General features: G+C 72.9%; 56 protein-coding genes and 1 pseudogene (2 of these 57 only partly in view). 19 read left to right on the top strand and 38 right to left on the bottom strand.

Annotation, left to right across the window (positions count from 1 at the left end; all coding sequences use genetic code 11):
* The 5 genes from ACYVJE_RS11980 to ACYVJE_RS11960 form a co-directional block, all read left to right on the top strand.
* Positions 1-636, top strand: the 3' portion of a protein-coding gene (locus tag ACYVJE_RS11980) for a Tn3 family transposase (protein ID WP_461144503.1). It extends 558 nt beyond the left edge of the window; only the last 636 of its 1,194 coding nucleotides appear in the window; its start codon lies beyond the left edge, outside the window; it ends in the stop codon at positions 634-636.
* Positions 637-763: 127 nt separating this feature from the next.
* On the top strand, positions 764-2,026 hold the full coding sequence (locus tag ACYVJE_RS11975; protein WP_461144488.1) for a hypothetical protein: 1,263 nt from the start codon (positions 764-766) through the stop codon (positions 2,024-2,026).
* 9 nt (positions 2,027-2,035) lie between these two features.
* Positions 2,036-2,401: a hypothetical protein gene (locus tag ACYVJE_RS11970; protein WP_461144487.1), complete on the top strand. Its 366-nt coding sequence runs from the start codon at positions 2,036-2,038 to the stop codon at positions 2,399-2,401.
* Between the two features lie 97 nt (positions 2,402-2,498).
* On the top strand, positions 2,499-3,011 hold the full coding sequence (locus ACYVJE_RS11965) for a DUF1028 domain-containing protein (protein WP_461144486.1): 513 nt from the start codon (positions 2,499-2,501) through the stop codon (positions 3,009-3,011).
* A 144-nt stretch (positions 3,012-3,155) separates the two neighbouring features.
* Positions 3,156-3,743 (top strand): recombinase family protein, encoded by a 588-nt coding sequence (locus ACYVJE_RS11960; protein ID WP_461144485.1) that lies wholly within the window; start codon positions 3,156-3,158, stop codon positions 3,741-3,743.
* Between the two features lie 145 nt (positions 3,744-3,888).
* On the opposite strand, the gene ACYVJE_RS11955 is transcribed toward ACYVJE_RS11960, so the two are convergent.
* The 7 genes from ACYVJE_RS11955 to ACYVJE_RS11925 form a co-directional block, all read right to left on the bottom strand.
* Complete coding sequence (locus ACYVJE_RS11955; protein WP_461144484.1) at positions 3,889-4,896, bottom strand: 1-aminocyclopropane-1-carboxylate deaminase; 1,008 nt, start codon at positions 4,894-4,896, stop codon at positions 3,889-3,891.
* Positions 4,897-5,101: 205 nt separating this feature from the next.
* Positions 5,102-5,662: a hypothetical protein gene (locus ACYVJE_RS11950; protein WP_461144483.1), complete on the bottom strand. Its 561-nt coding sequence runs from the start codon at positions 5,660-5,662 to the stop codon at positions 5,102-5,104.
* Positions 5,659-7,194 (bottom strand): sodium/proline symporter, encoded by a 1,536-nt coding sequence (locus ACYVJE_RS11945; protein WP_459159124.1) that lies wholly within the window; start codon positions 7,192-7,194, stop codon positions 5,659-5,661. Before ACYVJE_RS11945 ends, ACYVJE_RS11950 begins: the two co-directional genes overlap by 4 nt.
* On the bottom strand, positions 7,191-7,319 hold the full coding sequence (locus ACYVJE_RS11940; RefSeq protein ID WP_459159123.1) for a hypothetical protein: 129 nt from the start codon (positions 7,317-7,319) through the stop codon (positions 7,191-7,193). The genes ACYVJE_RS11945 and ACYVJE_RS11940 overlap by 4 nt, the downstream gene beginning before the upstream one ends.
* A gap of 88 nt (positions 7,320-7,407) precedes the next feature.
* Positions 7,408-8,721, bottom strand: a complete 1,314-nt coding sequence (locus ACYVJE_RS11935; RefSeq protein ID WP_461144482.1) for an MFS transporter — start codon at positions 8,719-8,721, stop codon at positions 7,408-7,410.
* A 93-nt stretch (positions 8,722-8,814) separates the two neighbouring features.
* Complete coding sequence (locus ACYVJE_RS11930; protein WP_461144481.1) at positions 8,815-10,506, bottom strand: urease subunit alpha; 1,692 nt, start codon at positions 10,504-10,506, stop codon at positions 8,815-8,817.
* Entirely contained in the window at positions 10,503-11,081 is a 579-nt protein-coding gene (locus tag ACYVJE_RS11925; protein WP_459159120.1) for an urease subunit gamma, read from the bottom strand. The genes ACYVJE_RS11930 and ACYVJE_RS11925 overlap by 4 nt, the downstream gene beginning before the upstream one ends.
* A gap of 110 nt (positions 11,082-11,191) precedes the next feature.
* Between ACYVJE_RS11925 and ACYVJE_RS11920 the strand changes: the two genes are divergently transcribed.
* On the top strand, positions 11,192-12,415 hold the full coding sequence (locus ACYVJE_RS11920; RefSeq protein ID WP_461144480.1) for a PucR family transcriptional regulator: 1,224 nt from the start codon (positions 11,192-11,194) through the stop codon (positions 12,413-12,415).
* Between the two features lie 178 nt (positions 12,416-12,593).
* A complete protein-coding gene (locus ACYVJE_RS11915) occupies positions 12,594-13,133 on the top strand; it encodes a hypothetical protein (RefSeq protein WP_461144479.1) in 540 nt (179 codons plus the stop codon).
* On the opposite strand, the gene ACYVJE_RS11910 is transcribed toward ACYVJE_RS11915, so the two are convergent.
* The 4 genes and pseudogenes from ACYVJE_RS11910 to ACYVJE_RS11895 all read right to left on the bottom strand — a co-directional run bounded on the left by ACYVJE_RS11910 (position 13,120) and on the right by ACYVJE_RS11895 (position 15,958).
* Positions 13,120-13,842 (bottom strand): Nramp family divalent metal transporter, encoded by a 723-nt coding sequence (locus tag ACYVJE_RS11910; RefSeq protein ID WP_461144478.1) that lies wholly within the window; start codon positions 13,840-13,842, stop codon positions 13,120-13,122. The genes ACYVJE_RS11915 and ACYVJE_RS11910 overlap by 14 nt on opposite strands.
* A gap of 91 nt (positions 13,843-13,933) precedes the next feature.
* Positions 13,934-14,035, bottom strand: a pseudogene (locus ACYVJE_RS11905) (phosphoglycerate dehydrogenase); the annotation flags it as partial.
* A gap of 103 nt (positions 14,036-14,138) precedes the next feature.
* Positions 14,139-14,900, bottom strand: coding sequence for an HpcH/HpaI aldolase family protein (locus ACYVJE_RS11900; protein ID WP_459159116.1), 762 nt, complete (start codon positions 14,898-14,900; stop codon positions 14,139-14,141).
* Between the two features lie 92 nt (positions 14,901-14,992).
* Positions 14,993-15,958, bottom strand: coding sequence for an aldo/keto reductase (locus ACYVJE_RS11895; protein WP_461144477.1), 966 nt, complete (start codon positions 15,956-15,958; stop codon positions 14,993-14,995).
* 330 nt (positions 15,959-16,288) lie between these two features.
* On the opposite strand from ACYVJE_RS11895, the gene ACYVJE_RS11890 reads away from it, so the two are divergent.
* The 3 genes from ACYVJE_RS11890 to ACYVJE_RS11880 all read left to right on the top strand — a co-directional run bounded on the left by ACYVJE_RS11890 (position 16,289) and on the right by ACYVJE_RS11880 (position 19,462).
* Positions 16,289-17,584: a four-carbon acid sugar kinase family protein gene (locus ACYVJE_RS11890; protein ID WP_461144476.1), complete on the top strand. Its 1,296-nt coding sequence runs from the start codon at positions 16,289-16,291 to the stop codon at positions 17,582-17,584.
* Between the two features lie 2 nt (positions 17,585-17,586).
* A complete protein-coding gene (gene pdxA / locus ACYVJE_RS11885) occupies positions 17,587-18,579 on the top strand; it encodes a 4-hydroxythreonine-4-phosphate dehydrogenase PdxA (RefSeq protein ID WP_459159113.1) in 993 nt (330 codons plus the stop codon).
* A gap of 103 nt (positions 18,580-18,682) precedes the next feature.
* Positions 18,683-19,462: a DeoR/GlpR family DNA-binding transcription regulator gene (locus ACYVJE_RS11880; protein WP_459159112.1), complete on the top strand. Its 780-nt coding sequence runs from the start codon at positions 18,683-18,685 to the stop codon at positions 19,460-19,462.
* 30 nt (positions 19,463-19,492) lie between these two features.
* On the opposite strand, the gene ACYVJE_RS11875 is transcribed toward ACYVJE_RS11880, so the two are convergent.
* Entirely contained in the window at positions 19,493-20,314 is an 822-nt protein-coding gene (locus tag ACYVJE_RS11875) for a DUF4389 domain-containing protein (RefSeq protein WP_461144475.1), read from the bottom strand.
* Positions 20,315-20,409: 95 nt separating this feature from the next.
* Positions 20,410-20,949 carry a GbsR/MarR family transcriptional regulator gene (locus ACYVJE_RS11870; RefSeq protein WP_461144474.1) on the bottom strand — a complete coding sequence of 180 codons (540 nt, stop codon included), beginning with the start codon at positions 20,947-20,949 and terminating at the stop codon, positions 20,410-20,412.
* Between the two features lie 80 nt (positions 20,950-21,029).
* Here ACYVJE_RS11870 and ACYVJE_RS11865 point away from each other — a divergent pair, with 80 nt between their 5' ends.
* Positions 21,030-21,965 (top strand): ABC transporter ATP-binding protein, encoded by a 936-nt coding sequence (locus tag ACYVJE_RS11865; RefSeq protein ID WP_459159109.1) that lies wholly within the window; start codon positions 21,030-21,032, stop codon positions 21,963-21,965.
* A gap of 11 nt (positions 21,966-21,976) precedes the next feature.
* Positions 21,977-23,614: an ABC transporter permease gene (locus ACYVJE_RS11860; RefSeq protein WP_461144473.1), complete on the top strand. Its 1,638-nt coding sequence runs from the start codon at positions 21,977-21,979 to the stop codon at positions 23,612-23,614.
* A 108-nt stretch (positions 23,615-23,722) separates the two neighbouring features.
* Here the strand turns inward: ACYVJE_RS11860 and ACYVJE_RS11855 are convergent, their stop codons facing one another.
* A complete protein-coding gene (locus tag ACYVJE_RS11855) occupies positions 23,723-24,553 on the bottom strand; it encodes an alpha/beta fold hydrolase (RefSeq protein WP_461144472.1) in 831 nt (276 codons plus the stop codon).
* A 235-nt stretch (positions 24,554-24,788) separates the two neighbouring features.
* On the opposite strand from ACYVJE_RS11855, the gene ACYVJE_RS11850 reads away from it, so the two are divergent.
* The gene (locus ACYVJE_RS11850; protein WP_461144471.1) at positions 24,789-25,514 is read left to right on the top strand and encodes a hypothetical protein; all 726 of its coding nucleotides are present in this window, start codon (positions 24,789-24,791) and stop codon (positions 25,512-25,514) included.
* Positions 25,515-25,633: 119 nt separating this feature from the next.
* Positions 25,634-26,395: a thioesterase family protein gene (locus ACYVJE_RS11845; protein ID WP_461144470.1), complete on the top strand. Its 762-nt coding sequence runs from the start codon at positions 25,634-25,636 to the stop codon at positions 26,393-26,395.
* A gap of 9 nt (positions 26,396-26,404) precedes the next feature.
* On the opposite strand, the gene ACYVJE_RS11840 is transcribed toward ACYVJE_RS11845, so the two are convergent.
* Positions 26,405-26,836, bottom strand: a complete 432-nt coding sequence (locus ACYVJE_RS11840; RefSeq protein WP_461144469.1) for an FHA domain-containing protein — start codon at positions 26,834-26,836, stop codon at positions 26,405-26,407.
* Between the two features lie 252 nt (positions 26,837-27,088).
* Here ACYVJE_RS11840 and ACYVJE_RS11835 point away from each other — a divergent pair, with 252 nt between their 5' ends.
* Entirely contained in the window at positions 27,089-27,598 is a 510-nt protein-coding gene (locus ACYVJE_RS11835) for a hypothetical protein (RefSeq protein ID WP_459159103.1), read from the top strand.
* A 181-nt stretch (positions 27,599-27,779) separates the two neighbouring features.
* The gene (locus tag ACYVJE_RS11830; RefSeq protein WP_461144468.1) at positions 27,780-28,616 is read left to right on the top strand and encodes a sunset domain-containing protein; all 837 of its coding nucleotides are present in this window, start codon (positions 27,780-27,782) and stop codon (positions 28,614-28,616) included.
* Positions 28,617-28,779: 163 nt separating this feature from the next.
* Here the strand turns inward: ACYVJE_RS11830 and ACYVJE_RS11825 are convergent, their stop codons facing one another.
* From ACYVJE_RS11825 to ACYVJE_RS11770, 12 genes are all read right to left on the bottom strand, one after another.
* Positions 28,780-29,703, bottom strand: coding sequence for a LysR family transcriptional regulator (locus tag ACYVJE_RS11825; RefSeq protein ID WP_461144467.1), 924 nt, complete (start codon positions 29,701-29,703; stop codon positions 28,780-28,782).
* A gap of 132 nt (positions 29,704-29,835) precedes the next feature.
* Positions 29,836-30,591 (bottom strand): SDR family oxidoreductase, encoded by a 756-nt coding sequence (locus ACYVJE_RS11820; protein ID WP_461144466.1) that lies wholly within the window; start codon positions 30,589-30,591, stop codon positions 29,836-29,838.
* A gap of 156 nt (positions 30,592-30,747) precedes the next feature.
* A complete protein-coding gene (locus ACYVJE_RS11815) occupies positions 30,748-31,146 on the bottom strand; it encodes a DUF2267 domain-containing protein (protein WP_459159099.1) in 399 nt (132 codons plus the stop codon).
* A 103-nt stretch (positions 31,147-31,249) separates the two neighbouring features.
* Positions 31,250-32,626: a dihydrolipoyl dehydrogenase family protein gene (locus ACYVJE_RS11810; protein WP_461144465.1), complete on the bottom strand. Its 1,377-nt coding sequence runs from the start codon at positions 32,624-32,626 to the stop codon at positions 31,250-31,252.
* Positions 32,627-32,763: 137 nt separating this feature from the next.
* The gene (locus ACYVJE_RS11805) at positions 32,764-33,069 is read right to left on the bottom strand and encodes a glutaredoxin domain-containing protein (protein ID WP_459159097.1); all 306 of its coding nucleotides are present in this window, start codon (positions 33,067-33,069) and stop codon (positions 32,764-32,766) included.
* A gap of 118 nt (positions 33,070-33,187) precedes the next feature.
* A complete protein-coding gene (locus tag ACYVJE_RS11800; RefSeq protein WP_461144464.1) occupies positions 33,188-34,597 on the bottom strand; it encodes a sensor histidine kinase in 1,410 nt (469 codons plus the stop codon).
* 50 nt (positions 34,598-34,647) lie between these two features.
* Complete coding sequence (locus tag ACYVJE_RS11795) at positions 34,648-35,349, bottom strand: response regulator transcription factor (RefSeq protein WP_461144463.1); 702 nt, start codon at positions 35,347-35,349, stop codon at positions 34,648-34,650.
* 220 nt (positions 35,350-35,569) lie between these two features.
* Positions 35,570-37,561 (bottom strand): ArnT family glycosyltransferase, encoded by a 1,992-nt coding sequence (locus ACYVJE_RS11790; protein WP_461144462.1) that lies wholly within the window; start codon positions 37,559-37,561, stop codon positions 35,570-35,572.
* Positions 37,562-37,644: 83 nt separating this feature from the next.
* The gene (locus ACYVJE_RS11785; RefSeq protein ID WP_461144461.1) at positions 37,645-38,892 is read right to left on the bottom strand and encodes a bifunctional glycosyltransferase family 2/GtrA family protein; all 1,248 of its coding nucleotides are present in this window, start codon (positions 38,890-38,892) and stop codon (positions 37,645-37,647) included.
* A 184-nt stretch (positions 38,893-39,076) separates the two neighbouring features.
* On the bottom strand, positions 39,077-40,159 hold the full coding sequence (locus ACYVJE_RS11780; protein WP_461144460.1) for a threonine aldolase family protein: 1,083 nt from the start codon (positions 40,157-40,159) through the stop codon (positions 39,077-39,079).
* 222 nt (positions 40,160-40,381) lie between these two features.
* Complete coding sequence (locus tag ACYVJE_RS11775) at positions 40,382-40,759, bottom strand: TraR/DksA family transcriptional regulator (protein ID WP_461144459.1); 378 nt, start codon at positions 40,757-40,759, stop codon at positions 40,382-40,384.
* Between the two features lie 58 nt (positions 40,760-40,817).
* Positions 40,818-41,792 carry an alpha/beta hydrolase gene (locus ACYVJE_RS11770; protein ID WP_461144458.1) on the bottom strand — a complete coding sequence of 325 codons (975 nt, stop codon included), beginning with the start codon at positions 41,790-41,792 and terminating at the stop codon, positions 40,818-40,820.
* Positions 41,793-42,263: 471 nt separating this feature from the next.
* Between ACYVJE_RS11770 and ACYVJE_RS11765 the strand changes: the two genes are divergently transcribed.
* Positions 42,264-42,947 (top strand): hypothetical protein, encoded by a 684-nt coding sequence (locus ACYVJE_RS11765; protein ID WP_461144457.1) that lies wholly within the window; start codon positions 42,264-42,266, stop codon positions 42,945-42,947.
* An 840-nt stretch (positions 42,948-43,787) separates the two neighbouring features.
* Entirely contained in the window at positions 43,788-44,129 is a 342-nt protein-coding gene (locus tag ACYVJE_RS11760) for a hypothetical protein (RefSeq protein ID WP_461144456.1), read from the top strand.
* A gap of 74 nt (positions 44,130-44,203) precedes the next feature.
* On the opposite strand, the gene ACYVJE_RS11755 is transcribed toward ACYVJE_RS11760, so the two are convergent.
* From ACYVJE_RS11755 to ACYVJE_RS11740, 4 genes are all read right to left on the bottom strand, one after another.
* Positions 44,204-45,268, bottom strand: coding sequence for a Gfo/Idh/MocA family protein (locus ACYVJE_RS11755; protein WP_461144455.1), 1,065 nt, complete (start codon positions 45,266-45,268; stop codon positions 44,204-44,206).
* Positions 45,269-45,314: 46 nt separating this feature from the next.
* The gene (locus ACYVJE_RS11750; RefSeq protein ID WP_459159088.1) at positions 45,315-45,944 is read right to left on the bottom strand and encodes an MBL fold metallo-hydrolase; all 630 of its coding nucleotides are present in this window, start codon (positions 45,942-45,944) and stop codon (positions 45,315-45,317) included.
* On the bottom strand, positions 45,944-47,026 hold the full coding sequence (locus ACYVJE_RS11745; RefSeq protein ID WP_461144454.1) for an S-(hydroxymethyl)mycothiol dehydrogenase: 1,083 nt from the start codon (positions 47,024-47,026) through the stop codon (positions 45,944-45,946). The genes ACYVJE_RS11750 and ACYVJE_RS11745 overlap by 1 nt, the downstream gene beginning before the upstream one ends.
* Positions 47,027-47,207: 181 nt before the next feature.
* Positions 47,208-48,389 (bottom strand): MFS transporter, encoded by a 1,182-nt coding sequence (locus ACYVJE_RS11740; protein WP_459159086.1) that lies wholly within the window; start codon positions 48,387-48,389, stop codon positions 47,208-47,210.
* 262 nt (positions 48,390-48,651) lie between these two features.
* Here ACYVJE_RS11740 and ACYVJE_RS11735 point away from each other — a divergent pair, with 262 nt between their 5' ends.
* Entirely contained in the window at positions 48,652-50,106 is a 1,455-nt protein-coding gene (locus ACYVJE_RS11735; RefSeq protein WP_461144453.1) for an amidase, read from the top strand.
* A 170-nt stretch (positions 50,107-50,276) separates the two neighbouring features.
* Here ACYVJE_RS11735 and ACYVJE_RS11730 read toward each other — a convergent pair whose 3' ends face one another.
* The 7 genes from ACYVJE_RS11730 to ACYVJE_RS11700 all read right to left on the bottom strand — a co-directional run.
* A complete protein-coding gene (locus tag ACYVJE_RS11730; protein WP_461144452.1) occupies positions 50,277-51,470 on the bottom strand; it encodes an acyl-CoA dehydrogenase family protein in 1,194 nt (397 codons plus the stop codon).
* Entirely contained in the window at positions 51,467-52,690 is a 1,224-nt protein-coding gene (locus tag ACYVJE_RS11725; protein WP_461144451.1) for a CaiB/BaiF CoA transferase family protein, read from the bottom strand. Before ACYVJE_RS11725 ends, ACYVJE_RS11730 begins: the two co-directional genes overlap by 4 nt.
* Positions 52,691-52,878: 188 nt before the next feature.
* Entirely contained in the window at positions 52,879-53,733 is an 855-nt protein-coding gene (locus ACYVJE_RS11720; protein ID WP_461144450.1) for a 3-hydroxybutyryl-CoA dehydrogenase, read from the bottom strand.
* Between the two features lie 125 nt (positions 53,734-53,858).
* The gene (locus tag ACYVJE_RS11715; protein ID WP_461144449.1) at positions 53,859-54,503 is read right to left on the bottom strand and encodes a zinc finger domain-containing protein; all 645 of its coding nucleotides are present in this window, start codon (positions 54,501-54,503) and stop codon (positions 53,859-53,861) included.
* Positions 54,428-54,676 carry a DNA-formamidopyrimidine glycosylase family protein gene (locus ACYVJE_RS11710; protein ID WP_461144448.1) on the bottom strand — a complete coding sequence of 83 codons (249 nt, stop codon included), beginning with the start codon at positions 54,674-54,676 and terminating at the stop codon, positions 54,428-54,430. Before ACYVJE_RS11710 ends, ACYVJE_RS11715 begins: the two co-directional genes overlap by 76 nt.
* A gap of 103 nt (positions 54,677-54,779) precedes the next feature.
* Positions 54,780-55,685: a serine hydrolase gene (locus ACYVJE_RS11705; protein WP_461144447.1), complete on the bottom strand. Its 906-nt coding sequence runs from the start codon at positions 55,683-55,685 to the stop codon at positions 54,780-54,782.
* A 174-nt stretch (positions 55,686-55,859) separates the two neighbouring features.
* Positions 55,860-55,905, bottom strand: the end of a protein-coding gene (locus ACYVJE_RS11700; protein ID WP_461144446.1) for a sugar ABC transporter substrate-binding protein. 956 nt of this gene lie beyond the right edge of the window; the window shows 46 of its 1,002 coding nt (coding positions 957-1,002); its start codon lies off the right edge, out of view; the stop codon is at positions 55,860-55,862.

Raw genomic sequence — 55,905 nt, 5'->3', positions numbered from 1 at the left:
GAGCTGATCCGGCGGAACTGGCCCGACCTACTGCGCGTGGCCGGTTCGCTGGCCACCGGGGCGATGAAGGCCTCGGAACTGATGCGGATCACCCAGGGCGGCGGCAGTCCGACCACCCGGGGCAAGGCCCTGGTCGAGTACGGGCACATAACCAAAACCCGGCACATGCTTGCCTTCGTCGATGCTGATGAGACCTACCGGCGTCGTATCCACACCCAGCTCAACACCCAGGAATCCCGCCACGCACTGGCCCGCCGGATCTTCCACGGCAAACGCGGCCAGCTGTATCAGCCCTACCGCCAGGGCCAGGAAGACCAGCTCGGCGCTCTCGGGCTGGTGCTGAACATGGTGTGCTCTGGAACAGCGTCTACCTCGACGCCATCATCAAGCACCTCCGCAGCCAGGGCTATCCCGTCAGCGACGAAGACGTGGTCCGCCTGTCCCCGCTGGGCTGGCACCACATCAACATGTAAGGCCGCTACGCCTTCACCGGCAGCCCACCCAGCGAGCTCCGCCCGTTGCCCGATCCCAGCGCCCCCAACAACGAACTCTGAACCTCTGTACGGAGGGAATCCATATGCGCGTGTGGCCGGAGTACGGCCGATGTCGGCCGTACTCCGGCCACACGCGCTGTAGAACCGTTGCTCCGTTCCAGTGCATCTCCGCAAATCGGTTGCACATTTTCCGTTTCATGCCGATACTTCGGATTCTCGGGGGGATCAGTCACCGAAGGATGGGGAGTATGCGGGCACGACGATCGTCCGTGGGCCAGGCCTTATTGGCCGGCTCTACGGCACTGTTGCTGACCGGGAGCATGGGGGCGACGGCCCTGGCCAGCCAACCTGGGGAAGATGCGTCACCGAACCGGGAGACCAGCCCCGTCACCCCGGAGGCAGAGGTATCACCACACGTCACCCGGATCATGTTTGAACAGCCGCAAACGGCGGATGAACTGCGGGAGAAATTGGCCGGTAGCGAGGTGCTGCAGTTGCGCTACACCGGGGAGGTCAGCGGCGTGTCCCAACCCGGTCCGGGAGTACCAGCGACGCAAGCTGTTGATCAGTTCGAACGGACCACGACCGCGGAGTACCAGGCCGCTCCCCTGGTTTTCATGGCCGTCGTGGACGGGCAGCGTGACCCTGCGTCGCTACCAGGGGCGCAAGTGGACACATTCGATTCGCAGTCTTCTGCAGTCAATCAGCTTCCTCAACACACGTTAAAGCAGGCGAGCCAGGCCACGCGCGACCGGCGGGCGAGCCTGACTGGCCAGGGGGTTGCGGTGGCGGACCCCCAGCGCAACGCGGAACCGGTTGCGCCGGGTCCGCAGGCACCGCCGAAGGAGTACCGGTGGTCGCCGATCCAGGGGCAGATGCAAACCTGGGACACGGAAAGCGGTCCGGAACCCGAGCACCCGCGCAAATTCCGCTACAACATGACCTGGGCCTCACAGGCCGACATCAATGCCTTCGGTGATGATTTCGGCCTCGAGCACGGGGCAACGCTGTACAACACCGAGGACATCTCCGACTGGACACGGCCGTACTGCAACCCCTTCGACTTCAACGAGCCCTACAACAACTTCTGGGCTGCATGGGATAGCGGCTTCAAGTGGAACGCGGTGGAGTGGGGCACCAACGTGCCGGGCGAGGCAGCACCCTATTGGGACTGGGACGACGCCACCGACTCATGCCAGGAACTGGGTTTCCAGATCGGTGTAGGCTATCCAACCAACCTGCAACCACGCCAGGGCTACAGCATGTGGATCCATGCCTCTCGCGGTGACCAGTCCAACTCGGAGTTCACGCTGAACACCCAGAAGATCTCCAATGACTGCAACGACGTCGGGCTGGATCCGGGCAGCTCCTGCATGGGGCTCAACTACAACCGGCCAGGTTCGGGTACCGAAGACTTGGTCACACTCGAAGATCAGCAAGGCTGGACGGTGCCAGGCTGCGTGAACTGGAATCCGACCCGTCAGCCCACGCGACTCGACAACGGCCAGGCCAGTTGCCCGGCCAATGGATAATGCGTAGCCATGGATGCCAACGATGAATCCGCACGGCCAGCTGCCGCCTCCCAGCCCCGCTGGGGCCGGCAGCTGGCCCTGACTCTGACGATGTCGGCAGCGTTCTTGCTGCTGGCCGGTCTGCTTTTCGTCGGCACGAGTGCGAAGGTCGCCAACGACTGCCTCGACACAGGATTTCACATCCCCGGCCGCAGTGGTGTCGCGATGACCGAGGAAGGCTGTCGGGTGTTGGTCAACCACCAACGCTCGGCTCCACTGCCCGACCTCACCAGCGGGGGTGTTCTCGCTGCGCTCGGATTCGCCGCGCTCGCCGCGCTACCTCCCTACGTACTCGCGATCCGCGTTCACCGTCGCCGAACAAGGTGTGCCGAGTGAAGCTGTCGAAATCTCGTCTGCCGGGGCACGTTCACCGAGCAGACCTGACCGCAACAAGGATCGCTCCATGGTTGGTCTATCCGGGAGCATGGGATGGATGACGTATTCGATCGTGGTCTGTGATCGGGCGAATGGTCAGATGGGCGTGGCGATGCAGTCGTGCCTGCCCGCCGTGGGCGCCACAGCGGTGTGGGCTCGGCCCGGGGTCGGGGCGGTCGCCACCCAGGGGTTCGCCGAGCCTGCCTATGGCCCGCGCTGCCTGGATGCCCTCGCCGACGGCGCGACGGCCACGGAGGCCCTGACCACGGCCAGCGACCTCGATTCGGGGGTAGTGCTGCGCCAGGTTGGCGTCGTGGGCGTGGACGGGTCGGTGGCTGGCCACACCGGGGCTGCATCGCACACGCCGGTCACCAGCTCGGTGATGCGTGTGCGGTGCAGGCGAACATGGCCGCCAGCGCAGGCGTCCCGCGGCGACATCAGCCAGGCCCGGCATGAGCTGCAGGGCCTCACCGCAGCACGGTCCAGCTGGGAGACCATCATCCGCGGCTTCGCCGCACAAGGATTGCTCACCGTCCCCACCAGCACCACCCTCGACGAGCTCCTCAGATGAGGAACCCCCACTGAGACAGCCGCAGTCTGGTGCCGCGCACGTGCGAGGACGTCATGAGCTGGTACGTCGCTGACCAGGGCCGTATCACATACCTGGTACGGAGAAAATCTCACTGAGGGATGGCTAACCGTTACACTGCTGATCATGTCCGGCACCCTGGTTGACTACGCCCGCTGCTCCACCGACGAACAAGACCTCACCGCCCAACGCGACCGGCTGGTCGAACTCGGCGTGGACACCGAGCGGATGTATCTCGACCACGGCCTGACCGGCACCAAGAGAACACGGCCCGGGCTCGACCAGGCGCTGGCAGCCGTCCGCGACGGCGACACCCTCGTGGTGCCGAAACTCGACCGGCTGGCCCGCTCGGTGCCGGACGCCCGCGCCATCGGCGATGATCTCGCCGAGCGGGGCATCGCCCTGTCACTGGGTGGGCAGGTCTACGACCCGGGCGACCCCGTGGGAAAGATGTTCTTCAACATCCTGGCCACCTTCGCCGAGTTCGAGGTGGACCTCCTGCGGGCCAGGACCAAGGAAGGCATGGCCGTGGCGAAAGCCAAGGGCAAGCTACGCGGCAAACAGCCCAAGCTCTCCCCGAAACAGCAAGCCGAGCTGCGACGGATGCACGCCAGCGGAGACTACACGATCACCGACCTCACCGAGCTGTTCTCCGTCTCCCGGCCGGCCGTCTACCGCACCCTGCAGCGCGGCCACCATTCTCAGGCAGAGTGATACTCGTCCCCCGAAATCCCAGATCAGCAGCCTGGCGAGGCATATCCGCCCGATTTTCGGCGAGTTCTACGGCGACCCCTGATAGCCCACTGCAGCGAATCGCACACAGTCGAATGCCACTGGCTACCAGTAGGCACCACCGGTGTCACCCGAAGGCGCCGCTGTAGGCGTTGAGGGCGGGCTGTCCGCCGAGGTGGACGTAGAGGACGTTGGAGTCCGGCGGGATGTCGCCGTCCCGGACGAGGTCGAGGAGCCCGGCCATCGATTTGCCCTCGTAGACGGGGTCGAGGAGCACGCCTTCGAGCTGGGCCGTCAGGCGGATGGCATCGATGGTCGACGGCGCGGGAACGCCGTACGCGTCACCGGCCCAGCCCTCGAGCAGGGTGATCTCGTCGGCGCGCAGTTCCCGGTCGAGGCCGAGGGTCCGCGCGGTGTCGCGGGCGATCTTCTCGACCTGCGCGCGCGTGTCGGCGATCCTGGCCGAGGCGTCGATCCCGATGACCCGGCGGGGGTCGTCCTGACCGGCGAACCCGGCGATCATGCCGGCGTGCGTGCTGCCGGTGACGCTGCACACCACGATCGTGTCGAAGAAGACCCCCAGCTCCCGTTCCTGCTGCTGCACCTCGTGGGCCCAGTTGGCGAACCCCAGTCCGCCCAGCGGGTGGTCGGAGGCCCCGGCCGGGATCGCGTAGGGCGTGCCGCCGGCGGCGCGGACCTCGTCGAGGGCTCGCTGCCAGCTGTCCTTGAAACCGATCCCGAACCCGGCCTGGACCAGCCGGACGTCGGCTCCGAGGATGCGGGAGAGCAGGATGTTGCCCACCTTGTCGTTGACCGCGTCCGGCCAGTCCACCCAGCTCTCCTGCACCAGCACGGCCTTCAGGCCGAGCCGCGCGGCGACCGCGGCCACCTGCCGGGTGTGGTTGGACTGCACCCCGCCGATGCTGACCAGGGTGTCCGCGCCCCGCCGGAGGGCGTCGGGGACCAGGTACTCCAGCTTGCGGGTCTTGTTGCCGCCGAAGGCGAGCCCGCTGTTGCAGTCCTCCCGCTTGGCCCACACGCGAGCGCCGCCGAGGTGCTCGCTGAGCCGGTCCAGCGGATGGATCGGGCTGGGGCCGAACAGCAGGGGGTGGCGTTCGAAGTCCGCGAGGGTCATCGCATCTCCTCGGTGTCGTGGTGGGTTGCTCCGGGCCGAGGCAGCGGGCGTTCCGCACTGGCACCGCGGCCGGAGCCGCGCAGCGGAGCCGGGCGCTGGCCGTCGAGCGGGCGGCCGGCACCTCGGCTCATCCCGCCCCGAACACCCTGGCGGATCGGACCGCGCTGAGCCAGGTCCGACGCGCGCCGCCGCTCTCGCGCGGTGGTCAGCGGGCCCACCACCGGCTTCGGCCCGGTGCCCGGGACTGCGCGGAGGACCGGACCTCCCCCGCCACGTAGTGGCTGCCGTTCAGGCCGTCGACGAGCACCTGCACCGCTCGTCCGCGGTGCACGACGGTGAGCACCCAGTTGGGTTTCCACACGCGCTCGACGATCCGGGCTTCGCGGAGGGACCCCGGATCGAGCAGGCGCCGGGTCCGGAGGAGCTGGGCCGACACGGCCTCCGTGGCGCGGCGGACGGCTTCCGCGGTGGTGATGACTCCCTCGGGCCCGCGGATGGTGGCGTGGCTCTCGAGTTCCGGCCAGGGATCGGTGAGGTGGGCGCGGCCTCCGACGGCGTCGACGAGGGTGTGCACCCGCGTTCGCTGCGCAGGAGCGGTCCTTCGACGTCGCCGCGGGGAGCTCCGCCGGACCACGTCGAAGGCGACGGCGACGAACGGGTGGTGGTGCAGTTCGGCGGTCCCGACCTGCGCGCGCGGTGCTCGCCGCGCGCACAGGTCCACCGCCTCCGCCGCGGCGATGCGGGCGGGGAGGGCGTACGTCGTCATCGGGGTGGCACCTGCCCAGCCAGCTCGTCGTTCTGCCCGGCCAGCATCCCGGTCGGGACCGGTCCCACCCTGGCCGCTTCCGCCACGGCAGCGCGCACGTGCCGCGGCACCGGGTGGGATCGGGCGGTGGCCAGGCTGCCGACGACCATGGCCGCCGTGGAGGCCAGCACCCCGACGGCCATCGCGTCAACACCGAGGGCGTCCTCGAGACCGGCCGCGAGCCAGGCGATCACGGTCGCGGTGCCGACCAGCATCGAGCTGATCGCTCCGACGGTGTTGGCCCGCGGCCACCACGCGGCGGCCACGTAGGCGGGCACGAACGCCGCCCCGAGGATGGTGGTGGCGAAGATGACCACCGCGGCGACCGCGGGGGGTTCGTTCACCGCGACGAGGTAGCCGATCGCTCCCAGCACCAGCACGGTGGTGCGCGAGACCCACACCCGCTGCCGCTGGGTGAGGTCAGCCTTGACGAACCGCGCGAGGAGGTCGTGGCTGGCGATCGTGCCGCCCTGCAGCAGCAGCGCGTCGGCGGTGGACATGATCGCGGCCATGATCGCTGCCATGACGATGCCCACCGCGAAGTCGGGCAGCACCGCGTCCGCCGTCGCGAAGATCGCCATCTCCGGGTTCGCCAGTCCGGGCACCACGACCAGGGCGAGCACGCCGACGATGTAGGGGGCGGGGATGAACAGCAGGTTGAAGGCCGTGGAGTAGACGCCGGCCATCCGCGCCTCGCTGGGTCGCCGCATGGCCATGTGGCTCACCACGACGTGGGGCCACCCCATGTAGCCGATGGAGAACACCAGCAGCGCCCCGAGGACCAGGCCCCACTGGCCCTGGTTCTGCAGACCCCGCCCCCACATCGTCAGCAGGGTCTCGTCGATCCGCGCGACCTTCTGGTGGCCCTCGGTCGGCCCGCCCACCGCCATCAGGGTCGCGATGAGGATCCACAGCACACCGATGAACATGACGATGGCTTGCACGAAGTCGGTGTAGGCCACCGCGAGGTAGCCGCCGAGGAAGGTGTAGAGCGCGATGACCCCGATGGCGGCCAGCAGCGCCGCCGGGTACGGCACGCCCGTGACCATCGCGAGGCCGCGCCCGCCGGCGATGAACTGCGAGAGCACGTAGAAGAACAAGCAGAACAGGGCGATGGAGGAGGCGATGATCCGGGTCCACCGGGACGGGTACCGGTGCTCGAGGTACTCGATCGACGTGATCGACCCCAGGAGCTGGGACAGCTTGCGCATCCGCCGGCCGAGGACCGACAGGTTGAGGATGCCGCCTCCCAGGTCGCCGAGGGCGTACCACATCCCGAAGTAGCCCTGCGTGTACGCGAGCGAACCGGCGCCCAGGAACATGTACCCCGACATCGAGGAGCTCTGCAGGCGCAGCGCCGTGACGGGTGCTCCCAGCGTGCGCCCGCCGAGCAGGTAGTCCTCCGCTCCGCCGGACCCCATCCGCGCGGTGGCGAAGCCGATCCCCGCCATCGCGATGAAGTACAGGACGAGGAAGACGAGTTCGGTGCTCATCGGCCGCTCCTCTCGTCCTCGTTCTTCCAGTTCCTGCTGCGCCACGCGAAGACGGCGGTGTAGACCACCCAGAACAGGGCGACCCCGGCGATCACGGCGACCGTGGTGGTCGGCAGTCCGAACAAGCTCCCAGTCCTCCTTCGAGTGGCCGTCGACGACGGCGCCCAGCAGGTCGGTTCGGGACTCAGCAGGCCGCTGCGCCTGCTTTCCCGGTCACACCACGGTCACCTCGTCGCGGACGCGCAGTCGGCCACCGAGCCAGCCCCCCAGCCCGGTGAGAGCCGCCAGCGCCACCACCAGCAGGGCCACGGACCAGGACTGCTCCCCGCTCGCGGCCAGCCCCGCGGTCGCCAGGAGCGGGACGAAACCGCTGACCACACCGCCGAGGTTGTAGGCGACCGAAACTCCGCTGTAGCGGAGGTGCGGCGGGAAGAGCTCCGTGAGCAACGCGCCCGAGACCGCGTAGGAGATCGACAGGCAGGCCACTCCGAGGGTGACGCCGAGGACCACGAGAACGGGGTTCTTCGTCTCCAGCAACCAGAACACGGGGAACGCCGCGGCCGCGGAAGCGATGCTGCCCGCCACGCAGACGTTCCCCGGTCCCCACCGCTCGGCGATCCGGCCGAAAGCGATCAGGATCCCGATCTCGAAGGCCGCCGCCACGAGCGTGGCGCCGAGCATCAAGGACTTCGGCAGGCCGAGAGTTCCGGTGCCGTAGCTGATGATGAACGTGGTCAGCAGGTAGAAGCCGCCGACGCCGAGGAGGGAGGCGCACAGTCCCACGAGGACGCGACCGAACGAGCGGCGCAGCACCTCGAGGACCGGTACCGGGGTGCGTTCCCGCCGTTCGAGGAGTTCGGCGAACAGCGGTGATTCCTCGACCCTGCGGCGGAGGTACAGGGCGACCAGCAGCAGCGGGATCGCGGCGAGGAACGGCAGGCGCCACCCCCAGGAGTCGAACTCCCCGGGCGGCAGCAGCGAGACCAGTGCGAAGGCGCCCGAGGAGAGCAGGGTCCCGATCGGGGAACCGAGTTGCGGCATGGCGGCGTAGCGCCCCCGGTGCTGCGGGGGTGCGTGCTCCACGGCCAGCGTGACCGCACCACCCCACTCGCCGCCGACAGCGATGCCCTGCAGGATGCGGAGCGACGTCAGCAGGATCGGCGCGGCGAGTCCGATCGCCGCGTAGTTCGGCAGCAGCCCGATCGCTCCCGTGGCCGCGCCGATCAGGGTCACCGTGAGGATCAGGGTCGTCCGGCGGCCGCAGCGGTCGCCGAGGTGCCCGAAGACCACCGCTCCCAGCGGACGCGCGAGGAACCCCACGGCGAACGAGGCGAACGCCGCCATGGTGGCCACCAGCGGATCACCGGTGGCGAAGTACAGGCGGTTGAACACGATGGACGCGGCGGTGCCGTAGAGGAAGTAGTCGTACCACTCCAGGGCCGTTCCGACGAACGCGGCGAAGGCGACCTTCCGCGCTTCGCTCTCGGTCACCGTCGGGCGTTCCGGTCTGACGGGGTGGGTGGTCATGGCTCGGTTCCTCCCTCGGAGTCGGGGCCCGTCCGCACCCCGTCGTGCGCACGAGCGCGTTGCGCGGGAGCAGGTCCGGCACCGGACTCCCCTTCACGCCAGGTTCTGCACCTGCGTCAACGGCAGCGATCCGGCGCGGTGGACGTCGACGGCTGTTCCGTCCACGTGGACGGGAGCGGGCGTGCCGGGCACGTCGACGCGGGGGGTGGCGGTGTTCGCCGTCATGTCCCCGCGGCTCAACCCCCTGCTGCCGCGGACCGCGGCGTACCGGACGCCGGAGGGCAGAGCCGATCGCGATCGGGCGTCGTCCAGGCACTCCTCGGAGACGAAGACGCACGACGAACTCCGCGGAGCACCGCCCAGCGCACCGAAGAAGGCTCCCATCGCCCGCGGTTCCGTGATCCTCGTCGATCCCGCCCCCGAGCCGCTCGCTCCCCAGGCGACGAACCCGGACTTGAGGACCAGCTCCGGCTGGGCGCCGAACCAGGCGGGGTGCCACAGCACGATGTCGGCCATCCGCCCCGGGGCCAGGGAGCCGACTTCGTGCTGCATCCCGTGCGCGATCGCCGGGTTCTCGGTGATCTTGGCCAGGTACCGCAGGACCCGCGCGTTGCACGGGCGCTCCGGACCGGCCTCCCCCGCCAGCCGCGCCTGCACGTGCGCGAGCTGCCAGGTGCGCCGCGCCGTTTCCGCGATCCTCCCCATGCCCATGGAATCCGAGTTGACGATGCTGATCGCCCCCTGGTCGTGCAGCGCGTTCTCCGCGGCGATGGCGTGCTCGCGCAGGCGGCTGCCGGCGATGGCGACATCGCTCTCCAGCCCTCCGTGACCTTTGTGGACGGTCATCGTCATCGGGAGCAGTTCCGACAGGGTGGCCGGGGTCAGCGGGAGCGTCGGCGTGGTGGACGAGGTCAGCACGTGCGGGCAGGAGACGATCTCCAGCAGGTCCGGATGTCCGCCGCCGCCTTCCACGTGGTAGGCGTGCACGGTGCGTCCGGAGGTCGCCTCCAGCGTGTCGGCGAGGAATCCCGACTCGTTGAGCGTGTCGGTGTGCAGGGCGACGGGGAGATCGGCGTCCTCGGCGACGCCCAGGCACGTGTCGACGATCTGCGGGGTGGCTCCCCAGTCCTCGTGGATCTTGAAGCCGCCCGCTCCCGAGAGCACGGCCTGCTCCAGCAGATCCGCCGAGGACGACGAGCCGCGCGCCAGGAAGGCCACGTTGACGGGCACATCACGCCAGGCCTCGATGAGCCTGTGCAGGTTGTGCCCGGGGTTCGCCCCGACGTCCCACACGCCTCCCAGGCCCATGCCGACCATCGACGTCACACCGGCGCTCAACGCGGCGGGGACGACTTCGGGGCTGGACAGGTGCACGTGCGAGTCCACGACGCCGGGGGTGGCGATCAGGCCGTCGCCGGTGACCATCGCGGTGTGCGAGTCGACGACGAGCTCCACGCCGTCCGCGCTGTCCGGGTTCCCGGCGCGTCCGGTACCGACGATGCGGCCGTCCTTCACGCCGATGTTCGTCTTGCGCACCCCCAGCGAGGGGTCCAGGACGAGCACGCCGAGAACCACCAGGTCCAGCGCGCTCTCCCGCGGAGCCTTCCCGGCCACCAGCAGCCCGTCCCGGGCGGTCTTGCCGCAACCGCCCAGCAGCTCTTCCCCCGGCTCGGTGTCGTCGCCCTCGACCTCGACCCACAGGTCCGTGTCCGCGAGCCGCACCCGGTCGCCGGTCGTGGGGCCGTACAACTCCGCGTAGCGCTCGCGGCCGACGCGTGCGCTCATCGCTGACCACCCCTGCTGACCACCGTCACCGTGCGGGAAACCCCCGGCGGGAACTCCAGCGACGTCCCGGTGAGCACGTCCAGCCGGTGCCCCGCGACCGCTTCCCTGTCCATCTCCAGCGCCGGGTTGGCCTGCTCCAGCGGGAAGTGCGAGGACAACCAGACAGCCCGGGAACCGCCGTTGCGCACGTCGACCTGCTTGCGCGGACGGCCCGGGGCCAGCTCGACCTCGCCGGCCGCGGCGCGCACCGCACCCGCGGCGTCCTCCCCCGCGGGACCGAACGGCCCGTCGACGTGCACCAGCGCGGTCCCGTGCGGGAACAGCGCTTCGACCTGGATCTTCGGCACGGCAGCCGCGACTCCCGGCAGGACCTGATCGGGCCGCACGAGCCGCTCGGCCCGGGCGACGACGTCGTCGATGTGGTGGCCGTCCCAGGCCATCTCCAGGACTTCGTCGCAGACCAGCGCGCACGCTTCGCTCGATCCCAGGGGCGCACCGCGGCCGAGTCGGCGGCGGGCCAGTTCCGCGGCGGTGAACAGCGTCAGGCGCTCCTGCTCGCGCGGGCTCAGATGCATGGGTCTCCCTGTAACACACATCATGTCCGAGGGGTTTGACACACCCTGAATGCTGTATCCGCACAGGACAATGGTGAATTGTCGCCGATCGAGGCCGGAAGATTGGGCACATGCACACTCCCCACCCGCAGCCCGGATCCCTGCAGGTGCTCGCGCACGCCTGCCTCGAGGACCTGGGGGAGCTCGTCGACGCGTTCCTGGCGGAGCTCGCGAGCATGCCTCCGTACCAGGGAGGGATGATCCCCTGGACCGAGCTGCGCCAGGACGCCGAGGCCAGCTTCGAGATGCTGCTGCGATCGATCGGCGGTCTGCCCTCGCCCGAGCGGCTCTCGACGACCTCCGAGCAGATCGGACGACGACGCGCCCAGGCCGGGGTCCCGCTGGAGGTGCTCCTCCGGGCCGTCCGGCTGGACTTCCGCATCCTGTGGGCCGCGCTGCTGCACCGCGCCGCACCGGACGACCTCGAACAGCTCGTCGAAGGTGCGGTGACGGTCTGGGAAGCCGTCGAGCAGCACACGCTCAGCGTCCACGTCAACTACCTGGACGAAGCCGCGGTCCTGTCCCGGGAGCGCGAGCAGGAGCGCAGCCGGATCATCGGGCAGCTGCTCAACACCGGCGGCCGCGACCCGCAGGTGCTCGCCCAGGTGGCGACGGCGCTGGAAGTCGCGCCTGACGCGCACTTCGCCGTCGCCGTCGGCGACCCGGAGCACGAGCGCACCGTGCGGGAGGCCGTGAAGCGGCTGCACTCCAGCGGCATCACCGCGCACATCCACATCGAGGACCGGCGCCCCCTGCTGATCGCGGAAATGCCGCCCGGCACCAGGGAGGTACCCGCGCACTGGCTGCGGGACGTCCCCTGCGGCCTCGGCCCGGCCGCGCGCGGGCTGGCCGCGATCCCGCGCTCCGTCCGCATCGCCACCGAGGTGTCCCGAGCGGCCGGGCCGGAGACCGACGGGCCGAAGCACCTCCGCCAGGTGTGGCGGGAGGTGGTGTCCGGCAGGCTGTCCGACACCGGAACGGCCCTGGCCGACGAGGTCCTGGCCGAGCTGGAGACCACCACCGAGCACGAGCGCTCCCGGCTGGTCGAAACGGCAACCGCCTACTTCGCTTCCGGGTCGGTCACCACCACCGCCAAGGCCCTCTTCTGCCACCGCAACACCGTGCTCAACCGGCTGCACCGGCTCGGCGAGATGACCGGCGGTGACCTCAACCACCCCGGCCACGCCGCGCTCGTGCAGCTGGCCCTGCACATCCGCGGTCTCGGCACCTCCGGTGGAGGTCGGGAGGGAGGCGCTGCGGCGAAGTCCGCGCGGGAACCCCGCGAACGGAGCTGATCCCCTGCCCAGCAGCACCGCCGCGGCGGGGCGCCGCAGGCAGCGCACGGACGTGGGCCCCTCCCGCGGTTGCCGGGCAGTTCCGCGATCGCGGGCACGAGCGCCCCGGACGCGCGCTCGGAGCAGGCATACTCGTCGTATCAGCCTCCGCCCCGAGCTGCCGCCGAAAGATGCCGCCATGTCCAAGAGACCCGTTTTCGCCGTGCTCGCCGCGTCGGTCCTCGCGCTGTCCGGCTGCGCCACCGGCCAGTCACCTCCGGCCGACCACAGCCCCGGCGCCACCGAAACTCCGACGGAGGTGCGCCACTGGGGCGAAACGGTCGACAACGACCAGGGCCTGACCTTCCGCGTCGCCGAACCGCGGTGGGAGAGGAACGCCGTCGGCGACCCCGTGCTGCGCGTCACCACCACCGCCACCAACCAGGGCCAGCTGGAGCTGTCCGGCGTCGGGGCGCACGCCTACCGCACCGACCGGGGCCCGGCGACCGTGCGGTTGACCAGCCGCGGGGAGAACGAGGCCACCCTGGTGCCCGGGGAGTCCGCGCGGGACGAGACGTCCCTGTCCGTGCCCCCGGGAGCGCAGACCCTGCGAGTCGTGATCGCGCAGGGCACGGCACCGACGGCGACACCACCTGCGGTGAACATCCACTTCACCGGCCCGATCCCGCGCAAGGCGCCCGCGCCCGGCGGGCGCGCCGCGGAGTTCACCCGAGGCTGATGCCGCAGGCCTCCAGCACGCCGTAGACCCCGAGCGCGGTGATCGCGGCGCTGCTGACCACCAGCGCCGCGGTCGACCAGGGATTGGCCCGGAACCGCGGGTGCACTTCGGTCATGCGCAGCTTCCACACCGCGATCACCACCGCGAGCAGGAAGATCCCGCTGCCGATGCCACCGATCTGCACCATCAGAACCGGTTCCCGCACGAACAGGTAGCTCACCGCCCACACCGGTGGCAGCACGGTCGTCAGCAGGCGGATCGTGCGCTGCCGCGAACGGGTGTCGTCCCAGTCGATGACGCCCAGCAGGCCGAGCGAGTCGGCCCGCAACCGCGGCACGCTCGCGGTGGATCCGATCGCCGTCGAGCACAGCACGGCGAGCGCGCCGACGAGGAACAGGTGCTGCGCCCACGTGCCCATCGCGTCGGTGCAGATCCGGGACAGCGTGCTGATCACGCCGTTGCCCTCGGGAACCAGGTTCCGCGGGTGCAGCACGGCCGCACCGATCACGTAGAACGAGAGGGTGCACACGGTGCACACCAGCCAGGAGGCGAACACGTCCAAGCGCATCACCGCCAGCCAGCCCTCGGCGCGCCGAGCGCGTTCTTCGGCGCCGTCGTCCGGGCCGGTCCAGCGGGCGTGCCCCTTCTCCAGGCACCAGCAGGTGTAGGTGGTCACCTCGTCCGCGCCGACGCCGGTGAGCCCGAACATGGAGACGGCGATGCCGAGGGTGCCCGCCGGGACCGCGAAGCTGTCCGGGGACGAGCAGTTCCGCCAGGGCCGCCTCGTCGACGAGATCGCCGCGCGCGGTGTTGACCAGCACAGCTCCCGGGCGCATCGACAGCGGAGCAGCGCGGTCCAGCAGCGGCGCACCACCCGGACTTCCGGGCAGGTGCAGGCTCATGAAGTCCACCTCGGACACGCACGCGTGGAACGAGGCCTCGCGCGCCCCGTGCGCGGGCGAGCCCCGCCCGCCCCGCCGGGCCCGGCGACCTGCCCGCGCGGTTTCACTCGGTTGCGGCGTTGAGGTGCGCGGCGGCGGCCTGTTCGAGGTGCACGACGTCGGAGGCGACGCTGGCGAAGGTGAAGCCCTGGCCGAGGCGTCGCGCGGCCTGCTCCCCGCCCGGTGTGTGGATACCGGCGGCGATGCCGGCCTCCGCGGCCGCGGTGCGCACGGTTGCCACGGCGTCCTCGAAGGCCTCCTCGACCTCGGGATCGCCGGGATGGGCGCCGCCGACGGCCAGGCGCAGGTCGGAAGGCCCCACGTAGACGCCGTCGAGTCCCGGTGTCGCGCAGATCTCGTCGACGTTGGCCAGCCCACGCGCAGTTTCGACCATGGCGAGCACGACCGTCGCCGCTGCCGCGTCGGCGGGTTTCGGCCCGATCCGCAGGCCCGAACGCATCGGACCGTACGAGCGGTCGCCGTGCGGCGGGTACCGCACGGCGCGCACCGCGCGCGCCGCGTCCTCGGCGGTGTCGACGAGCGGCACGATCACGCCTCCGGCCCCGGCGTCCAGGGCTCGTCCGATCGCGGTGAGGTCGTTGGCCTCGACGCGCACCAGGCCGACCGAGACGCCGCCGGCGTCGACGGCCAGCAGGCCGTTGAGGAGGCCGGAGTAGCCGACGAGCCCGTGCTGGCCGTCGATGGCCACGTAGTCGTAGCCGAGGCGCGCGATGCGCTCGGTCGCCATGGGCGCGTCCAGCACGGACCAGTAGCCGACGAGCTTCTCCCCGTTGCGCAGTTTGGCGGCGAAATCGGTAGCGACCACGGTGCGCTCCCCTTCGTTGCGGAGTTTTCGGTGCGCGTCCCCGCGCTGCGCGTCGGTCCGCGGTGGATGCGGTGGCCCGGAGCCGGACGGGGTCAGCGGTTGTACGCGGGCATCGGGCCGCCGAGACGTGTTCCCACCGCGTCGCAGGCCTCGACGACGTCAGGGGGCAGCGACCCGCGAGCTGCGGCGTCGATGTTGGACCGCAGGTGCTCGACCTTCGATCCGCCGAGCAGCAGCGCGCCGGTGACGGGTTTGCTCAGCAACCACCGCAGGGACAGCTCGGTCAGCCCCAGACCGGCGTCCCGGGCGATCGCGGTGAGCTCGTCGACGGCACCGAAGAGCCCGGCGTCCCAGTACCGCTTCCGGTACGTCTCGGCCAGGCGCGAATCGCCGAACCTGCCGCCCGCCGGGTCGTTCTCGAAGCGGTGCCGCCCGGTGAGCAGCCCACCGCCGAGCGGGTTGTAGACCATGGTGAGCAGTCCGGTGGTCTGGGCGAACTCGGTGTACTCGGATTCGATGCGACGCGCCAGCAGGTTGTACAGCTGCTGGGCCACGACGGGCCGCGGTGCCCCGACCTCGTCGGCGGTGTGGTTGATCTCCGCGATCTGCCAGGCGGCGAAGTTGGACGTGCCGAGCGCACCGATCTTGCCCTCGTCGACGAGTTCGGCGACGGCGCTCAGCGTTTCGTCCAAGGGGGCCGCGCGGTCGGGTTGGTGCAGGTAGAGCAGGTCGACGTGGTCGACGCCGAGGCGCCGCAGGCTGCCGTCGAGGGCGGCTCGCAGCCCGGTCGCCGACAGCGGGGAGCGCTCCCCGGCGTCCGGGTGCGGCATGCCCGCCTTCGTCGCCAGCACGACGTGGTCGCGCCGGTTCGGCAGCAGTTCCCGCAGGATCTCCTCGGTCCGCCCTCCCGCGTAGGCGTTGGCGGTGTCCACACCGGTGATGCCGGCTTCCAGGGCCGTGTCGAGCATGCGGGCCGCACCGGCCGCGTCGACCGTGTCGCCGAAGGTCATCGTGCCGAGCACGAGGCGGGACAGCGGTTGTCCGGTTCCGGGGATCATGCGGCGCTCCTTCGCGTGCGATCTCGGCTGCGGTGCGGTTCCCGCGCGTCGCCGGGCCCCGCCCGACCGGTGCGCCACGCGGCGCTCGCGCGGGTGGCGCCGTGCTGCGGGAGCACCCGCGCGGTCGGACTCGGGGACCTGCGGCGCAGCGGGCCGGAACGCAACCGGTGTTGTGCGCAGCACCCCGTCACGAGCTGTGAGCCTGCCACGAATTGCGCGTTGTGCGCAACTACAGTAGCGTGATTCGCGCATTGATCGTCAGGTGCACCGAGCTGCGCCGCCGACGGGCGGCGTCCGACCGGGAAGAGCAGCGGAGCCGAAGGGGGCGGCATGGACGACGGATCCCGCAGCCGCACGCCCGCGCCTGCCCGCTCCGCGGGAACCGGACCCGCCGCGTCCCGCGCGACACCGGAGGACCACCCCGGTTTCCACGTGGTCGCCGACGACCTCTCGGGAGCCGCCGAGACCGCCGCCGCCCTGCTGCCCGGATTCAGCGGGGCGCGCATCGAGCTGTCCGGCACCAGCAGCACCGCCCCCCGTCGCACCGACCCGGGTGTTGCGCGGAGCGCGCACCCGCCTCCGCCGCTGTTCGTGACCGATGTGGACTGCCGCTACGCCTCGGCCGCCGCTGCAGAGCGCGCGGTGCGCGCCGAACTCGGAACGCACCCGCAGCGGCGGGCGTTCGTCAAGATCGACTCGCTGTTGCGGGGCAACGTGGCCGCCGTGCTGGCCGCGCTCGACGCTCCCGTCGTGCTCGCACCCGCGCTGCCGGGCGGTGGACGCACCGTGCGCGCCGGGGTGCTGCACGTGGGCGGCGTGCCGCTGCACCGCTCGGAGGCCTGGGAGGCCGAGGACACCGCACCACCCACCTCCGTGGCCGCGGCGGCCGCACCGGAGCGCTGCCGGACCGTCCCGCTCTCGACGGTCCGCTCCGCGAGGTTGCCGCAGGTGCTGCGCGAGTGCGCCGCGTCCGGCGAGATCCCCGTCTGCGACGGCGAAACCGAATCCGATGTGGACGCCGCGGCAGCTGCGGCGCTCGACGTGCCCGGGGTGCGGCTCGTCGGGTCCGGGGGGCTGGCCGCGGCCGTCGGGCGCCACCTCCCCCCAGCGCGAACCCGCCCGCGCAGCACGCCGAACCCCGCGCACGCCCTGCTGTTCGTCATCGGCACGGCGCACGCGGGGGCCTCCGAGCAGATCCGCCGGCTCGACGCGCGCGTGCAGCGGTTCCCGCTGGAGGTCTCCGATCTGCTCGCCGGATCCGAGCCCGCCGAGCAGATCGCGCGGGCCCTGCGGCACCGCCCGGTCGCGCTCGTGCTGCGCTCCTCCAGCGGCCCCGACCCGGCGCGCTCCCGCGAGATCGTGCGGCGGCTCGCCGCCGCTGCGGGCCGCGCGGTGCGCGCCGCCGAGATCCCGGTGGACCTGGTGCTCACCGGTGGCGAGACCGCGCGGAGGGTGCTCGACGCGCTCGGCGTCACCGCGCTCACCCCCGTCGGGGAGGTCCACCACGGTGCTGTGCACAGCCGCACGACAGCGGGCACGTCCGTGGTGACCCGCCCCGGCGGTTTCGGCGGTGCGGACAGCCTCGCGCGCATCGCCGCTGCACTGCGTCCCGCGATGAAAGGCTGAACATGACCGCTCCCCTCATCGCCGTCACCATGGGCGACGGCGCGGGCGTCGGCCCGGAGGTCACCGTCGGCGCGCTGCTCGAGCCCGCGACGGCCGCGCAGTGCCGCCCCGTCGTCATCGGCGACGCCCGGCGGCTGCGCGCCGCTGCGCGGACCACCGGCCGCGAGGCGGAGGTGGTCGCCGTCGACTCGATCGCCGAGGCGGTGTTCGCCCCCGGCCGGATCAACGTGCTCGACCTCGCCCTGCTGCCCGAGGACCTGCCGTGGGGCGAGGTCTCCGCCGACGCCGGCGAGGCCGCCTACCAGTACGTCCGCGTCGCCGCGGGGCTGGCGCTCGAGCACGAGGTGCAGGGCATCTGCACCGCGCCGCTGAACAAGGCGGCCCTGCACGCCGCGGGGCACCGGTTCCCCGGACACACCGAACTGCTGGCGCAGCTGACCGGCACCGAGGAGGTGTCGATGATGCTGTCCACGCCTTCGGTCAAGGTCGTGCACGTGACCACGCACGTCGGGCTGCTCGACGCGGTCGAGCGGATCGAACCGGGCCTGGTCGAGCGGACGGTCCGCCGCGGCCACCGGGCCCTCCGCGGCTCCGGCGTCGACCGGCCCCGCATCGGGGTGTGCGGGATCAACCCGCACGCCGGGGAAGACGGCCTGTTCGGCCGCGGCGAGGAGGACGCCAAGATCGTTCCGGCGCTCGAGCGGCTGCGCGCCGACGGCGTCGACGCGCGCGGTCCGCTGCCGGCGGACACCGCGTTCTTCCTCGCCTCCCGCGGCGAGTACGACCTGATCGCGGCGATGTACCACGACCAGGGGCACGGGCCGGTGAAGGTGCTGGGCATCGACGCCGGTGTGAACATCACCGTGGGCCTGCCGGTGATCCGCACCTCGGTGGACCACGGCACGGCCTTCGACATCGCCGGAACCGGAGAGGCCGACGTGCGCAGCATGGTCGAGGCGTTGCGCCAGGCCGCCGAGCTCTCCGCCGCGGCCTGACCCCCTCCGGGTGGGCACCGCTCGCGCACCCCGCCCTCGGGCCGGGGGTGCGGTTGCGCGATCCTGCTGCACGCCCCGAGGAACGCACACGAGGAGACCGAGGATGTCCCGCGGAGCGCAGGAACGCCGCGATGCCGTCGTGCGGCTGGCCCACACTTCCGGGCTGGCCAGTGTGGAGGAGTTGTCGGCGACGTTCGGCGTCACCGCCTCGACCATCCGCCGCGATCTCGCGCAGTTGGAGTCCGCGGGGAAGCTCGCCCGCACCTACGGCGGCGCGATCGCGCCCGCCCCGCACCAGGAGAGCTCGCTGCGGCAGCGCAGCGGCGAGGCCTTCGCCGCCAAGCACGCGATCGCGGCGTGGGCGGCCGGGCAGGTCCGCACCGGTGAGACGGTGCTGCTGGACGCCGGCACCACCACCGGCGCGCTGGCGCGGGCGCTGCGCGGCCGGTCGGACCTGACCGTGGTGACGACCGGCATGACGGTGCTGCAGGAACTGGCCTCCGAGGAGGGCGTGCACGTCGAGTGCCTCGGCGGCACGCTGCGCCACCTCAGCCAGGGGTTCGTCGGACCGCTCGCGGAAGCGGCGCTGGACCGGATGACCTTCGACCGCGCGTTCCTCGGCGCCGACGGCGTGACCGCCGAGCACGGCATCTGCGAGGCCGACCTGCAGCAGACCCGGTTGAAGGAGCTCATGGCCGAGCGGGCCGAGCACGTCTACGTGCTGGTGCACGCGGCGAAGCTCGGCCGCAGCCCGTTCCACGCGTGGGCGCGGCTGCCGGAGCGCTGGACCCTGGTCACCGACGAGGAGGCCGACCCCGCCGCGACCGCGCCGTTCCGCAACCGCGGCGTCGACGTGGTCCTCGCCGAGCGGCCCGAGCGGTGACCGGTCAGTCCGCGGTGGACGTGCGGGGAGTCACTCGCCCGGCGCGTACCGGACGTGCTCGTACTCGACCGGGTGCTGCTCGTCCGGGCCGTGGACGGCCTGCGTGGCGCTCTGGCCGATCCACGCCAGCGCCCCCAGCACGATGAACACGATGACCAGCGCACGGCCGCCCTTGCCGAGCACGAGCGGGCGGGTGCCCCGCGCCCGCGGCCCGGGGGCGGACACGGCCGGTGCGTCGCCGAACAACCGCCGCGGGTAGGTGCCGGTCAGCAGGAACGTGTACGCCTGCAGCCGGAACTGGAACCGCAACACCGCCGCGCCGGCGTCGAAGATCGGCCGCGGCGTGCGCCCCGCGACGAGCACGATCAGCCAGAAGAAGAACCCCAGCACCGCCCAGCCGTAGTTGAGCAGGGACGCCAGGAGGCCCGCGGGGATGGCGAGGATCGCGCGGAAGAACACGGTCCACCGGTTCAGCCGACCCGGGCGGACGTCGAAGCGCACCGGGTAGTCGGGCTCGTCGATGACGAACGGCGGGTAGGTGTCCACCAGCAGCATCGAGGAGGCGCTGATCCGGGCCTGGTAGGTGACGAACAGCTCGAGGAACCCGGAGATCCAGTGCGGCATCCGCCCCAGGAACAGCGCGGCGAACCAGCCGATGACGACCGCGACGAACGCGGCGAAGCCGAGCACCCCCGCGACGATGAAGTGCGGCAGGAGCAGCAGCAGTCGCAGCAGGACGGTCCAGCGCCGCTGCCGCTCCGGTTGGTGGACGTCCACCTCCGGACGAAACATGCCCTGTTTGGGCTGCTCCGGTTCGGGAGGCTGTCCAGCGGGGACAGACTGCTCGCTCATGCCGCCTCCGGTCTCTCGCGGTACTGGCTCGCCGGTTCGAACGTAGCACCGCAGCAACCGCACCGCGGGGCGCACGCCCGGCGGTGCGGGTGCGCTCACGCGGAGCCGCCGGTGTCGAGCCCTTCGTGGAACCACCGCCGGTAGCGCTGCCAGCGCTCGACGAGTTCGGGGAGCTCCGCCTGCAGGAACGACAGGTAGGCCAGGGTCTCCTGCACCCGCCGCCTGCCGGGTCCGTCCGGCACCTGGTCGACGACCTCGCCCAGCACCTTCTCCCAGCGCTGCAGGCTCGGGATGCGCTGACGCGTGATGGCCGACCACACGTCCTCGTCGTCGATGCGGTACTGGTCGCTGCGCTGGCCCGGCTCGCGCACCTTGTCCAGGAACCCGGCGTGCACGAGCTGGCGCACCGCGTTGGACACCGCGGCCTGGCTGACCTGCAGGCCGGCGGCGAGTTCACCGGCGGTGTAGCGGTCCGCGTCGTCCACGAGCACGTAGGCGAACACGCGCGCGGTCATGCGCGGCAGGCCGTTCTCGGCGAGCACGAGCCCCACTCGCTCCACAACGTCGCGGAGCGCCGCCTGCTCCTCCCCCGCGCGGTCTCCGCCGGTCCGGTCGTTCCTCGGGCCTGCGGGCACGGCGCCCTCCCTTCTGCTCCTCTGAACCTACATCATGATGTTATTTCACAAATTCATAATATCCATTAAGCTCGGATGCCATGAGCGAGGCGATCGAAGCCACCGGCCTGGTCAAGGACTTCGGCCGCACGCGGGCGCTGGACGGGCTCGACCTCCAGGTCGGCCCGGGCGAGGTCCACGGGTTCCTCGGCCCCAACGGCGCGGGCAAGACCACGACGATCCGCATCCTGCTCGGCCTGCTCGGCGCCGACGGCGGCCGGGTGCGCCTGCTCGGCGGCGATCCCTGGCGCGATGCGGTGGCGCTGCACCGGCGCCTGGCCTACGTCCCCGGGGACGTGACGCTCTGGCCGAACCTCACCGGCGGGGAGGCCATCGACCTGCTGGGGCGGCTCAGCGGGGGCCTCGACGAGCGCCGCCGCAGCAGCCTCGTCGAGCGCTTCGACCTCGACCCGACGAAGAAGGCCCGGACCTACTCCAAGGGCAACCGGCAGAAGGTCGCGATCATCGCCGCGCTGGCCGCCCGGTGCGAGCTGCTGGTCCTCGACGAACCCACCTCCGGGCTCGACCCGTTGCTGGAGGCGGTCTTCCAGGAGTGCATCCGCGAGCAGACCGCCGAGGGGCGGACGGTGCTGCTGTCCAGCCACATCCTGGCGCAGGTCGAAGCGCTGTGCGACCGGGTCAGCATCGTCCGCGCCGGGCGCACCGTCGAAGCGGGCACGCTGGGCGAGCTGCGGCACCTCACCCGCACCACCGTCGAGGTCGAAACGCGAACACCGCTCGAAGGGCTCGCGCGGCTCGACGGCGTGCACGGGATCGAGGCGGACGGCGCGCGCGCCCGGTTCGACGTGGACGGCGAGCACCTCGACGCCGCGATGCGGCACCTCACCGGTTTCGGGGTGCGCAGCCTCGTGAGCCGACCGCCCACGCTGGAGCAGCTGTTCCTGCGCCACTACGGCGAGGAGCTCGCCGAGCGCAACGGCACCCGTCCCGACGAAGCCGCGGAGGACGACCGGTGATGGGCCCGGGGATGAGCACGAACACCGCGAGCGCGGAGCGCGCCGCCGCGCCACGCGGTCCCCGCGCCCTGGCGGGGACCGGCGCGCTGCTGCGCCTGGCGCTGCGGCGCGACCGCCTCCGCATCCCGGTGTGGCTGGTCGCCGTGATCGGCACCGTCGTCGGCAGCGCGGCAAGCTTCGGCGACATCTTCCGCACCGACGCCGAGGTCGCGACGCGCATCGCGCTGATCCAGGGCAACCCGGCCGGTGTCGCGCTGACCGGTCCCGGCTACGGCCTGGAGCGGGCCACGCTGGAGCACCTGGGGCCGATGATCGCCAGCGAGCTGAGCGCGACCACGCTGATCCTGGTGGCCCTGCTGAACATCTTCCTGCTCGTCCGGCACACCCGTGCCGAGGAGGAGAACGGGCGCGCCGAACTGCTGCGCGCCGCCGCCGTGGGCAGGCACGCGCCGCTGACCGCGAGCGCGCTGCTGGCGTTCGCCACCGACGCCGTCCTCGGCGCGGGGATCGCCGGGGGCCTGGGCGCGGTCGGCTTCCCGTGGCCGGGTTCCGCCGCCTTCGGCGCCGGCGCGGCCGCGCTGGGGTTGGTCTTCGCCGGGGTCGCCGCCGCGGCCGCCCAGGTGACCGAGTACGCGCGGGCGGCCGTGTCGCTGGCCGCGACGGTGTTCGGGCTCGCCTTCGCCGTCCGCGCGGTCGGGGACGCGCGCGGCAACGCCCTGTCGTGGTTCTCCCCGCTGGGTTGGGCGCAGGGGATGCGGCCGTACGCGGACGAGCGGTGGTGGCCGCTGGTGCTGCTGCTCGCGGCGGCGCTGCTGCTGGCCGCGCTCGCCTACGCCCTGTCCGCGCGGCGCGACCTCGGCGCCGGCCTGCGCCGCGCCCGTCCCGGGCGCAGCGCGGCGAGCCCCGCGCTGACGACACCGTTCGGCCTGGCCTTCCGGCAGCAGCGCGCGAGCCTGCTCGGCTGGGGCGCGGGTCTGCTCGCCGGCGGCGCCACCGGCGGGATGATCGCGGGTCAGGCCGGCGCGCTCACCGACATCCGGATCTACCGGCAGCTGTTCGGCGGGGGAGATCTGACCGACAGCGTGTTCGGCTTCTACTTCCTGTTCCTGGCGGTCCTGGCGGGCGGTTACGCGCTGCAGACGATCCTGCGCACGCGCGGCGAAGAAGCGAGCGGCCTGCTCGAACCGGTGCTGGCCGCCGCGGTTCCCCGGTGGCGGTGGACGGCCGCCCACCTGGGCACGGCGCTGCTCGGCTCCGCGATCGTGCTGCTGGCCGGCGGTCTCGGGGCCGGTGCCGCGCACGCGGCGAACACCGGTGAGTTCACCTACGCGGGTGGTCTGGTGCTCGCGCCGCTGGCGTACCTCCCTGCGCTGGCCGTGCTCGTCGGGCTGGCGTTCGCCCTGTTCGGACTCGCCCCGCGGGCGGTGGCCGCGGTCTGGATCGTGCTGGGCCACGCGTTCTTCGCCGCGATGTTCGGCCAACTGCTGGGGCTGCCCGACTGGGTGCGGGGCCTCTCCCCGTTCGCGCACGTGCCGGAAGTGCCCTCGGAGCAGCTCGCCGCCGCGCCGCTGACCGCGCTGACCGGACTCGCCGCCGCACTGGGCGCGCTGGGACTGCTCGCGTTCCGCCGGCGCGACCTGGCTGCTTGAGGGGCTCGGGGCGGCCGCGCAGCGTTCCGGGCACCGCGCACGCCCCGAACCGGCGGAGCACGCGCGCTCGCCCGGCCGCACCCCCGGTCAGCACCGCCGCATACCCGGTCAGCGCCCCAGCTCACGTTCGAACTCGAGGATCTCCGCGGCGAAGGCGCGGGGGTTGTCCTCCGGGGAGAAGTGCCCGGCTTCCGGGATGAACCTGAGTTCCGCCCCGCCGAGCGCGGCAGCGAGCTCGCGGGCCTTCTCCGGCGGGATCCAGGCGTCGGACTCGCCCCACAGCAGCCGTGTCGGCACGGTGAGCTGGCCGAGGCGGGACACGAGCGGTGCCGCCAGGTCCTCGTCGTAGCGGGCGACAGCGCGCCAGTACGCGGCCACGCCGTCTTCACCGCGCCAGGGCGACATGTACTCCTCGAACACCTCCGGTGGCATCGGCCGGTGCGTCGTCCGCGCGAGGTGCGCGGCGATCATGCCCTCGGCGATGTGCGCCGGCAGGCGACGCATGGTGCCGATGTCCTCCCGCGCGACGCGGGAGAAGTCCGAGACGAAGGGCGGGATGACGGCCGCGTCGGCGAAGACGAAGGCCCCCGCATCGAGTCCCTCGAAGAAGTGGGCGCGCAGGGCGAAGATCGGGGCGAAGTCGAAGGCCACGACGGTGGGTGCGGCAAGCTCCCAGTGCGCGAAGAGCTCGGGCAGCCGGCGGGCTTGCTCGTCCCACGAGATGTTCTGGCCCGCGAACCGGGCCGACCGGCCGAACCCGGGCCAGTCGAACACGTAGACGCGGTGCCGCGCGGACAGCTGCTCGACCACCCCGCGCCAGAGGAACGACCAGTTCGGCGTGCCGTGCAGCAGAACGACCGGCGGCCCAGCGCCGAAGGCATCCCAGCGAACCACGCCCTGCGGCGAGTCGAACGTGCGCGACAACGACCAGTCGGCCATGGCGAACCCCGTGCTCCGCGAGCGCCCCTGCGGCGGTCGGGACCCGGCCGTCGAACGAACCGCCTCCCCGCAGGAAGGGGTCTACGTCGCGGCGCGCACACCGGACCCGCGGCCTACGAGAACGCGCGTAGCAGCGGATCCGCGCGGCAGCGGATGACGGCCGCCAGTCCGCGCCACGAGCATCGACGGCATGGATCCTCCAGACACCAGGCTAGCGCCCCGCAATCCCGCGGCCTTGACAGGCCTGCTCTGCGCGGCGGTCTTCATCGGCGGCCTCGTGTTCGCCGGTTTCCTCGTCCCGGCCTCGGCACCGGAGAACCTGCCGGACACGGATCCGCTCGAAGTGCAGCGCCACTTCCTCGAACACGCTGACGCGGCGCGGTTGCGGGGGTTCCTGCAGGCGCTCGCCGCGGTGCTGCTCGCCGCGTTCACCGGGCCCTACGCGAACCTGGCCCGCCGGGCCGACCCGGAGTCCGCGGGGCTGTTCGCGGCAGCCGTCGTGGGCGGCGCGCTCGCCTCCGCCTTCCTGGCCGTGTCCGCGCTGGTCGGCACCACTCTGGCCGTCGAGCAGATCACGGACAGCCCTGCGCTGGTCGGCGCGCTGCGCCAGGTGAACTTCTTCACCGGCGGCGCCGCGCACTCGGTCTGGCTCGGCCTCCTGGTGGGCGCGGTCTCAGCGGCCGCGCGTCGGGGACGGGCCCTGCCCGGCTGGCTGACGACAGCGGGGCTGGTCTCCGCGGCGCTGTCGCTGCTCTCACTGCTGTCCCTGCTCACCGACGCGGCCGCGCTGTTCATCCCGCTCGGGCGGTTCTCCGGGCTGCTGGTGATCGCCGCGGCCAGCGTCTTCATGGCGCTCGGACGTGCCGGTGCGAAGCTGCACGCCCCGCCCTCGCCGGGTGCCTCGCTCGGCGGTGGGGTGTCGGTCGTGCTCCTCGCGTTCGCGCTCACCGTCGTCGTCTAGTCGTAGCGCCCACGGGGCTGCGCGCTCTTCGCCGAACCGCCTCGGAGCACTAGGGTCGTGCCGCTGCGCGGTCCCCGCCGCGCGGCGGCACGATCCGCGCTGCGAGAGGAAGTTCCGAGGTGGAGGCGTTCTACGAACACCTCGGTGGGGAGCACGTGCGCTCCACCGAGCACACCGCCGGCCCGTGGTCCCCGGAGGCGCAGCACTTCGGTCCTCCCGCTGCCCTGCTCACCCGCGCGCTGGAGGGCTGCGAGCCGCAGGACGGCGCCCTGCTGGGGCGCATCACCGTGGAGATCCTCGGCCCGGTGCCGATCGCGGACCTGCGGGTCGCGGCCGAGGTCTCCCGCCCCGGCCGGTCGGTTCAGCTGCTCACCGCCACGCTGAGCACCGCCGAGCGCCCGGTGGCGCGGGCGAGCGCGTGGCGGTTCGCGCGCACGGACACGAGCGCGCAGAGCGCGGGCGCGGCCGCACCGCTGCCGGCCGGGGCGCGCCCGCGCGCGCAGGAGCCGCTCACCGGGTACCTGGGGGCGATGGAGTGGGCCCACCTCTCCGGCGGGTTCGAGCAACCGGGACCGGCGCAGGTGTGGATGCGGCAGCGGATCCCGCTCGTCGCCGGCGAGGACCCCACACCGCTGCAGCGGCTGATGGCGGCCGCGGACTCCGCCAGCGGGGTGTCCAGCAGGCTCGACATGCGCAGCTGGCTGTTCATCAACACCGAGCTCACCGTGCACGTCCAGCGCCCACCCGCCGGGGAGTGGATCGGGCTGGACGCGGACACCGTGGTCGGACCGGACGGCGCCGGCACGGCGATGTCGGTGCTGCACGACGAGCGCGGCCAGGTCGGCAACAGCGCGCAGGCGCTGCTGGTGCGGCCGCGGTGACCGCCCCGGTCATCGCGGCTCCTCGAAGGTGAACCGGACCTTGCCGATCCAGAGCTCGTCGCGGTCGTGCAGTTCCGCGCTGGTGACCGGTCTGCGGTTGAGGAACACGCCGTTGAGCGATCCCGCGTCGAGGATCCGGTACCGCCCGTCCGCCTCGCGGCGGATCTCGGCGTGCCGGTCCGACACGGTCGTGTCCTCGAGCACGAGGTCGCAGTCGTGGTGGCGGCCGAGCAGGACGCGCTCGCCGGCCAGGTCGAGGGCTCTGCCCGCCTCGGGGCCCCGCGTGATCACCAGCCGCGCCGGGGTGTGCGCCCCCGCCGTGCGCTGCTCGGGCAGGGAGGTCGCCGCGTCGGGGACTTCGACGCCGCGTGCGTCCCCGCCGGGCGTTTCGGCGTGCGGGTGCGCGTGCTGCGCGTCCGCGGGAAACGGAAATCCAGGCATGGTGCACTCCGAGGGGAACGTGAAGTCCGAAATCGCCGGTTACTTCTCCAGGAAACCCGGCGTTCGGTGGTCTGTCCAGGAACTCGCGCGCCACCGGCCGATCCCGGGGCCGCTGCGGGGCTGCGCTGCGCAGTTCGCACGGCTGGCCCCCGGGACGAGCCCGGGTCGCAGGTGGTGCGACCACTCCGGTTACTGTCACCCCGACACACCCCGTGTTACTCCGTTGGTGGGACCGCTCCCGGAGGTCGTTCGATGCGCGTCGTGCTCGCCCGCCGCAGGCGGCCCACGAACGGTGGGCGTCCTCCCGCCGTGCACGCCTACCGGGTGCCGGAGCAGGACGGCCCGGCGGTGCCGCTCTGGCGCGCCGCCTGCGGGGACGAGATCGCGCCGCACGACGCGGAAGTGGTGCCGCGGTTCGTCGGCGCCCCGTGCTCGACCTGCATGCTCGCCGCGCTCGGGGAGGACGGCGCGGACGCCGCCGTGGGCACCTCGACGCGCTCCAAGCTGACCACCTACCCGGCCCGCGCGCGCATCTCCCCGACCGGCCGCTACGCCACCGCGTTATGGGGGGAGCACACGATCCACTTCGTCGCTCCGGACGCGCCCGAGGGCCAGCTCGACGGCTACCGCGTGGTGCAGGCGCTGTGCGGGCACCTGGGGTGGGGTCCGCTGGCCCCGGACTCGGTGCCGCGCGGCTGGCCCACGTGCGAGGAGTGCCTGCACGCCGCACCCCGCTCACCGCGGGTGCTGCCGACCTCGTGAGCGCGCTCCTCGGCGGTCGGTTCACCGGCTGCCCCAGCGAGCCCGACAAATCACCCTCGCGGATGAATCTTTACGCCGGAACTCACCTGTCCGGGGAACTTCGAGTGGCTGAGCGCCTCCGTTCGTGATGTGAAGCGCCTGCAACCGATCAACGATCTCGCGGACGACTCGGGGTGGTTTCGTGTCCAAGCCGAAGCACCGGGCGCCCTCCGCCGGCAGGCGGCAGTGGCTCCTGTGGACGATCACCGCCGTCGGAATACCGGTGGTGTGCACTGCGCTCACCGGCGGCGGACTCCCGCTGTTCACAGTGCTGGCTGCGTGTTTCACCGCCGGCACGTTCGCCGCCGACGTCCTCCTCGGCCGCCCGATGCGGCGGTTGCCGGTCTCCGGCCCCGCAGCACGGGTGGCGCCCGCGCCGCCGGCGGTGCGCCCCCGCGCCCTGCCGGCGAGGGCATCGGACGGGAACACCTCCGCACCGGTGGCCCCGCCGCGCCGGCGCGGCGGCGAGGACGCGGTCACGCTGCTGCGCACGAGCGACCACGTCCCGGAGATCACGCTGGTGCCCGCCGCGCACCCGCGCGTTCCGGACCCGGCCGAGACCGCCGCCGCCCGCACCGGGGCGCACGAGCGCGGACGCGAGGACCCCGGCGAGGACGACGGCCGGGTGGCGGGCACCGGCGAGTGGCCGCGCACCGCGCCTCCCGCTCCCCGCGAGCCCGACTCCGGCGGGCAGCGCACGCTCCCCCGGGAGTCCGCCCCGCCGCACCCCCCCGCACCGCAGGCCGAACCGGACGAGGACGACCAGCCCCCCTTCCCCGGGGCGGTGTGGGCCAAACCCGACGGGCGGTCCCCGGACAAGGAGCACCGGATCAAGGGCAATGTCCGCTCCAAGCGCTACCACACCATGCAGTCGCCGTACTACGAGCGCACCAAGGCCACCGTGTGGTTCCGGAGCGCCGCCGAGGCCGAGCAGGCCGGGTTCTCGCCCTGGAACAGGCGGCTGCAGAACAACAACTGACCCGGTGACCGGACACCGGTTGCGAGCGCTGCCCGAGCACCGGCAGCCCGCAACCGCACCGCTCCCGGGCGGCGGCACGGGTCGTTCCCGTGCCGCTGCCACCGAACGGCAGCCGCGCCCGACCTCCGGGCGCGGCGCTTCCCTCCGATCCCTCCGAGACGGCTCACTCGCCCGGGCGCACGCCCCCCTCCGCGGCATCGGCGCGCTGCGGGAGGTCGGGCTCCGCCGCGAGGAACGCGTCCCGCGCTTCCGAAGAGGTGTGCTGCGACCAGAGCGCGTGCAGCGGGACGAACGCGGGCGGCTCCACCTCGAGCACGCGGACCTCCCCCTGCGCCGCGGGTCCGGGCGCGGCCGTGACGAAGGCGGCGCACCGCGTTCCGAGCACCGCTGTGACCGGCGGTGTCCCCTGGACCGGGTTGCGTTGCAGCCGCGGTTCGAAACCGGCGCGGCGGCAGTGCTCGGCGAGCAGCTCCGTGTAGCCCGAGCGCCCCGGCTGTCCCCACACCACGATGGTCTCCTCGGCGAGCTCGTCGATCCCCACGGCGCTGCGCCCGGCCAACCGGTGGTCCGCTGCCACGGCCACCCGCAGCCGGTGGTGCGCCACGGTGCTGCGGCGCAGACCGCGCGGCGGGGAGATCGCGCGGCACAGCCCGAGGTCGAGCTCCCCGGCGAGCAGCTGCTCGGTCAACTCCCCGGGGTAGCGCTGGTTGACCTGGGTGGTGCACGTTGCAGGTCCGCTGCGGATGGACGCGAGCAGGGCGGTGATCTCGTCCCCGGTGACCGCCGGGGTGTGCCCGATGCGGAGGCTTTCGCTCTCCCCTCGGCCGATGCGCCGGGCGCGTTGGACCGCAGCACCCGCCACTCCCCGCAGCACGCGCGCGTCGGCGATCAGCGCCTGGCCGGCCGGGAGCACGGTGACCGCGTTACCGCTGCGGTCCAGCAGATCCACGCCGACCTCGCGCTCCAGCGCGCGGATCGAGGTGGACAGCGCCTGCTGCGACAGGTGCAACCGCTTGGCCGCGCGGGTGAACCCGCCCTCCTCGGCCACCGCGATGAGATGTTCCAGCTTGTGCAGGTCCACTGCCATTCGACGCACCACTCGCCTGCTGATCGCGCCTCCAGTCTAACGGTCCGCCCCGCCCCGGAGGGCGCGTGCGCCAGCGCGGCGACCGGCGGAAGCGGGGCGCCGCGAGCGGCGCCCGCGCCCCGCACCGCGCGGTCACCGGGTGGTGTAGCCGCCGTTCGGGAACAGCGTCTGCCCGGTGAACCACCAGCCGTCGGTGGCCAGGAACTCGATGACCGGGGCGATGTCCTCGATCTGCGTGAGCTGGTCGCCCAGGGCCTGCGACTTGTGGAACTCCACCCGCTCCGGCGTTTCCTGCGGGTAGAAGAACGGGGTGTCCATCGGGCCGGGCGCCACCGTGTTCACCGAGATGCCGCGGTCGGCGAACTCCTTGGCCGCGGCGCGGGTGAAGTGCTCCAGCGGAGCCTTGCCGCCGGCGTAGGTCGAGTACCCGTCGGTGAACGCGGCGAGCAGCGACGTGCCCATGCTGATGATCTTGCCGTTGTCGTTGAGCCGCCGCCCGGCTTCCTGGATGAAGAAGTACGCCGCCTTGGCGTTGATCGCGAACATCGCGTCGAACTCGTCCTCAGTGGTCTCCGCGATCGGTTTGCGCAGCACCATGCCCGTGGTGTTCACCGCGATGTCGACACCGCCGAAGGTGTCCACCGCAGCGTCGAAAAGACGGCGCACGTCCGCCACGCGCGTGAGGTCGCCCTGCACCGACACGGCCTGACCGCCGGCGTTCTCGACCGCTTCGACGGTCTTCCCGGCATCGGCGGCCGAGGCATCGCCGTGGTAGTGCACCACGACCTTCGCACCGGAGGAGCCGAACCGCGTCGCCAGCAGCCCGCCGAGGTTCTTCGCGCCGCCGCCGATCACGACGACCGCGTCCCGCACCGTTGTGTCCGCCATGTGCAACCCCTCTCGTCGTCCCGGCCCGGTTCTCCGGACCGTGCCACCGACGCTAGGGGCGAGCGCGGGAACGCGGGAAACGCGGCTTTCCTGTGCCCCGACAAGAGCACCCGATACCGCGAGGCCGCGCACGACTCCCGGGACCGGGCGCAGGGCTCACCGGAACAGCTCCGCGAGGCTCTCCGGCAGCTGCGCGATCGTGTCGTCGATCTCGCCCTCCGGCGCCCAGTCGCGCACCACCTGCAGCGCGCTGCGCACTTCCCGCCGGACCTCGTCACCGTCCACAGTGGCGATCTCACCGCTGATCCGGTCGAGGAAACCCGTGATGTCGAACCGCTCGGCCTGCGCGGTGCTGGCGCCCAGCTCGAAGTGGAGCTCCTCCGGCAACCCGGCCCCCAGCTCGTTCACCTGCCCCGAAGTCACCGCTTCGGACAGCGCGGAGATCGTCGCCCGCGCGAGGCGCTCGGCCTCCTGCGCCGAGGACAGGCCCGCTTCCTCGCGCACCTGCTGCAGGAAGCGCTGCATGTCCTCGCTGTGCTCGTTCGGCAGAGTCATACCGGCCTCCGTTGACCGCGACGGAACACGTTCCCGCTCGGCGCACCGGCCGAGTCCACCAGCTGTTACCCGCTGCCGCGCTCTGCCACACCTGCCCCGGTCGTCACCCGAGGAGATCGTCGAGCGCCGCCTCCACGGCCCGGTGGAACGTCGGGTAGGCGAAGATCAGCCGCCGCAGGTGCTGCAGGGGCTCCTCGGCGTGGATCGCCAGGGCCAGCAGCCCCAGCACCTCCCCCGCAGCCGGGGCGACGGCGGTGGCGCCGACGAGCACCCCGCGGTCGGCATCGGCGACGAGCTTGACGACCCCCTGGTTGCCGGTCTTGTGGATCCACCCCCGCGCGGAGGCGGGAACGGCGGTCACGGCGGTGCGGATGCGCGGCCAGCGCTGCCGGGCGTGCTCCTCGGTCGTTCCCACCGCGCCGACCTCCGGGTCGGTGAAGGTCACCGCGGGCGCCGCGCGGTAGTCCGCGCCCTCCGGTTCCTCCCCGAGGATGTCGGCGGCGGCGATGCGGGCCTGGTAGGTCGAGATGTGCGTGAACGCGCCCTTGCCCGTGGCGTCGCCGATGGCCCACACGCCGTCGGCGACGCGCATCCGCGGGTCGACGTCGAGGGAGGTCGCGGACTCGTCGAGGCCGAGCGCGGCGACGCCGAGCTCGGCCAGGTCCGTGCGGCGACCGGTGGCCACCAGCAGCTGGTCGGCCCACAGCGCGTACCCCGATTCGAGGTCGAGGCCGAACCTCCCGTCGCGGTGGTGGACGTGGTTCACGGTTTCGCCCGTGTGCACGGCGATGCCTTCGCCGTCGAACACCTCGGTGATCGACTCCGAGGCCTCCGGTTCCCCCGCGGCCAGCAGCCGCGGCGCGGCCTCCAGCACCGTCACGGCGGTGCCGAACCGCGCGAAGACCTGGGCGAACTCGGCGCCGACCGGTCCGCCGCCGAGCACGGCCAGCGACCCGGGCGCGGCGGACGCCCGCACCGCCTCGCGGTTGGTCCAGTACGGCGTGCCCGCCAGCCCGGGGACCGGCGGAACGGCGGGCTCGCTGCCCGGGTTGAGCACGATCGCGCGCTCCGCGCGCAGCACCGTCGTCGTCTCCGGCCCGGACACGGTGACCTCCCCCGGCGCGGTGATCCGCCCGGTTCCGCGCAGGAACCGCCCGCCGGTGCCTTCGAAGCGCTCCACGGCGGCGCGGTCGTCCCAATCCGTGGTGGCCTCGTCGCGGATGCGGTCGGCGACGGGGGTCCAGTCGGGCACCACGTCGGCGCCGCCCGCCAGATCGGCCACGCGCCGCGCCTCGGCCAGCGCGTCCGCGGCGCGGACCATCATCTTCGTGGGGATGCAGGCGAAGTAGGGGCACTCCCCGCCCACGAGCCGGCGGTCCACCCCGACCACGCGCAACCCGGCCCGAGCCAGCCGCGCGGCGACCTCCTCGCCGCCCGGACCCATCCCGACGACCACGACATCGACCTGCTCCGCGGGCATCGCAGCACCTCCGGCTGCTCGACGGCGGCCACCCGGGTCAGCTCACCACCTCCGACCCTCCCTCGCACGGCGAGCGCCGCGGCCGGTCACCGCCCGCGGGCCACCCCCGAAGGGGTCGACGACCGATCTGCGGCCCCTCAGCCCTGGCCGGGGCGCTGCTCCGCGTCGAGCAGGTGCGGGGCGTTCTCGCGCACGGCGTCCTCGACCTGCTGCAGGCTCGGGTTGACCAGCGCCCGGGCACCGACGAAGACGGTGGGGACGATCTCGTCCCCGCCGGTGGCCTCGCGCACCCGCGCGGCTGCCTGCGGGTCCTCCCAGATGTTGACCTCCTGCCGCGGCAGCCCGCTGCTGCGCAGCGAGCTCTCCAGCGCCATGCAGAAGGGGCACCCGGGGCGCCAGTAGTACTCGATCGCGGTTACCTGCTCACCGGTCTCCGTGCTCATCGCTCTCCAAACCATCGCCCGGGCCCTGCCACCGTCCGAGCCCGGGCACGTCGTCGGTCCGTTCGATGGTCCCGCCGCACCGGGACGAACCGCCCCCGGGTGTGCGGCAGCACACTCCTCACGGCAGCGGCAGCAGCAGGCGGAACACGCTGCCGCCGTGCTCACCGCCGTGCAGTTCGACCCGACCGCTGTGCGCCTCGACCAGGGCCGCCGTGATCGCCAGGCCGAGACCGGTGCTGCCCGGGCGGCCGGGGTCCACGCGGTAGAAGCGGTCGAAGACGCGCCCCGCCTCCTCGGGCGGGATGCCGGGACCGCTGTCGGCGACTTCGAGCACGCCCATCGGTTCGCCCGCCGCGAGGTCGGCTCCGGCGGCGGCGAGCGCCGACGGGTCGGCCGCGCCCTGCCGCACCGCCAGGCGCACGGGCGTGCCGGGCGCGGTGTGCACCAGGGCGTTGGTGACCAGGTTGGTGGCGATCTGGCGGACGCGCCCCCCGTCGCCGAGCACGCGGACCGAGCCCTCGGCGTCGACGTCGACCGCGCGCTCCGGGTCGCGGGCCCGGGCGTCGTCCGCGGCGTCGCGCGCCACGCCGAGCAGGTCGAGTTCGGCGAGTTCGAGCGAGCGCTCCCGGTCGAGCCGCGCCAGCAGCAGCAGGTCCTCGACGAGGTCGCTCATGCGCTGCGCCTGGTGCTCGATCCGGGACATCATCTGCCGCGCGTCGTCGGGACCGGGTTCGCTGCGCCGGTGCAGCTCGGCGAAACCGCGGATCGACGTCAGCGGGGTGCGCAGTTCGTGGGAGGCGTCGGCGACGAACCGGCGCAGCCGCTGCTCGGACTTCTCCCGCTGCTGCAGCGCGTCGACGAGCTGTTCGAGCATGGCGTTCAACGCGTTGCCGAGCCGCCCGGTTTCGGTGCGCGGATCCTGGTCCTGCACGCGGCGGTCGTGATCACCCGCCGCGATGGCGTCCGCGGTCCGCTCGATGCGCGTCAGCGGGCGCAACCCGATGCGGATCACGGTGGCGGCGGCGATCGCCAGCACGAGGAGCACACCGCCCCCGACGACCAGCTCGATGATGATCAGCTGGTGCACCGTCTGCTCGGCGGTGCGCAGCGACAGGGCCAGCGCGATCGTCCGCCCGCCGGGCACGTCCAACGTGCGCACGCGCCACCCCGACTCGCCCGTGCGGCCGGGAACCGTGGTGATGCCCGGACCCGTGGGGCGCTGCAGGTCCGGCCCCGTCCGGTCCGATGCGGACTGACCGGTCATGCCGGTCAGGCGCCCGCCGGAGTCGAAGAACAGCACGCGGAAGTCCGTGGGCAGCTCGTGCTCCGCGGCGGGCGGCCGCGGCGGGGGCGGCGGTTCGCCGCGGCCTTCCTCCCAGGGGCGGGACATGTTGATCAGCTGTTCGTCCACGCGCGCCACCAACGAGCGCTCGAGCAGGCCGACGCTGGCGAAGCCGGCGACGACCAACCCCACGACCGTCACGCCCAGCACGCTCAGCACGAGCCGACCGCGCAACGTCCTCAGCACTCGCACAGCTCCTCCCCGTCACAGCGCCCGGCGACGTCCCCGTCCACCGCTCATGCGCCGTCCCGCGGCAGGCGCAGCACGTACCCGACCCCCCGGACCGTGTGGATCAGCGGCGGTTCGCCGGTGTCGGCCTTGCGGCGCAGGTAGCTGATGTAGGACTCGACGATGCGCCCGTCGCCGCCGAACTCGTAGTTCCACACGCGGTCGAGGATCTGGATCTTGCTGACCACCTTCTCCGCGTTGACCAGCAGGTAGCGCAGGAGCTTGAACTCGGTCGGCGAGAGGTCCACCGGGCGCCCGCCGCGGCGCACCTCGTAGGTGTCCTCGTCGAGCTCCAGGTCGTGGTAGCGCAGCCGCGGGTCCGCCTCCTGCGCGGGCTGCACGCGGCGCAGGATCGCCCGCAACCGCAGGACGACCTCGTCCAGGCTGAACGGTTTGGTGACGTAGTCGTCGCCGCCGGCGGTGAGGCCGGCGATGCGGTCCTCCACCGCATCGCGCGCGGTGAGGAACAGCACGGGGACGTGCTGGTTGGTGCTGCGCAGGTGGCTCGCCACGGAGAACCCGTCCTGGTCCGGCAGCACGACGTCCAGCACGATGATGTCCGGTCGGAACTCGCGGGCCGCCTGCAGGGCCTCCCGCCCCGTCGCCGCACCGCGCACCTCGAACCCGCTCAGCTGCAGCGCTGCGGTGAGCAGTTCGAGGATGCTGGGCTCGTCGTCGACGGCGAGGACTCGTGCGCTCACGTCGGTCACGCACACCAGTGTGGGGCAGTTCCCTGAACGAGCGCTGAACGGTCGCTGGAAGGTGCCTGGGTGCCCGGGCTCTGAGTGCGCGGGTGCCGGGAGCGCCCGGATCGGCCGCACCGGTTCCGGGCGGTGGAGGACGGCGCCCTCCGCGGTTCCGCGCCGGCGGTCGCGGGGACCGCACGTGCGCGGCCGCCCGCGGCGCGGGAGCCGCGGGCGGCCACCCGCGTCAGCGGCAGGAGTACAGCTCGAGACCGCTCCCGGAGGGGTTCGTGGAGTCCCCGCCCGCCGCGCTCGAACCTCCGTAGGAGGCGGGATCGACCGGTGCGCAGTGCTGCTGCACCCACTGCCGGCGCTGCTCGGCGGCCTCTCCGCCACCCGGACCCCCGCCGCCCGGACCGTCCGACGAGGACGGAGCTGCGCCCCGCCGGCCGGGGCTGCGATCGCCGGAGTCGCCGCCCGGTCCACCGGGACCGCCTCCCGGGGCGCCGCCTCCGGGGCCGCCGCCGAGCAGGACGAATCCGAGTTCGCCCGCCCGCTGCCAGCTGCCGAGCTGCTCCGCGGAAGGCGCGTCGTCACTCCCCGTGAAGCCGCCCATGCCGACCACGGTCGTCCCGGAGTTGAGCGCGAACGGCGCGGCGGTCATCGCACCGCCTTCAACGGCCAGCGGGACCTCGGCATCGGCCGCGCGCCGCTGGACGTGGTGGAGGACCGCGCGCTGCTGCCCGCTGAGCGAGCCGTCCGCCGCGGGCCTCCCGCCGGACGGGCCGCCTCCGGGATCGCCGGACCGCTGCCCGTTCGCGGATCGCGGTGCTGCCGGCGGACCGCCTCCGGACCCACCGGGCACCGCCGCGGTCCCCGGACCCGCGGTCGGGTTCGTCCCGCCCATGGCGGAACCACCGCCGAACGCCCCCTCGGCCGACCACACCGCGGGCACGCACAGCACCGCCGCCAGCGCCACCGCCAGGCCCGCACGCGCCGGCCGCTCCCCGCGCAGCAGGAGCAGCGCGACGGCGGCAGCGGCCAGCGCCAGCGCGAGGTACCCGGCCCAGCCGTGCCAGTCGGGATCGCGCGCGACGAGGGCGAACGCCCACGCCGCGGTCACCGCGGTCGCCGCGGGCAGCAGCAGCCAGGACGCGCCCCGCGGCTCGCGGTACCAGCGCCAGAACCGCACGGTCCCGGCGCCGGTGATCGCGCCCACCGCGGGAGCGAGCATCGTCGTGTAGTACGGGTGCACGGTCCCCGAGGCGAAGCTGAACGCGAGCACGAGCGTGCCGAACCAGCCGCCCCACAGCACCCAGCCGGCGATGCGCTCGCGCCCGGCCGCGCGGTGGCGCAGCCCGGACGCGCCGACCGCGAGGAGCACCAGCAGGCACAGCGGCAGCAGCCAGGAGATCTGCCCGCCGAGCTGCTCGTTCGCCAGCCGCAGCGCGCCCGGCTCGCCGGAGAACCCGCCGCCGGGACCTTGCCCCCGGCCGCCGAGGACGCGTCCGAAACCGTTGTAGCCGAACACGAGGTCCCAGGCCGAGCCGTCGCTGCTGCCGCCGATCCACGGTTTCGGTTCCGGCCACAGCGCGGTCGCGGCGACCCACCAGAACGAGCTCACCACCAGCACCACCGCTGCGGCACCGAGATCGAGGGCCCTGCGCGGCCAGGAGGAGCGGCTGCCGACGAGGAAGGCCGCGATGAACGCGGGCAGCACCATCCACGCCTGCAGCATCTTCGTCAGGAATCCGCAGCCGACGAGGAACGCGGCCAGCGCCAACCACGCCGTGGAGCGCTGCGAGTCGAGCGCGCGCGTGAGCGCGTAGGCGGCCAGCAGCACGAGCAGCACCAGCAGCGTGTCCGGGTTGTTGTCCCGGTTGATCACCACGGTGATCGGGGTGAGCGCGAGCACCAGTGCCGCCAGCAGCGCTGCGTGCTCGCCGGCCCACCGGCGCACGGTGCGGTGCAGCGCGAACACCGCGGCGACGCCCGCGAGCGCCTGCGGCAGCAGCACGGCGACCGCGTTGAACCCGAGCAGGTGCACCGACAGCACCTGCAACCACAGCGCCATCGGCGGTTTGTCCACTGTGATCACGCCGGCCGCGTCGAAGGACCCGAAGAAGAAGTTCTCGAAGCTCTGCGACATCGAGCGCACGGCCGCCGAGTAGTAGGTGTTGCCCCACGAGTCGCCGATGCCCCACAGGTACAGCGCACCGGCGAGCGCGCAGACCGCCACCAGCGCCCACGGTTCCCACCGGGGCGGTCCGCTCCGCCGTCCGCACCGCTGCCGCGCGGCGCCCGGCGTTTCCGAAACCGCTGTCACACTTCCCCCTCGTCCTTCGAGGCGAACACCCACGAGCGCAGCAGCACGAAGCGCAGCCCCGTGCCGAGCACCGAGGAGACGACGACCACGAGCACTTCCAGCACCCGCGGGGCGTCCGGCGCGAATCCGCGCAGGAGCAGCAGCGCCCCGGAGGTGACGAGGAAGTGCAGGGCGAACACCACCAGCCCCTGCAGGTGCGCCCTGCCCGAGGGCGCGGACCGCCGCAGGAACGTGTACCGGCGGTTCGCCTCGGTGTTCCACAGCGCGGTCGCCACGAGCGCGGCGAAGTTCGCCAGCAGCGGGGGCCACCACGCGCGCAGCACGGCGTAGGCGGCTGCGGTGATCGCCGTGGAGACCACCCCGATGACGCCGAACGAGAAGACCTGCCACAGCAGTCCGGTGGAGCGTTCGGCGAGCACCGCCCGCGGATGCGCCGGTTCGGGGGCGCCGCGCGCGGGAAGGCCGGGGACGCGGGCGGTTCCGCCCGCCTTGGCGCGCGCCACCCGCAGCAGCCCTTTGACGTCGTCGAACGCGGTTCTGGCGACTTCCACGCGGGAGTCGAGGTCCTCGACCCACTCCACCGGTACCTCGTGCACGCGCAACCCGTTGTGCTCGGCGAGCAGCAGCAGTTCCGTGTCGAAGAACCACGAGTCGTCGACGACCCGCTCCAGCACGGGCCGCACCGCCGCGGTCCGCGCGGCCTTGAAACCGCACTGCGCGTCGGTGAACCGCGCGCCGTGGGTCCACCGGATCAACGCGTTGTAGCCGCGCGAGACGATTTCCCGCTTGCCACCGCGCACGGTGCGCGCCCCGGGCGCGAGGCGCGACCCGACCGCCACGTCGGAGTGGCCGTTGACCAGCGGGGCGACCAGCGGCAGCAGCGCGTCGAGCCCGGTGGACAGGTCGACGTCCATGTAGGCGACGACGTCGGCGTCGCTGTAGCCCCAGGCGGTGCGCAGCGCGAGTCCGCGCCCTTTCCGGTCGAGGCGCAGCACGCGCACGTTCGCCAGCGAGGCGGCCAGGTCGTGCGCCACGTGCGCCGTGCGGTCGGTGCTGGCGTTGTCGGCGATCGTGATGCTCCAGCGGAACGGGAACCGCTCGCCCAGGTGGGCGCTCAGGGTCCGCACGCTGCCGGGCAGCGCCCGTTCCTCGTTGTGGACCGGGATCACCACGTCGACGGTCGCCGTTCGCCGGTCAGCCCGCTCGGTGGTGCTCCCGCTGGTTTCCGCTCTCGCGCGATCCATCCCCGCACCTCGTTCCTGTTGCGGTCCGACACCTCCCAGCAGGCCGGATGGAGGTGCGAGGACTGTGCGAGCCACCTGGGAACGCGCTGAAAGCTCCGCCCGCGGAACCGCTGAGCTGCGCAGACGGGGTCAGGTGAGGTGCACCACGGGGATGCGGGGACGCGGCGCCCGGGCCGCGGGAGGGCTACTGCGCCTCGTGGGCGCGCAGCTCCTCGGCCAGCGCTGCGGCGAATTCGTCCACAGCGGACTCGGTGGTGTCGAACGTCGTCATCCAGCGGACTTCGCCGGTGCGCTCGTCCCACGTGTAGAAGCGGAAGCGCTTCTGCAGGCGTTCGGTCACCTCCCGCGGCAGCACGGCGAACACCGAGTTCACCTCGGGTTCGCGCACCAGGCGCACGCCGGGGAGCGCGCGCACCGCGTCGGCGAGCCTGCGGGCCATGGCGTTGGCGTGGCGGGCGTTGCGCAACCACAGGTCGCCGGCGAGCAATGCCTCGAACTGCACCGACAGGAACCGCATCTTCGAGGCCAGCTGCATCGAGGACTTCCGCAGGTACTCGACCCCGCGCACTGCCCCGGGAGCGAGCACGACCACCGCGTCGCCGCACATGGTCCCGTTCTTCGTGCCGCCGAACGACACGACGTCCACGCCCGCGTCAGCGGTCAGCGCGGCCAGGTCCGCGCCGAGCGCTGCGGCGGCGTTCGGCAACCGCGCGCCGTCCACGTGCACCGCCATGCCCCGCTCGTGCGCGCGGGTGCACAGGGCCCGCAGTTCCTCCGGCGAGTAGCAGGCACCGCCCTCGGTGGGCTGGGTGAGGGACACGACCGCCGGCTGGGCCCGGTGCGCGTCGCCGATCCCGGCGGCGCACCGGTCGACGTCCTCCGGGCGGAGCTTGCCGTCCTCGGTCGGGACGGGCAGCAGTTTCACCCCGCCGATCCGCTCGGGCGCACCGCACTCGTCGGTGTTGATGTGCGCGCCCTCGGCGCACAGCACCGACTGCCAGCGCTCCGTCATGGCCTGCAGCGCGACGACGTTCGCCCCGGTGCCGTTGAACACGCAGTACGCCTCGGCGGTCGCCCCGAAGCGGGCGCGGAAGACCTCGCCCAGGTGCGCGCTGTAGACGTCCTCGCCGTAGGCGACCTGGTGCCCCCCGTTGGCCCGCTGGATCGCCTCCAGCACCTCGGGGTGGATCCCGGAGTAGTTGTCGCTGGCGAACTCGCACCGCTGCGGGTCGTGGCGCCCCGCGGGTGACGGGCGGGCCGAGGTCACGCGGTCTCCTTCCGGCGTGCTGCGCTGCCTTCCCATCCTAGGTGACCGCGGATCGGCGGCCGCGTGCTCGGCCGCACCGGTCCGCCGGCAAGCGGCGCAGCCGCCTCCTCCCCGCGTGCGCAGCACGCCCCGCTGGGGGTTCTCCGGCGCCGCCGCGCGAGGAGGGCCCCCGAGCACGCTGCTCCCGCCCCTGTGCGGGGCGGGAGGTCGGGGCAGCAGGCGTCAGCGGCGCGCCGAGGCGCAGGAGACGCACACGCGCGCGGCCGGCAGCGCCTCGAGTCGCTGCGGACCGATCGCGCCGGAGCAGCGTTCGCACGTGCCGTACGTGCCCGCCTGCAGGCGCCGCTCGGCCTCGTCGAGCTCCCGCAGCTCGCGGCGCGCGTCGTCGAGCAACCCCTGCAGCTGCGCGCGCTCGAAGGCCAGCGTGCTGCCCTCGGGGTCGTGCTCGTCGTCGTGGCTGGTCCACTCGGAGGTCTCGAGGATCGAGGCCACGTGGCGCTGCAGCGCGTCGATCCGCGCGCCGGTCTCCGCGCGCTGCTCGGACAGGCGGGCGCGGGCCGTCTCCGGATCGACGGCGCCGAGCCGGTCACCGGGTGTCATGCACGGACAACGAACCGACCGGGCGCCGAGTTCCCGCACCGCCGTGCTCGTCCGCGCGTCACAGCCCTTCGAACAGGAAGCTGCCGGTGGTGGAGTCGGGGAACCGGCGGGCCGCGAACTCCAGCACGCGGCTGAGCGCGCCGCGCCAGAAGTCCCAGTCGTGCGCACCCGGGTGGGTCGCGAACTCGTGGTCGACGCGCTGGTCGGTGAAGGCTTCGCGCAGCTCGGCGTTGGCGGCGAGCGCGGGCTCGTCGCTGCTGCCCACGTCGAGGTAGAAACCGGTGGTGCGCAGCCGCTCCGGCGGGGTGCGGTGGATGATGTCGACGAGGTTGTAGTGCCGCTCGTGCTCGTTGAGCCGCTCCTCCCCTTCGAGGCCGTAGCCCCACGCCTCGCCGAACAGCTGCTCGTACTGCTCCTGCGACATCTCCACGAGCTGCTCGTCGGTGCGGTGCGAGGAGCTCAAGCCCGCCGCAGCGACGAACGTCGAGGGGTACAGGGTGGCGTACAGCAGGGCGCCGTAGCCGCCCATGGAATACCCCGAGATCGCACGCTTGGCCTGGTGCCCGCCGACGCCGTAGTGCTCCTCCAGCTTCGGGATGAACTCCCGGACGAACATGTCCTCCCAGCGGAACTGCCCGTCCAGGTCGTTCATGTAGTAGGTGCGGGGCTGCCGGTCGGCGAGCGCGCTGGGGTCGCGCCGGGCGTCGGGGCAGAGCACGGCCACCGGTGGGATGCGGCGGGCCGAGATCATCGTGTCCAGCGTGGCCTTCAGGTCACCGGAGCGCGCCCAGGTGGTGTTGTCGTCGGTGGTGCCGCCGTGCAGCAGGTAGAGCACGGGCGGGGCGTCCTCGGGGGAGTGATCGGGCGGCAGGTACACGGTGTGCAGCACGTCCATGCCCAGGATCTCGCTGCGCATGGGAACGTTCATGCGCAGCGTTCCGCTGGTCTCGGCGGACGTGCGGTTCAAGCCCAGCGTCACGCCGCCGCCCACGACGGCCGCGGACGCGGCGAGCAGAAAACCCCGCCGATTCACCCAGGACCTCCCGTTCTCGGTGTCCGCCGGCGATGCCCTGCTCCGCCTCGTCGGCGCTTCCCGACTCGCGCGGCGACCGGCACCGGATCACGCATACTACGAGACGGCGCCGCGCCCTCTTACGGGGACGGGCCTCCCGCCGGGGAGGGTCGGACCGGGCGGCGCGTCGCCGGACACCGCCGCCTCGTCGTCCGCCTCGCGGAAACACCACAATACCGAATGCGATTCAGGAAAAACCGGACCCCGCGGGGTGCTCCATTCCGGTGGAAAACCCGGAACGGGAGGAACACCCTCCTGCGTGATCACACCGCGCCGCCCGGACCGTATGCTGATCGCTGACGCTGCGCGTCGTTTCGGACACGAAACGGTAACGACCGCGCGGCGGAAGCAACCCCGGCGATCTCGATCCCGTCTCGACGGGTGAGAGCAGACGAGAGCGACGACCGGGGCGCCGGTCGAAGGAGGAGCAGCATGCGTTTCCGCGCATTCGCCACGAGCGTGGGGTTGGTCATGGCCGGAACGCTGACGACGGTGTGCGCGCCGGTCGCGAGCGCGGTCGGGACGGCCCCCGCCCCGGCGGAGCCGGCGGTCGGGACCGCCCCCGCCCCGGCCGAGACGGCCGCGGTCACCCCGCCGCCGCAGTGCGGCCCGGACTGCGAGCGCGCCGTGGACCTGGAGCTGCCGAACAGCGCCCGCCTGGTCGGCTGGCGTTCGGAGGACTCGCTGAGCAGCCACCTGGTCTACTACGCGAACGGCGCGCGACAGGACGCGACGACGCTGGAGCACGAGGTGCTCACCGACGCCGCCTGCGGCTGGGAGAACGACGCGCAGCGCTGCGCGATCACCTACAGCACCGGAGCGCACTCCAGCGGCGCGAAGTCGTTGCTGCTCACCGGCAACGGGGGCATCGAAGTCACCGACGAGATCACCGGGGCCGCGGGCGGTGCGGCGCTGGTGTCGCTGGACCGCAACGACCGGCCGGACGTGGCGCTGCGGCAGAGCACGATGGAGCCGAACTTCGCGGAGGCCCCGCAGTACTGGGAGACCTACCTCGAGGTCGGCGGCACGTTCACCCGCACCGGCTGCACCGCACCCGAGCAGGAGCCCACCGCGGCGCCGAACCGGCCCGCCTACGGGGTGTGCGCCCTGATGTGAGTCCGCACCGGTTCCGCGGTGCGTGCGGTGGCACGCACCGCGGAACGCCCGGTCGGGCGGGGGTCGCGCTGCCCCACCCGAACGGGTGCGCGCCGCCGGGCGGCGCGGTCACCAGCTGCCGGTGCTGCGGCGAGCAGCTGCGCGGCGCGACGAGCCCGCACCTTCAGGAGGGGGTGAGTCGTATCACCCCTGAGGGGTGAAACCGGGGTGCGCACCCGCTCCGAGGAGCGCGCTCACCACCGCGCGGCGCACCCCGCGTTCACGAGGCCCCGGCCGGCAGTTCGCCGCGCGTTCACCGGACGAAACCGCGCACCGCGGAGCGGAGGGGACGTCCCGGACGTCGCCCGCCGGCGCCGGGAGGACGAAAGTCCTTGCCAAAAAGCACTATTCGCGAAACGGAAATCCGCGAAAAGCGGTGCACCACCGCACTCGCGCATCCCGGGGAGCCACGGAGCGCGACAAATCGAATGCAGTGCGCATAGGGGCGAATGCGGCGCACTGACCACCGCAAACGGACGAACCCGCTGGTGGCGCAGCACATTGCTGTATGGCACAGTGGGAACTGTTCCGGCCTTCGCCGAACCGTTCCAACGGATATCACTTTCACATTTCACGGAGCTCGGTGTGTGCTGCGGCGGTCGACCACCGCCCCGCAACATCGAGGCGAGCCGTGCTGTCCGGAGAACGCCTCGACGGTGAATCCGCGTGCGGGCCAACGAAGTTCGGTAACACTCCCCCTCCCCGTTGCGATAGACGAGCGTGGTCGCGAATGGATGATCACGTCATCGCGTCGGGTTTCCCGTGAACACGACGACTGGTCGAAGTGAGGTGAAAGGCGAAGTGGCTGCGGTGGATATCGTGATCGTCATCCTGGCCGGGCTCATCCCGATCACGGCGGCAAGCCTGTATTCCCTGATCGACCGCACCACGAGCGCCGTCGACACCTCGCAACCGGTCGGAGAACCACCCGAAGCGGAGGACGGCGCGATCCCCGAGCAGGGCGCTGCGGCGGCGGAGGACTCGCCGTGGGACGCGGAGGGAGGTGCCCCGGAGGACGAGCACCCGGCCGAGCAGGAGCAGTCCTCGGACGAGTGCGACTCCGGTCGCGACGCGCTGACCGCGGTGACCGTCCACCACTCCCCCGCCCCGGCAGCGGCCGGCGAACCGGAAGCGGCGCGGTGAACGCGGAACCCGCCCCCCGGGGACGGTGATCCGCTCGCTCCGCGGCTTCCGGTCCCGCACGGGGGCTTCCGGTCTCACACGAGGCGCTCCACCGTCGTCTCCGCCGCGGCGCGGCGCGCGGCGGAGACGACGTCCAGGCCGGCCACCGCGTCGGCCGGATCGACCGGTGGGGCTCCGCCGGTGCGGACCGCGTGGGCGACGGCGCTGTAGAACGCCGGGTAGTCGCCCCGCAGCGTGTGCACCGGGCGCCGGTCGTGGTCCGTGCCGAGCACGCCCCACGACTCGGTCGGTTCCGCGCCCCAGTCGTCCGCCCCGTCGGGGCGGTGCCCGGCGCGCAGCGCGTCCTCCTGCGGGTCGAAACCGCTCTTGACGTAGCCCGCCTCGGAACCGAGCACGCGGAACCGCGGACCGGACTGCGCGGTCGTCTTGCTCATCCACAGGTGGGACCGCACGCCGCTGGTGTGCGTCAGCGCGAGGAACGCGTCGTCGTCGACCTCGACGTCCGGGCGGCGGTAGTCGATCTCGGCGTACACGGCGGCGACCGGTCCGAACAAGGTCAGCGCCTGGTCGATGAGGTGGCTGCCGAGGTCGTAGAGCACGCCGCCGGCCTCCTCGGCGCCCCCGGACTCCCGCCAGCCGGGTTTGGGCGTGGGCACCCAGCGCTCGAACCGGGATTCGAACCGTTGCACCTCGCCGAGCGCGTTCTCCTCCACCAGGGACCGCACCGTGCGCATGTCGTTGTCCCACCGGCGGTTCTGGAACACGGTCAGCAGCAGGTCGCGCTGGCCGGCCAGGTCGATGAGATCGCGCCCCTCGGCGGCGGTGGGCACGAAGGGCTTGTCCACCACGGCGGGCAGGCCCGCTTCGAGCACCGCGCGGGTGTGGGCGCAGTGCGCGCGATTGGGGCTGGCGACCACGACGAGGTCGAGCCGCTCACCGCGCGCCAGCAGCTCGTCCACGTCGCCGACGACCTCGGCATCCGGGTGCCGGGTGCGCACCTGCTCGGCGCGTTCTGCGTTGGCGGTGACCACGACGTCGAGGCGCAGGTCGGGATCGGCGGCGATCAGGGGGGCGTGGAAGCCCCCGCCAGCCACGCCGAAGCCGATCAGTCCCACCCGCAGCGGTTCCTGTGAGCTCATGCTCCCATTACACCGCACGGGCCCGCCGGGCCGGGCAGCGCCTCGGCTACCAGCCGCGGGCGGCCCAGTCGGCGATGTTCTCCCGCGCGTGGCCGATCGTGCCGTTCTCGCCGTGGCCGGGACGCACGACGGTGCTGCCGGGCAGGGACAGCAACCGGTCGCGGATGGAGCCGATCAGCACGTCGAAGTCCGAATAGGACCGACCGGTCGCGCCCGGACCGCCCGCGAAGAGCGTGTCGCCGGTGAAGACGGTCCCCAGCTCGGGCGCGGAGAAGCACACCGCACCGGGCGCGTGCCCCGGGGTGTGCACCACCTCGATCGTCGAGCCGGCGAGTTCGAGCCGCTGCCCGTCGGCCAGTTCCCGGTCGGGTTCGCGGTCCGGGTGGGTCATCCGCCAGAGCACGAGGTCGTCCGGGTGCAGGTGCAGCGGCGCGCCGACCGCGTCGGCCAGCTCGGGCGCGGCGCGGACGTGGTCGTCGTGCGCGTGGGTGCACAGCACGGCGCGCACGGTGCGCTCGCCGACGAGACCGCGGACGGCCTGCGCGTCGTGCGGCACGTCGATGACGACGCACTCCCGCTCGTCGCCGAGCACCCAGGCGTTGTTGTCCACGTCGAACGACTGGCCGTCGAGGGAGAAGACCCCTGAGGTCGTGGTGTGGTCGATGCGCGGGGCCATCACAGCACCACCACCGAGCGCAGGACCTCCCCGCGTTCCATCTTGGCGAAGGCGTCCTCCACCCCGTCCAGCGCGATGCGTTCGCTGACGAATTCCTGCAACGGCAGCCGTCCTTGTTCGTGGAGTTCGGTCAACATCGGGAAGTCGCGTTCCGGCAGGCAGTCGCCGTACCAGCTCGGCTTGACCGCACCGCCGCGGGCGAACACGTCGAGGAACTCCAGGTCCAGGCGCGTGTCCTGGTGCGGAACCCCGACGAGCACGAGGGTGCCCGCGAAGTCGCGCGCGTAGAACGCCTGGGTGAACGTCTGCGGTGTTCCGACCGCGTCGATGACCACGTCCGCGCCGAACCCGCCGCTCAGTTCCCGGACCGCCGCGGGGGTGTCCTGCCGGCCGGCGTTGACCGCGTGGGTGGCGCCGAACGCGCGCGCCCAGTCGAGCTTGCGCGGGTCCTTGTCGACGGCGATGATCCGCCGCGCACCGGCGATGTCCGCCCCGGCGATGGCACCGTCCCCGACGCCGCCGCAGCCGATGACGGCGACCGTGTCCGACGGGCCGACCCGGCCGGTGTTCATCGCCGAGCCGATCCCGGCCATCACGCCGCAACCGAGCAGGCAGACCACCGCGGGGTCGGCCTGCGGGTCGACCTTGGTGCACTGCCCGGCGTGGACCAGGGTCTTCTCCGCGAACGCTCCGATGCCCAGCGCCGGGGACAGCGGGGTGCCGTCCTCGAGCGTCATCGACTGGTGCGCGTTGCGGGTGTCGAAGCACAGCTGCGGACGACCGCGCTTGCAGGCGCGGCAGACGCCGCACACGGCCCGCCAGTTGAGCACCGCGAAGTCCCCGGGCGCGAGCTGGGTGACGCCCTCGCCGACGGCCTCGACCACGCCGGCCGCCTCGTGCCCCAGCAGGAACGGGTACTCGTCGCTGACTCCGCCGTCGCGGTAGCTCAGGTCCGTGTGGCACACCCCGCAGGCCTGCACGCGGACGAGGGCCTCTCCCGGACCGGGGTCGGGTACCTCGATCGCCACGATCTGCGCCGGTTGCTGCTTGCCCGTGGCCACGACACCGCGCACTCGCGTCACGCGTCCTCCTCGTCCGCTCGGGCGGCCTCGTCCGCCCGGGCGACCCCGCTCACCGGGCCGGTTCGTTCCCCAGCAGCGGCGCAGTGCGCTCCCGAGCCGTCCCCGGACGGCAGACCGGCTCCATCCTGGTACGCGCGCACGAGCAACGGCAACGCCGCGGGCCGGACCCCACCCGGCCGGGTCAACCGCGCGAGCGCGGGACGAACAGCAGCAGCCCGGCGGCGAGGAGCGCGGCGGCACCGGCGGCGCACCACGCCCAGGAGGTCCCGCCGTGCTGGGCCAGCACGCCGAACAGCAGCGGGCCGAGGCTGCCGCCGAGGTAGATCCCGGTCTGGGTGAACGAGGTGGCGCTGGCGACGCGGCCCGGGGCGATCGTGGCCACGGCGAAGTTCAGCAGGCCCGGCCAGGCCCACCCGGCGCCGAACGCCACGGCCACGCCCACGAGGAACACCGCGGGGACGGGCACCGCCATGCAGCCGTACCCGATCGAGCCGCCGACGAGCATCACCGTGATCACCCGCACCAGGTCCGGTGCGGTGCGGTCGGCCGCGATCCCGGCGAGCAGGCGCACGGACAGGCCCACCAGCGAACCGAGGGACAGCACCAGCCCGGCCGCGGCGGGGGCGAAGCCGACGTCCACCGCCGTGGTCGTCACGAACGCGCCGAGCGCGTTGGCGGCCGCCGAGGCGAGCCCGCCCGCGATCGCCAGCAGCAGCAGCGGGCGCAGCAGCCCCGCGGGACGTCCCCGCCGAGCTCCGCCCCCGGTGGCGGAGCGCTCGGCCCGCGGCCCCCCGGGAACGACCGCGGCGGCGAGCAGGGCCAGCACTCCGGCCGAGACGAACACCCAGCGCCACCCGATGGTCAGCGCGATCGCGGGCACGGCGATGCCGGCGAGCAGCGTGGCCGCCGGGATGGAGGACTGCTTGACCCCGAATCCCGTGCCGCGCCGGTGCTGCGGGACACCCTGCGCGATGAGCAGGTTCGACGCGGGTTGGCCCAGCGCGTTCGGCAGCCCGGAGAGCCACAGCACCGCCAGCAGCCAGACCTCGTTGGTGGCCGGCGCCAGCGCGAGCAGGCACGCGCCGCTTCCCAGCGCGGCCAGGCGCATGCCGCGCCGCGCGCCGATGCGTTCGACGAACCACCCCATGCCGCGCGAGGCCGCCGCGGCCACGCCGAAGAAACCGGCGGTGGCGATGCCGAGCAGCGCCGCGCCGAAGCCGAGGTCGTGCTGGAGCTGGACGGCGAGGCCGCCGACGAGGAACACGGGGAGCACGCCGGCGGTGACGACACCGGCCACCGCGGAGAGCACGCGCGCCGGACCGACGGGGAACGACCGCCGCCGGTCGAGGATCGCGGTCGACATGCGCCTCCTCCCGCGGCCTCGGCGGCGTCCGCCGGCCGCACCGGTGCACGCCCGCGGAGGTCACCTTTCTGACCACAGTGGACAGACAGGGGCGGGCGCACCACGCCCGCCCCGCTCCAGCCTGCGCCCGCCCGGCTGCGCTTAGCAACGCTAACGTGATGCAGGCCTCCTCGGGCGCAGTGATGCGCGTCACGCCGATTGACTCGGCCGCACCGGGCGGGTCAAGGTCGACTCCGACAGTGCCGAGCTGTGGAGGTCAGCGGTGGACGTCGATCCGGGATCCGGCATCCCCTCGTCCCTCGTCCCCGAACCGGTCCTGCTCGACGCGGTGGAGCTGTCCTGGTCGATCCGGCGGCGGGACATCTCCTGCGCGGAGGTCATGCGCGCCCACCTGGAGCAGATCGACGCGCTGAACCCGCACCTCGGCGCGATCGTCAGCAGGGCCGACACCGAGTCCCTGCTGCACGAGGCGCGCCGCTGCGACGAGGAACTCGCCCGCGGTGAGCACCGCGGCTGGCTGCACGGCCTCCCGATGGCGATCAAGGACCTCTCCCACGCCGAGGGGTTCCCCACCACCGGGGGATTCCCCGCCTTCCTCGGCGAGACCGCCAAGGCGGACGACCCGTTCGTCCGGCGCATCCGGGCCGCCGGCGGCATCATCATCGGCAAGACGAACGTCCCCGAGGCCGGGCTCGGCTCGCACACGTTCAACAGCGCCTTCGGCACCACCACCAACCCCTACGACCGCACCCGCGCGGCCGGCGGCAGCAGCGGAGGCGCCGCGGCGGCGCTGGCCGCGCGGATGCTGCCCGTGGCCGACGGCAGCGACTTCATGGGGTCGCTGCGCAATCCGGCGGCCTACTGCAACGTGGTCTCGCTGCGCCCCGGTTTCGGGCGCGTGCCCGCCCCGGGGTTCGTCAGCAACCCGGCGGTGACCGGACCGATGGGGCGGACGGTGCGCGACATCGCCATGCTCCTGTCCACGATGGCCGGTCCGGACCGGGGTGCGCCGATGAGCCTGCGCGACGACCCGGCCGCGTTCGCCGCACCCCTGCACTCCGAACCCGGCGGCACGCGCATCGGGTGGATCGGCGATTTCGGCGGGAAGATCCCGACCGAACCGGGCGTGCTCGAGGTGTGCCGGGACAGCTTCGCCACCTTCCACGAGATCGGCTGCACCGTCGAACCGGTGACCGACCCCCCGCCGCCCGAGCAGGCCTGGGAGACCTTCCTGCTGTGGCGGCACTGGATGCTCGGCATGCAGTGGGCGGGCGTGGACACCACCGCGCTGGAGGCCACCAAGCCCGAGCTGCGCTACGAGCTCGCCGGGTACGAGCGGCTGAGCACCGCCGACGTCGCGCGGGCCCTGCAGGGGCGCAGCGACTGGCACGCCGCGGTCGACGCGCTGTTCGACCACTACGACTTCCTGCTCGCGCCGAGCGCGCAAGTGTTCCCGTTCGACGCCGCGCAGCGGTATCCGGAGGAGATCGCCGGCGTGCCGATGGACACCTACCACCGGTGGATGGAGATCGTCGCCCCCTGGACGCTGTCCGGGCACCCCGTGCTGAACCTGCCCGCGGGCTTCCGGAACGGCCTGCCGATGGGCGTGCAGGTCATCGGACCGGACCACGACGAGTGGTCACTGCTGCGGCTCGGCCACGCCTACGAGCAGGCCAGCGACTGGGTGCACCGCGCGCTGCCACCGGTGCTGCGCTAGGAACTCCGCGCGCGGATCGGTGGCCGCGTGCCCGGCCGCCCCTGCCCGTCGGGCAAGCGGCGAAGCCGCTTCTTTCCCACGCACGCAGGCCGACCCGACGGGGGTTCTCCGGCATCGCCTCGCCGGAGGCCCCTACCCGAGCCACGACGCCGGCCGTTCCGCGGACCCCCTCAACCGCGGAACGCGGACTCGCCGGTGAGCGCCTGCCCGATCGTCAACGTGTGCATCTCGGGGGTTCCCTCGTAGGTGAGCACCGACTCGAGGTTGGTCATGTGCCGGATCACGGGGTACTCCAGGGAGATCCCGTTGGCCCCGAGGATCGTGCGGGCGGTGCGGGCCACCTCGACGGCCCCGCGCACGTTGTCCAGCTTGCCGAAGCTGATCTGCTGCGGCAGCAACGTACCGGCGTCCTTGCGCTTGCCGAGGTGCAGCGCCAGCAGCCGCCCGTTCTGCACGCGCACCGCCATGTCGGCCAGCTTCTGCTGCGTCAGCTGGAACCCCGCGATGGGGCGGCCGAACTGCTCGCGCTGCGCGGCGTAGTCGCGCGCGGCGCGCAGGCAGGCCTCGCCCGCGCCCGTCGAGCCCCAGACGATGCCGTAGCGCGCCTCGTTCAGGCAGCTCAGCGGACCACCGAGCCCGGTGGCCTCCGGCAGCATCGCCGCATCCGGCACGCGGACGTCGTCCAGCACGAGCTCGCTGGTCACCGAGGCGCGCAGGGAGAGCTTGTGCTTGATCTCCGGCGCGGAGAACCCCGGGGTGTCCGTCGGCACGACGAACCCGCGCACACCGTCCTCCGTGGCGGCCCACACCACCGCGACGTCCGCGACGCTGCCGTTGGTGATCCACATCTTGCGGCCGTTGATCACCCACTCGCCGCCGTCGCGGCGCGCCGCGGTGCGCATCGCCCCCGGGTCGGAACCGTGGTCCGGTTCGGTCAGCCCGAAGCAGCCGAGCGCTTCGCCGGAGGCCATCGCCGGCAACCACTGCTGCTTGTGCTCCTCGGATCCCCAGCGCCAGATCGCGTACATCGCCAGCGAGCCCTGCACCGACACGAGCGAGCGCAGCCCCGAATCGCACGCCTCGAGCTCGGCGCAGACCACGCCGTAGTCCACTGCGGACATCCCGGCGCAGCCGTAGCCTTCCAGGTGCATGCCGAGCACGCCGAGCTTGCCGAGTTCCCGGGCGATCTCGCGCACGCGCGGGAACTCGCCGCTCTCGAACCACTCGCCGATGTGCTCGTCGACGTAGTCGCGGCACAGCGCGCGGACCGAGGAGCGCATCGCGAGCTGCTCGGTGCTGAGCTCGGCGTCGATGCCCAGCGGGTCGTCGGGGTCGAAGGGGGGCTTCTTGCCGCTGCCGCTCATGATCGGTGCCTCCTCGTCGTGGTCCCCGCGAACGGTTCCCCGAAGCCCGCCGCGGGCCCGGAGCCGTTCCCGGGGACCTCCTGCGCAAGCCAGGACCGGATGTCGTCATTGTGCTCACCGAGCCGCGGCGGTGCGAGGGTCTCGTCGAGCCGCGCGTCGTACTCGGAGAAGTCGATGGGCATGCGCGCCTGCGGGCTCGCGCCCTCCTGGCGCACGGTGGGCCGAAGCCCCAGGGTTTCGGCGTGGTCGACAGCGCCGGCGAGATCGTTGACCGTTCCGCAGGCCACGCCCACCAGGCTCAGCCGCTGCTGCCAGTCCGCGGCCGCGCGGGCGCCGAGCACGTTCTCCAGCTCCGCCACGAGCTCCTCGCGGTTGGCCACGCGCTGCGCGTTCGAGCAGAACCGCGGGTCGTCGGCCATCCACACCAGCCCCAGGGTGTCGGTCAGGCGGCGGAACTGCGCGTCGTTGCCCACGGCCACGGCCAGGTGGGCGTCCGCGCAGCGCAGCGTTTCGTACGGCGCGACGCTGGGGTGGCGGTTGCCCATCCGATCCGGGCTCTCGCCCGTGGCCAGGTACCCGCTGAGCTGGTTGACCAGCCCGCCCAGCAGGCTGGACAGCAGGTTGACCTCGATGTGCTGGCCGCGACCGGTGCTCTCCCGCTGGCGCAGCGCGGCCATGATGCCCAGCGCTGCATCCTTGCCGGTGAGCACGTCGACCAGCGCCACGCCGACCTTCGTCGGCGGGCCCTCCGGTGCGCCGGTGATGCTCATCAGGCCTCCCACGGCCTGCACGACGAAGTCGTAGCCGGGCAGGTCCGCCCCCTCGGTGCTGCCGAAGCCCGAGATGGAGGTGTAGAGCAGTCCCGGGTTGAGCTCGCTCGCGCTGCCGTAGTCCAGGCCGTACCGCTGCAGCGAACCGGGGCGGAAGTTCTCCACGAGGACGTCGGCGCGCCGGACGAGCTCGCGGGCGAGCGCCCGGTCGCCCGGATCCTCGAAGTCGAGGGTGACGCTGCGCTTGCCGCGGTTGAGCGCCTCGAAGTAGGACGACTCGCGCTCCGTCCACGGTGGACCCCAGCTGCGGGTGTCGTCACCGGTCCCCGGCCGCTCCACCTTGATCACCGTGGCGCCGAGGTCGGCCAGCAGCATCGTCGCGTAGGGCCCCGCGAGGACCCTGCTGAAGTCCGCGACCACGAGGCCTGCCATGGGCTGCGCTGCGGGCACGGTGACTCACCTCCCCGGTGCCGGTGCACCCGGCGCTGCGGCTCCGGCGCACGAGCGCCCTCGGCCGTTCGTCCTCGCCGAAAGTTGGATCCAATATACAGTTCGTGGCCCCGCGGTCAACATCGCGCGAAACGCGGGACCGGGCCCGTCCCGCGGGACGGGCCCGGTCCGCGGCGCCGCGGACCCGCTCAGTGCTCGTAGAAACCGCGGCCGGACTTCTTGCCGGTGAGCCCGGCCTCGACCATCCGCCGCAGCAGCGGCGGGGCGGCGTACTGCGGCTCGCCGAACTCCTCGTGCAGGCAGTCCGCGATCGCCTTGAGCGTGTCGAGCCCGACCATGTCGGCCAGCGTCAACGGACCCATGGGGTGGGCGCAGCCGTGGACCATGCCCGCGTCGATGTCCTCGGCGGTGGCCATGCCGTTCTCGTACATCCGGATCGCCGAGAGCAGGTACGGCGTGAGCAGCGCGTTGACGATGAACCCGGCGCGGTCCCGGGCCTGGATGACCCGCTTGCCCAGCTGCTCGGTGGCGAACGCCCGGGCCGCGTCGATCGTGCCGGCCCCGGTCAGCGCGCTCGGCACGAGTTCGACGAGGTGCAGCACGGGCACCGGGTTGAAGAAGTGGACACCGAGAACCTGCTCCGGACGCCCCGTCGCGCCCGCCAGCTTCGAGATCGGGATCGACGAGGTGTTCGACGCCAGGATCGCCTCGCCGGCGACCACCGAGTCCAGCTCGCGGAACAGGTCGAGCTTGACGGACTCGTCCTCCGAGGCGGCCTCGATCACCAGCTGCCGGTCCGCCAGCTCGGACGTGCCGGTGACGAACCGCAGCCGGCCGAGCGCCGCGTCCCGGTCCCCCTCGGCGAGCTTGCCCGCCTTGACCGCCTTGTCCAGCGACTTCGCGATCCGCTCCGCGGCGGCCTCCGCGGCTTCGTCGTTGATCTCGCGGACGACGACGTCCGCGCCCGAGCGGGCTCCCACCTCGGCGATGCCCGCGCCCATCTGTCCGCCGCCGACAACTCCCAGGCGTGCAATCTCGCTCACCAGTGCATCCCCTTCCGTACGCGCCTGCGGCGTGCTGCGCCGCAGATCATGGCAAACCATGCGGTTACTCACGGGTAAACCACGCGCGAGCACACCACATCCGAGCGCATCGCGGCCACCCCGGTCTACTCGTCCGGCTGGCAGCGGGGGCACCACACGGTGCTGCGCCCGCCCACCCGGGCGCGCGACAGGCCGTTCCCGCACCGGGGGCAGACCGCGTCCGCCTCGTCGCGCTGGCCGGTCAGCCAGGAGCCCCCGGCGGGAACCCGGCCCGCGCGCACCGCGGGACCGAGCACCCCGGCGATCGCCCGGTGCAGCTGGCCGATCTGCGCCTGGGACAGCCGTCCGGCCGCGCGGTGCGGCGGGGTGCGCGCCCGCCAGAGGATCTCGTCGACGGTGAGGTTGCCCAGCCCGGCCAGCACCGCCTGATCCATCAGCACGGGTTTGATCTGCTTGCGCGATCCCCGCAACCGCTCGGCGAGCTCGCCGCGCGTGATCGTGCGCGCGTCCGGGCCGAGCTCGCCGAGCAGCGCGTCGACCCCGGCCTGCTCGCGCACCAGGTGCAGGCCGGCGAGCTTGCGCATGTCCCGGTAGCGCAGCTCGGCGGTGCGCTCGTCCTCGGCGGCGAGCGCGAACATCACGCGTTCGTGCGGGTGTTCGGCCTCATCGGCAGCGCGCCACTCGAAACTGCCGGTCATGCCGAAGTGCGCCATGATCCAGGGGAAGTCGTTGTGCCCCTGCGGGCCCGAGGGGTCGGCAGCATGAGCCACTTGCCGTGCCGCGCGGGATCGCCGAAGCACCTGCCGGTGACCGCATCGCGGAACTCCTCGGCGGAGGCACCGTGCACCACCGCGGAGTCGTGCAACCGGACCGACCGGATGCGCGACCTGGTCGCACGCGCCGCAACGCGGCGGAACCCCTCCACGTCCGGCAGCTCCGGCATGTCCGGGGCGTACCCCGACGCGGCACCGCGTACTCCCGGTGGGCGGCCGGGCGCGAGCAGGAGGTCCCTCCCGGACGGGCGCAGCGGGCGAACCGCGGACCCGCTACGGCAGCGCGGCGTCGACGCGCTCGGCGACCCGGTCGAGGCGCTGCCGGGCGGCGTCGTATCCGTCCGAACTGGGCTGCCGCGACAGCAGGGTCACCGCGAACCGGCCGCGCTGCTCGAGCATCCCGGAACTGTGCACTTCGATCGCGCCGTCGACGCAGCACATCCACCCCTGCTTGACCGCTGCCCCGCGCACGCGGGCCAGCCCGAACCCCTGGTCGAACCCGCTGGCCGCGATGCCCGGCCGCGCGGCGACCGACCGCAGCACGAACTCCCGGTCCGCGCTCGGCAGCGCGCGCACGACGTAGCGGTACAGCCGGGTCATGTCCCGGGCGGAGACGAGCGTCTCGCCCCACTGCGCCGGATCGGCCGGCGGACGGGTGTCGGTCAGGTGCGCCGCCCGCGTCACGCGCCGCACGGCGCCGCGGCCGTCGTAGCGGCTCCACAGCGCGTTCATCGCCTCGTCGTCGCTGGCGGCGAGCGCCCGGCGCATCCACCGCCTCTCGTGCTCGGAGACCGCCAGCCCGTCGTGCGAGCGGCGCAGCACGTCGACCACGACGAAGAGCTTGACCAGCGAGGCCGAGTGCACCGGCCGATCAGCACCGCGCCCGGCGGCGAACTCCCCGGTCTCGCCGTCCCACACCGCGGCGTACACCTCCCGCCCGGGGTGCTCGGCGTTCCACGCCTCCACCGCGCGCACCGCCTGCCTGGCCTGCCCCGTCGCCCGGGCCGTCTCCACCGCGGCCGACCGCGTCGCCCCCGCCGGTCCGGTGCGCCCCGTCGTGCTGTCCGCCCCGGGCAGCACCAGGGCCGGCAGCAGCAGCGCGAGGACCCCCAGCACCGCGGGCAGGGCGGACCGCCCACCCCGGCGGGCGGAGCGCTGTTCCGATCCCGTTAATCGCATGCTCAGCTCCGCGAGGTCGTCCGGGTGCCCACCGGGCACCGGTCCTCCGCCGAGCTACCCGCGGCCGTGCGGCCACAAACGGGCGCGCCGAGGTCGACTTCCCCAGCGCACAGGTCTCGCTCCCACGGGTGACGCGCTGCTCGTCCACGCGCCGGGTCGCGCGTGGACGGCGGATCACTCCGGGGGTTTCGCGCAGGCGGGGTGCAGCAACCGCTGCACC

The organism is Salinifilum aidingensis (assembly GCF_054782015.1).
This window is presented reverse-complemented; position numbering and strand designations above follow the sequence as displayed.

What these genes read in the sequence shown, in the direction of transcription:
- ACYVJE_RS11970 (WP_461144487.1), top strand. Translation starts at nt 2,036, where the DNA reads ATGGATGCCAACGATGAATCCGCACGGCCAGCTGCCGCCTCCCAGCCC.
- ACYVJE_RS11965 (WP_461144486.1), top strand. Translation starts at nt 2,499, where the DNA reads ATGACGTATTCGATCGTGGTCTGTGATCGGGCGAATGGTCAGATGGGC.
- ACYVJE_RS11960 (WP_461144485.1), top strand. Translation starts at nt 3,156, where the DNA reads ATGTCCGGCACCCTGGTTGACTACGCCCGCTGCTCCACCGACGAACAA.
- ACYVJE_RS11955 (WP_461144484.1), bottom strand. Translation starts at nt 4,896, where the DNA reads ATGACCCTCGCGGACTTCGAACGCCACCCCCTGCTGTTCGGCCCCAGC.
- ACYVJE_RS11950 (WP_461144483.1), bottom strand. Translation starts at nt 5,662, where the DNA reads ATGACGACGTACGCCCTCCCCGCCCGCATCGCCGCGGCGGAGGCGGTG.
- ACYVJE_RS11945 (WP_459159124.1), bottom strand. Translation starts at nt 7,194, where the DNA reads ATGAGCACCGAACTCGTCTTCCTCGTCCTGTACTTCATCGCGATGGCG.
- ACYVJE_RS11935 (WP_461144482.1), bottom strand. Translation starts at nt 8,721, where the DNA reads ATGACCACCCACCCCGTCAGACCGGAACGCCCGACGGTGACCGAGAGC.
- ACYVJE_RS11930 (WP_461144481.1), bottom strand. Translation starts at nt 10,506, where the DNA reads ATGAGCGCACGCGTCGGCCGCGAGCGCTACGCGGAGTTGTACGGCCCC.
- ACYVJE_RS11925 (WP_459159120.1), bottom strand. Translation starts at nt 11,081, where the DNA reads ATGCATCTGAGCCCGCGCGAGCAGGAGCGCCTGACGCTGTTCACCGCC.
- ACYVJE_RS11920 (WP_461144480.1), top strand. Translation starts at nt 11,192, where the DNA reads ATGCACACTCCCCACCCGCAGCCCGGATCCCTGCAGGTGCTCGCGCAC.
- ACYVJE_RS11915 (WP_461144479.1), top strand. Translation starts at nt 12,594, where the DNA reads ATGTCCAAGAGACCCGTTTTCGCCGTGCTCGCCGCGTCGGTCCTCGCG.
- ACYVJE_RS11910 (WP_461144478.1), bottom strand. Translation starts at nt 13,842, where the DNA reads ATGTTCGGGCTCACCGGCGTCGGCGCGGACGAGGTGACCACCTACACC.
- ACYVJE_RS11895 (WP_461144477.1), bottom strand. Translation starts at nt 15,958, where the DNA reads ATGATCCCCGGAACCGGACAACCGCTGTCCCGCCTCGTGCTCGGCACG.
- ACYVJE_RS11890 (WP_461144476.1), top strand. Translation starts at nt 16,289, where the DNA reads ATGGACGACGGATCCCGCAGCCGCACGCCCGCGCCTGCCCGCTCCGCG.
- pdxA (WP_459159113.1), top strand. Translation starts at nt 17,587, where the DNA reads ATGACCGCTCCCCTCATCGCCGTCACCATGGGCGACGGCGCGGGCGTC.
- ACYVJE_RS11880 (WP_459159112.1), top strand. Translation starts at nt 18,683, where the DNA reads ATGTCCCGCGGAGCGCAGGAACGCCGCGATGCCGTCGTGCGGCTGGCC.
- ACYVJE_RS11875 (WP_461144475.1), bottom strand. Translation starts at nt 20,314, where the DNA reads ATGAGCGAGCAGTCTGTCCCCGCTGGACAGCCTCCCGAACCGGAGCAG.
- ACYVJE_RS11865 (WP_459159109.1), top strand. Translation starts at nt 21,030, where the DNA reads ATGAGCGAGGCGATCGAAGCCACCGGCCTGGTCAAGGACTTCGGCCGC.
- ACYVJE_RS11860 (WP_461144473.1), top strand. Translation starts at nt 21,977, where the DNA reads ATGAGCACGAACACCGCGAGCGCGGAGCGCGCCGCCGCGCCACGCGGT.
- ACYVJE_RS11855 (WP_461144472.1), bottom strand. Translation starts at nt 24,553, where the DNA reads ATGGCCGACTGGTCGTTGTCGCGCACGTTCGACTCGCCGCAGGGCGTG.
- ACYVJE_RS11840 (WP_461144469.1), bottom strand. Translation starts at nt 26,836, where the DNA reads ATGCCTGGATTTCCGTTTCCCGCGGACGCGCAGCACGCGCACCCGCAC.
- ACYVJE_RS11835 (WP_459159103.1), top strand. Translation starts at nt 27,089, where the DNA reads ATGCGCGTCGTGCTCGCCCGCCGCAGGCGGCCCACGAACGGTGGGCGT.
- ACYVJE_RS11825 (WP_461144467.1), bottom strand. Translation starts at nt 29,703, where the DNA reads ATGGCAGTGGACCTGCACAAGCTGGAACATCTCATCGCGGTGGCCGAG.
- ACYVJE_RS11820 (WP_461144466.1), bottom strand. Translation starts at nt 30,591, where the DNA reads ATGGCGGACACAACGGTGCGGGACGCGGTCGTCGTGATCGGCGGCGGC.
- ACYVJE_RS11815 (WP_459159099.1), bottom strand. Translation starts at nt 31,146, where the DNA reads ATGACTCTGCCGAACGAGCACAGCGAGGACATGCAGCGCTTCCTGCAG.
- ACYVJE_RS11810 (WP_461144465.1), bottom strand. Translation starts at nt 32,626, where the DNA reads ATGCCCGCGGAGCAGGTCGATGTCGTGGTCGTCGGGATGGGTCCGGGC.
- ACYVJE_RS11805 (WP_459159097.1), bottom strand. Translation starts at nt 33,069, where the DNA reads ATGAGCACGGAGACCGGTGAGCAGGTAACCGCGATCGAGTACTACTGG.
- ACYVJE_RS11785 (WP_461144461.1), bottom strand. Translation starts at nt 38,892, where the DNA reads ATGGATCGCGCGAGAGCGGAAACCAGCGGGAGCACCACCGAGCGGGCT.
- ACYVJE_RS11775 (WP_461144459.1), bottom strand. Translation starts at nt 40,759, where the DNA reads ATGACACCCGGTGACCGGCTCGGCGCCGTCGATCCGGAGACGGCCCGC.
- ACYVJE_RS11765 (WP_461144457.1), top strand. Translation starts at nt 42,264, where the DNA reads ATGCGTTTCCGCGCATTCGCCACGAGCGTGGGGTTGGTCATGGCCGGA.
- ACYVJE_RS11755 (WP_461144455.1), bottom strand. Translation starts at nt 45,268, where the DNA reads ATGAGCTCACAGGAACCGCTGCGGGTGGGACTGATCGGCTTCGGCGTG.
- ACYVJE_RS11750 (WP_459159088.1), bottom strand. Translation starts at nt 45,944, where the DNA reads ATGGCCCCGCGCATCGACCACACCACGACCTCAGGGGTCTTCTCCCTC.
- ACYVJE_RS11740 (WP_459159086.1), bottom strand. Translation starts at nt 48,389, where the DNA reads ATGTCGACCGCGATCCTCGACCGGCGGCGGTCGTTCCCCGTCGGTCCG.
- ACYVJE_RS11730 (WP_461144452.1), bottom strand. Translation starts at nt 51,470, where the DNA reads ATGAGCGGCAGCGGCAAGAAGCCCCCCTTCGACCCCGACGACCCGCTG.
- ACYVJE_RS11710 (WP_461144448.1), bottom strand. Translation starts at nt 54,676, where the DNA reads ATGCCGGAGCTGCCGGACGTGGAGGGGTTCCGCCGCGTTGCGGCGCGT.
- ACYVJE_RS11705 (WP_461144447.1), bottom strand. Translation starts at nt 55,685, where the DNA reads ATGCGATTAACGGGATCGGAACAGCGCTCCGCCCGCCGGGGTGGGCGG.